This is a genomic window from Streptomyces sp. NPDC051211 (genome assembly GCF_040689505.1).
GTDB lineage: Bacteria > Actinomycetota > Actinomycetes > Streptomycetales > Streptomycetaceae > Streptomyces.
Genome location: NZ_JBFBAV010000040.1, coordinates 1 through 55,813 on the forward strand (window position 1 = coordinate 1; position 55,813 = coordinate 55,813).

Annotated in this window: 51 protein-coding genes (1 of these 51 cut by a window edge); 36 read left to right on the forward strand and 15 right to left on the reverse strand. The window is 73.2% G+C overall.

Annotated features, from left to right (window positions below; all coding sequences use genetic code 11):
- Positions 1 to 238: 238 nt before the first annotated feature.
- From AB0447_RS28920 to AB0447_RS28930, 3 genes are all read right to left on the reverse strand, one after another.
- Positions 239 to 940 carry a gamma-glutamyl-gamma-aminobutyrate hydrolase family protein gene (locus AB0447_RS28920; protein WP_366479769.1) on the reverse strand — a complete coding sequence of 234 codons (702 nt, stop codon included), beginning with the start codon at positions 938 to 940 and terminating at the stop codon, positions 239 to 241.
- 29 nt (positions 941 to 969) lie between these two features.
- Positions 970 to 2,481: an ethanolamine permease gene (eat, locus tag AB0447_RS28925; protein WP_366479770.1), complete on the reverse strand. Its 1,512-nt coding sequence runs from the start codon at positions 2,479 to 2,481 to the stop codon at positions 970 to 972.
- Positions 2,482 to 2,614: 133 nt separating this feature from the next.
- Positions 2,615 to 3,379 (reverse strand): FCD domain-containing protein, encoded by a 765-nt coding sequence (locus tag AB0447_RS28930; RefSeq protein ID WP_366479772.1) that lies wholly within the window; start codon positions 3,377 to 3,379, stop codon positions 2,615 to 2,617.
- Between the two features lie 113 nt (positions 3,380 to 3,492).
- On the opposite strand from AB0447_RS28930, the gene AB0447_RS28935 reads away from it, so the two are divergent.
- The 5 genes from AB0447_RS28935 (at position 3,493) to AB0447_RS28955 (ending at position 9,250) form a co-directional block, all read left to right on the forward strand.
- Positions 3,493 to 4,866, forward strand: a complete 1,374-nt coding sequence (locus tag AB0447_RS28935; protein ID WP_366479774.1) for a glutamine synthetase family protein — start codon at positions 3,493 to 3,495, stop codon at positions 4,864 to 4,866.
- Positions 4,867 to 4,874: 8 nt separating this feature from the next.
- Complete coding sequence (locus tag AB0447_RS28940; protein ID WP_366479775.1) at positions 4,875 to 6,332, forward strand: aldehyde dehydrogenase family protein; 1,458 nt, start codon at positions 4,875 to 4,877, stop codon at positions 6,330 to 6,332.
- 6 nt (positions 6,333 to 6,338) lie between these two features.
- A complete protein-coding gene (locus AB0447_RS28945) occupies positions 6,339 to 7,133 on the forward strand; it encodes a 3-oxoacyl-ACP reductase (protein WP_366479776.1) in 795 nt (264 codons plus the stop codon).
- A 144-nt stretch (positions 7,134 to 7,277) separates the two neighbouring features.
- A complete protein-coding gene (locus tag AB0447_RS28950; RefSeq protein ID WP_366479777.1) occupies positions 7,278 to 8,570 on the forward strand; it encodes an HAD family hydrolase in 1,293 nt (430 codons plus the stop codon).
- A gap of 251 nt (positions 8,571 to 8,821) precedes the next feature.
- Positions 8,822 to 9,250 (forward strand): VOC family protein, encoded by a 429-nt coding sequence (locus tag AB0447_RS28955; protein WP_366479778.1) that lies wholly within the window; start codon positions 8,822 to 8,824, stop codon positions 9,248 to 9,250.
- Positions 9,251 to 9,269: 19 nt separating this feature from the next.
- On the opposite strand, the gene AB0447_RS28960 is transcribed toward AB0447_RS28955, so the two are convergent.
- Complete coding sequence (locus AB0447_RS28960) at positions 9,270 to 10,472, reverse strand: amino acid deaminase/aldolase (protein ID WP_366479779.1); 1,203 nt, start codon at positions 10,470 to 10,472, stop codon at positions 9,270 to 9,272.
- 1,148 nt (positions 10,473 to 11,620) lie between these two features.
- Between AB0447_RS28960 and AB0447_RS28965 the strand changes: the two genes are divergently transcribed.
- The 3 genes from AB0447_RS28965 to AB0447_RS28975 all read left to right on the forward strand — a co-directional run bounded on the left by AB0447_RS28965 (position 11,621) and on the right by AB0447_RS28975 (position 14,709).
- Positions 11,621 to 12,421, forward strand: a complete 801-nt coding sequence (locus AB0447_RS28965; protein ID WP_366479780.1) for a hypothetical protein — start codon at positions 11,621 to 11,623, stop codon at positions 12,419 to 12,421.
- 380 nt (positions 12,422 to 12,801) lie between these two features.
- Complete coding sequence (mycP, locus tag AB0447_RS28970) at positions 12,802 to 13,956, forward strand: type VII secretion-associated serine protease mycosin (protein ID WP_366479781.1); 1,155 nt, start codon at positions 12,802 to 12,804, stop codon at positions 13,954 to 13,956.
- 12 nt (positions 13,957 to 13,968) lie between these two features.
- Entirely contained in the window at positions 13,969 to 14,709 is a 741-nt protein-coding gene (locus tag AB0447_RS28975) for an SseB family protein (protein WP_366479782.1), read from the forward strand.
- A gap of 171 nt (positions 14,710 to 14,880) precedes the next feature.
- On the opposite strand, the gene AB0447_RS28980 is transcribed toward AB0447_RS28975, so the two are convergent.
- Complete coding sequence (locus AB0447_RS28980) at positions 14,881 to 15,270, reverse strand: DUF1844 domain-containing protein (protein ID WP_366479783.1); 390 nt, start codon at positions 15,268 to 15,270, stop codon at positions 14,881 to 14,883.
- Positions 15,271 to 15,606: 336 nt separating this feature from the next.
- Here AB0447_RS28980 and infC point away from each other — a divergent pair, with 336 nt between their 5' ends.
- The 10 genes from infC (at position 15,607) to AB0447_RS29030 (ending at position 26,905) form a co-directional block, all read left to right on the forward strand.
- A complete protein-coding gene (gene infC, locus AB0447_RS28985; RefSeq protein WP_366479784.1) occupies positions 15,607 to 16,281 on the forward strand; it encodes a translation initiation factor IF-3 in 675 nt (224 codons plus the stop codon).
- Positions 16,282 to 16,385: 104 nt separating this feature from the next.
- Positions 16,386 to 16,580 (forward strand): 50S ribosomal protein L35, encoded by a 195-nt coding sequence (rpmI, locus tag AB0447_RS28990; RefSeq protein WP_003959822.1) that lies wholly within the window; start codon positions 16,386 to 16,388, stop codon positions 16,578 to 16,580.
- A 103-nt stretch (positions 16,581 to 16,683) separates the two neighbouring features.
- Positions 16,684 to 17,070, forward strand: coding sequence for a 50S ribosomal protein L20 (gene rplT, locus AB0447_RS28995; RefSeq protein WP_007263143.1), 387 nt, complete (start codon positions 16,684 to 16,686; stop codon positions 17,068 to 17,070).
- 137 nt (positions 17,071 to 17,207) lie between these two features.
- On the forward strand, positions 17,208 to 18,065 hold the full coding sequence (locus AB0447_RS29000) for an RNA methyltransferase (protein WP_366479785.1): 858 nt from the start codon (positions 17,208 to 17,210) through the stop codon (positions 18,063 to 18,065).
- Positions 18,066 to 18,120: 55 nt separating this feature from the next.
- Complete coding sequence (locus AB0447_RS29005; protein WP_366479786.1) at positions 18,121 to 19,383, forward strand: ATP-binding protein; 1,263 nt, start codon at positions 18,121 to 18,123, stop codon at positions 19,381 to 19,383.
- A 145-nt stretch (positions 19,384 to 19,528) separates the two neighbouring features.
- Entirely contained in the window at positions 19,529 to 20,656 is a 1,128-nt protein-coding gene (pheS, locus tag AB0447_RS29010) for a phenylalanine--tRNA ligase subunit alpha (protein ID WP_366479787.1), read from the forward strand.
- Positions 20,656 to 23,184 (forward strand): phenylalanine--tRNA ligase subunit beta, encoded by a 2,529-nt coding sequence (pheT, locus tag AB0447_RS29015; protein WP_366479788.1) that lies wholly within the window; start codon positions 20,656 to 20,658, stop codon positions 23,182 to 23,184. Before pheS ends, pheT begins: the two co-directional genes overlap by 1 nt.
- A 161-nt stretch (positions 23,185 to 23,345) precedes the next feature.
- Entirely contained in the window at positions 23,346 to 24,578 is a 1,233-nt protein-coding gene (locus AB0447_RS29020) for a PP2C family protein-serine/threonine phosphatase (protein WP_366479826.1), read from the forward strand.
- A gap of 390 nt (positions 24,579 to 24,968) precedes the next feature.
- Positions 24,969 to 26,309: a transcriptional regulator gene (locus AB0447_RS29025; protein ID WP_366479789.1), complete on the forward strand. Its 1,341-nt coding sequence runs from the start codon at positions 24,969 to 24,971 to the stop codon at positions 26,307 to 26,309.
- A 65-nt stretch (positions 26,310 to 26,374) separates the two neighbouring features.
- Positions 26,375 to 26,905 carry an NUDIX hydrolase gene (locus AB0447_RS29030; RefSeq protein WP_366479790.1) on the forward strand — a complete coding sequence of 177 codons (531 nt, stop codon included), beginning with the start codon at positions 26,375 to 26,377 and terminating at the stop codon, positions 26,903 to 26,905.
- A 24-nt stretch (positions 26,906 to 26,929) separates the two neighbouring features.
- Here the strand turns inward: AB0447_RS29030 and AB0447_RS29035 are convergent, their stop codons facing one another.
- A complete protein-coding gene (locus AB0447_RS29035; protein WP_366479791.1) occupies positions 26,930 to 27,583 on the reverse strand; it encodes a hypothetical protein in 654 nt (217 codons plus the stop codon).
- 208 nt (positions 27,584 to 27,791) lie between these two features.
- Complete coding sequence (locus AB0447_RS29040; protein ID WP_366479792.1) at positions 27,792 to 28,685, reverse strand: 3-hydroxybutyryl-CoA dehydrogenase; 894 nt, start codon at positions 28,683 to 28,685, stop codon at positions 27,792 to 27,794.
- A gap of 139 nt (positions 28,686 to 28,824) precedes the next feature.
- Between AB0447_RS29040 and AB0447_RS29045 the strand changes: the two genes are divergently transcribed.
- The gene (locus AB0447_RS29045; RefSeq protein WP_366479793.1) at positions 28,825 to 30,054 is read left to right on the forward strand and encodes a family 10 glycosylhydrolase; all 1,230 of its coding nucleotides are present in this window, start codon (positions 28,825 to 28,827) and stop codon (positions 30,052 to 30,054) included.
- A gap of 43 nt (positions 30,055 to 30,097) precedes the next feature.
- Here AB0447_RS29045 and AB0447_RS29050 read toward each other — a convergent pair whose 3' ends face one another.
- Together AB0447_RS29050 and AB0447_RS29055 are read right to left on the reverse strand one after the other, a co-directional pair.
- A complete protein-coding gene (locus AB0447_RS29050) occupies positions 30,098 to 30,301 on the reverse strand; it encodes a DUF1918 domain-containing protein (RefSeq protein WP_366479794.1) in 204 nt (67 codons plus the stop codon).
- A 62-nt stretch (positions 30,302 to 30,363) separates the two neighbouring features.
- Positions 30,364 to 31,359: a DMT family transporter gene (locus tag AB0447_RS29055; protein ID WP_366479795.1), complete on the reverse strand. Its 996-nt coding sequence runs from the start codon at positions 31,357 to 31,359 to the stop codon at positions 30,364 to 30,366.
- On the opposite strand from AB0447_RS29055, the gene AB0447_RS29060 reads away from it, so the two are divergent.
- From AB0447_RS29060 to AB0447_RS29100, 9 genes are all read left to right on the forward strand, one after another.
- The gene (locus AB0447_RS29060) at positions 31,358 to 32,815 is read left to right on the forward strand and encodes a PLP-dependent aminotransferase family protein (protein ID WP_366479796.1); all 1,458 of its coding nucleotides are present in this window, start codon (positions 31,358 to 31,360) and stop codon (positions 32,813 to 32,815) included. The genes AB0447_RS29055 and AB0447_RS29060 overlap by 2 nt on opposite strands.
- Positions 32,816 to 32,846: 31 nt before the next feature.
- Complete coding sequence (locus AB0447_RS29065) at positions 32,847 to 33,428, forward strand: histidine phosphatase family protein (RefSeq protein ID WP_366479797.1); 582 nt, start codon at positions 32,847 to 32,849, stop codon at positions 33,426 to 33,428.
- A gap of 15 nt (positions 33,429 to 33,443) precedes the next feature.
- Positions 33,444 to 34,190, forward strand: coding sequence for an N-acetyltransferase (locus tag AB0447_RS29070; protein ID WP_366479798.1), 747 nt, complete (start codon positions 33,444 to 33,446; stop codon positions 34,188 to 34,190).
- Between the two features lie 321 nt (positions 34,191 to 34,511).
- Entirely contained in the window at positions 34,512 to 35,540 is a 1,029-nt protein-coding gene (argC, locus tag AB0447_RS29075) for an N-acetyl-gamma-glutamyl-phosphate reductase (RefSeq protein WP_366479799.1), read from the forward strand.
- Positions 35,537 to 36,706 (forward strand): bifunctional glutamate N-acetyltransferase/amino-acid acetyltransferase ArgJ, encoded by a 1,170-nt coding sequence (gene argJ, locus AB0447_RS29080; RefSeq protein WP_366479800.1) that lies wholly within the window; start codon positions 35,537 to 35,539, stop codon positions 36,704 to 36,706. Before argC ends, argJ begins: the two co-directional genes overlap by 4 nt.
- Positions 36,703 to 37,617 carry an acetylglutamate kinase gene (gene argB / locus AB0447_RS29085; RefSeq protein ID WP_366479801.1) on the forward strand — a complete coding sequence of 305 codons (915 nt, stop codon included), beginning with the start codon at positions 36,703 to 36,705 and terminating at the stop codon, positions 37,615 to 37,617. Before argJ ends, argB begins: the two co-directional genes overlap by 4 nt.
- Entirely contained in the window at positions 37,614 to 38,891 is a 1,278-nt protein-coding gene (locus AB0447_RS29090) for an acetylornithine transaminase (RefSeq protein ID WP_366479802.1), read from the forward strand. The genes argB and AB0447_RS29090 overlap by 4 nt, the downstream gene beginning before the upstream one ends.
- Positions 38,892 to 38,898: 7 nt before the next feature.
- A complete protein-coding gene (locus AB0447_RS29095) occupies positions 38,899 to 39,435 on the forward strand; it encodes an arginine repressor (protein ID WP_366479803.1) in 537 nt (178 codons plus the stop codon).
- An 81-nt stretch (positions 39,436 to 39,516) separates the two neighbouring features.
- Positions 39,517 to 40,200 (forward strand): hypothetical protein, encoded by a 684-nt coding sequence (locus AB0447_RS29100; protein WP_366479804.1) that lies wholly within the window; start codon positions 39,517 to 39,519, stop codon positions 40,198 to 40,200.
- On the opposite strand, the gene AB0447_RS29105 is transcribed toward AB0447_RS29100, so the two are convergent.
- The 4 genes from AB0447_RS29105 to AB0447_RS29120 all read right to left on the reverse strand — a co-directional run bounded on the left by AB0447_RS29105 (position 40,197) and on the right by AB0447_RS29120 (position 45,346).
- Positions 40,197 to 40,874: a L,D-transpeptidase family protein gene (locus tag AB0447_RS29105; RefSeq protein ID WP_366479827.1), complete on the reverse strand. Its 678-nt coding sequence runs from the start codon at positions 40,872 to 40,874 to the stop codon at positions 40,197 to 40,199. The genes AB0447_RS29100 and AB0447_RS29105 overlap by 4 nt on opposite strands.
- A gap of 24 nt (positions 40,875 to 40,898) precedes the next feature.
- On the reverse strand, positions 40,899 to 41,480 hold the full coding sequence (locus tag AB0447_RS29110) for a pyridoxamine 5'-phosphate oxidase family protein (protein ID WP_366479805.1): 582 nt from the start codon (positions 41,478 to 41,480) through the stop codon (positions 40,899 to 40,901).
- Positions 41,481 to 41,492: 12 nt separating this feature from the next.
- On the reverse strand, positions 41,493 to 42,908 hold the full coding sequence (locus tag AB0447_RS29115; protein WP_366479806.1) for a hypothetical protein: 1,416 nt from the start codon (positions 42,906 to 42,908) through the stop codon (positions 41,493 to 41,495).
- Positions 42,909 to 43,090: 182 nt separating this feature from the next.
- Positions 43,091 to 45,346 (reverse strand): hypothetical protein, encoded by a 2,256-nt coding sequence (locus AB0447_RS29120; protein WP_366479807.1) that lies wholly within the window; start codon positions 45,344 to 45,346, stop codon positions 43,091 to 43,093.
- Between the two features lie 109 nt (positions 45,347 to 45,455).
- Here AB0447_RS29120 and AB0447_RS29125 point away from each other — a divergent pair, with 109 nt between their 5' ends.
- Both AB0447_RS29125 and argH read left to right on the forward strand, forming a co-directional pair.
- The gene (locus AB0447_RS29125; protein ID WP_366479808.1) at positions 45,456 to 46,658 is read left to right on the forward strand and encodes an argininosuccinate synthase; all 1,203 of its coding nucleotides are present in this window, start codon (positions 45,456 to 45,458) and stop codon (positions 46,656 to 46,658) included.
- Between the two features lie 155 nt (positions 46,659 to 46,813).
- The gene (gene argH, locus AB0447_RS29130) at positions 46,814 to 48,241 is read left to right on the forward strand and encodes an argininosuccinate lyase (protein ID WP_366479809.1); all 1,428 of its coding nucleotides are present in this window, start codon (positions 46,814 to 46,816) and stop codon (positions 48,239 to 48,241) included.
- An 81-nt stretch (positions 48,242 to 48,322) separates the two neighbouring features.
- Here argH and AB0447_RS29135 read toward each other — a convergent pair whose 3' ends face one another.
- Positions 48,323 to 48,853, reverse strand: coding sequence for an HAD domain-containing protein (locus AB0447_RS29135; protein ID WP_366479810.1), 531 nt, complete (start codon positions 48,851 to 48,853; stop codon positions 48,323 to 48,325).
- An 85-nt stretch (positions 48,854 to 48,938) separates the two neighbouring features.
- Between AB0447_RS29135 and AB0447_RS29140 the strand changes: the two genes are divergently transcribed.
- From AB0447_RS29140 to AB0447_RS29150, 3 genes are all read left to right on the forward strand, one after another.
- The gene (locus AB0447_RS29140; protein ID WP_366479811.1) at positions 48,939 to 49,490 is read left to right on the forward strand and encodes a helix-turn-helix domain-containing protein; all 552 of its coding nucleotides are present in this window, start codon (positions 48,939 to 48,941) and stop codon (positions 49,488 to 49,490) included.
- Complete coding sequence (locus AB0447_RS29145) at positions 49,487 to 51,031, forward strand: MFS transporter (protein WP_366479812.1); 1,545 nt, start codon at positions 49,487 to 49,489, stop codon at positions 51,029 to 51,031. The genes AB0447_RS29140 and AB0447_RS29145 overlap by 4 nt, the downstream gene beginning before the upstream one ends.
- Before the next feature lie 69 nt (positions 51,032 to 51,100).
- Positions 51,101 to 52,576, forward strand: a complete 1,476-nt coding sequence (locus AB0447_RS29150) for a membrane-associated oxidoreductase (protein WP_366479813.1) — start codon at positions 51,101 to 51,103, stop codon at positions 52,574 to 52,576.
- 6 nt (positions 52,577 to 52,582) lie between these two features.
- On the opposite strand, the gene AB0447_RS29155 is transcribed toward AB0447_RS29150, so the two are convergent.
- Entirely contained in the window at positions 52,583 to 53,212 is a 630-nt protein-coding gene (locus AB0447_RS29155) for a lysophospholipid acyltransferase family protein (RefSeq protein WP_366479814.1), read from the reverse strand.
- A gap of 321 nt (positions 53,213 to 53,533) precedes the next feature.
- On the opposite strand from AB0447_RS29155, the gene AB0447_RS29160 reads away from it, so the two are divergent.
- From AB0447_RS29160 to AB0447_RS29170, 3 genes are all read left to right on the forward strand, one after another.
- A complete protein-coding gene (locus AB0447_RS29160) occupies positions 53,534 to 54,724 on the forward strand; it encodes a glycerophosphodiester phosphodiesterase (RefSeq protein ID WP_366479815.1) in 1,191 nt (396 codons plus the stop codon).
- A 73-nt stretch (positions 54,725 to 54,797) separates the two neighbouring features.
- A complete protein-coding gene (locus tag AB0447_RS29165; protein ID WP_366479816.1) occupies positions 54,798 to 55,316 on the forward strand; it encodes a sigma-70 family RNA polymerase sigma factor in 519 nt (172 codons plus the stop codon).
- Between the two features lie 37 nt (positions 55,317 to 55,353).
- Positions 55,354 to 55,813, forward strand: the 5' portion of a protein-coding gene (locus AB0447_RS29170; protein WP_366479817.1) for a GNAT family N-acetyltransferase. 47 nt of this gene lie beyond the right edge of the window; the window shows 460 of its 507 coding nt (coding positions 1–460); its start codon is at positions 55,354 to 55,356; its stop codon lies beyond the right edge, outside the window.

The following is a 55,813-nucleotide window of genomic DNA, read 5'->3' on the forward strand; positions in this document are numbered from 1 at the left end:
CCTCAAACGCCGGCGGGGCTGGAGTTGCCTGCGGCAACCCAGCCCGCACAGGCATCTCCAGCCCTCGCCGGCGTTTGAGGCGCGGGGTCTGGGGCGGAGCCCCAGTTCGGGAAGGGGCGGGTAGGGGAAAGGCCCCGCGCAGCGGCTCCCCGCCCGCACCGCACCACCGACGCGGCAGCGGGCGGGGCCCAAGCCTGGGGCGCAGCAGACGGGGCCGCGAAGGGCCACGCCGTGTGGGTCAGGGGACCGGGGTGGGGATGCGGGATGCGGCGGTGATCAGGCCCGACATGACGCGGGTGTCCGTGCCGCGTTCCGGGTGCCACTGGACGCCCAGGGCGAAGGTCTCGCCCGGGAGTTCGATCGCCTCCACCGTGCCGTCCACCGCATGCGCCGACACCACCAGGTCCCTCCCCAGCCGGTCCACCGCTTGGTGGTGGTACGTGGGGACGTCCGACTCCTCCGGGACCAGTTCCGCGTACCGGGTGCCCGGCACCGGGCGGACAGGGTGCCAGGTGACCACCCCGTTGCCCGCCGAGTGCCCGTCGATGTGCTGGACCAGCGTCCCGCCCAGGGCCACGTTCAGCGCCTGCATGCCCCGGCAGATGCCGAGCAGCGGGGTGCCGGTTCGTACCGCCGCCCGGATCAGGGCGAGTTCCCACTCGTCCCGCTCGGCCACGGTCGGGCCGGTGCGCGGGTCGCGCTGGGCTCCGTACCGGGACGGGTCCACGTCGTTGCCGCCGGCGATGACCAGGCCGTCCACCCGGCTCAGCACCTCCGCCGCCGACTCCGTCGCGTCCGGCGGCAGCAGCACCGCCGCGCCGCCCGCCGCCTGGACCAGCCGGTGGTAGCCGGTCGGGGTGAGGACCGTGGGGACGTCCCACACGCCGTAGCGGGTGGACGACTCCACGTAGGTGGTGATGCCGATGAGCGGCCTGAGCACGGTGGTTACCTCCGGAAGGGGTGGGATTCTCAGTCGCGGGTGAGTTCCGCCTCGGCCGCCGCCAGAGCCGCGAACTCCTCCTCCGGAGCCGAGGCCACCAGGTGGTGCCGACTGTAGATCGCGAAGTAGGCGAGAGCGACGGCGTACACGGCCAGTGCGATGAATGCGGCGTCCTTGTCCACCAGGAAGGTGGCGACCAGGGCCGACAGGGCGAGGACGAAGGCCGCCGATGAGGTGACCACCCCGCCCGGGGTGCGGTACGGCCGTGCCAGCCCGGGCTCGCGGCGCCGCAGCACGATGTGGGACAGGGCCATCAGGGCGTACGAGATGGTGGCGCCGAAGACGGCGATGTTCAGCATCCGCGCGCCGTCCCCGGTGGCCGTGGCCAGGGCGAAGCCCAGTGCGCCGGGGATGACCAGGCCCAGCCAGGGGGCTTTCCGACGGGAGGTCAGGGACAGGGCGCGGGGCAGGTAGCCGGCCCGGGAGAGGGCGAACAGCTGCCGGGAGCCGGCGTAGATGAGGGAGAAGAAGGAGGCCACCAGCCCGGCCAGGCCCGCGTAGTTGACGAACCGGCTGAGCGCGGTGGGCCCGCCGTCCCCTTCCAGGGCGACCACCAGGGGGTTGCCGGCGGCCTTGACGGCGTCGGCGCCCTGCGCGCCGGTCGCGGCGAAGAAGGTGACCAGGGCGAGCAGCGCCAGGATGCCCATGGAGAGGGTGAGTGCCTTCGGCATCGAGCGGACCGGGTCCTTGGCCTCCTCCGCGGCCAGCGGAACACCTTCGACGCCGAGGAAGAACCACATGGCGAAGGGGAAGGCCGCCCAGATGCCGAGGATGCCGAAGGGCAGCCAGGAGGAGGAGCCGGCCGCCGAGGCGTCGACCGCGATGTCGTTCAGCCCGCTCGCGTCGAACTCGGTGAAGGCGCCCACCGCGAAGATCAGCAGTGCGGCGACGGCTATCGCGGTGACCACCAGGGAGAAGCTCAGGGCCTCGCCGACGCCCCAGAGGTGCACCCCGATGAAGATCACGAAGCAGCCGAGGTAGACGGGCCAGCCGGAGGTGAGCCCGAACAGGCCGAGGGATTCGACGTAGTCGCCGATGAAGATGACGATGGCCGCCGGGGCGAGGATGTACTCGATGAGGATGGCGGTGCCGGTCAGGAAGCCGCCCCACGGGCCGAGGGCCCGCCGGGTGAAGCCGTAGCCGCCGCCCGCGGTGGGGAGGATCGCGGAGAGTTCGGCGAGCGAGAAGACCAGGCAGGCGTACATGGCGCCCATGAGCACGGTGGCGATGGCGAGCCCGCCGAAGCCGCCCTCGGCGAGTCCGATGTTCCAGCCGGAGAAGTCGCCGGAGACGACGTACGCGACGCCGAGGCCGGTCAGCAGGAGCCAGCCGGCACTGCCGCGCCGCAGGGTCCGGCGCTCCAGATAGGCGGATTCGGCGGATGCGGATGCGGACGCGGATACGGAGACGGATTCGGCTGCGGCGGATTCGGGGGAGGGGGCCGGGGGTACGGATGGGGCGGGTGCGGTGTCGTCGGCCATGTGCGCTCCTGCCTAGGGCAATGGTTGTGGAGCGTACCTTTGCGTCATGGGAGTGGAGCGCGCAAGACCCGTGCGTTAAACAGCGGTTACGAAAACCTCCCCGCGCCACTCTCCGCCCCGGTCCCGCCCCCGGTCAGGCGAGGAAGCCGCGCAGCAGGGCGGCCGTGCCGCAGCAGTGTTCCCGCATGACCTCGCGGGCCCCCTCCGCGTCGCGGTCCAGTACCGCCTCGACCAGGATGCTGTGCTGCTGCTGCGAGTGTTCGAGGTTGCGCACCAGCAGCGGGATGCAGTCCAGCAGGTCGTTGACGGTGGCCCGGACGGCCGCGTACTGGGCCGTCAGCGTGGCGGACCCGGCGAGCTCGCACAGGGTCAGGTGGAACAGGGTGTCCTGTCGCCGGTACTCGGAGAGCTGCGCGTCGTGCGTGGCGGCGAGGGCGCCCCGCAGCCGGGCGGTTTCCGCGGCGGTCAGGCCCTGGGTGGCGCACAGCCCGGCCGCGCCCACTTCCAGCACCTCACGGAAGCGCAGCACGTCCTCGATGTCCACCCCCGCGACCCGGCGGCGCAGTTCCTCCTCGGCGGCGCCGGCCGGGGTGTCGGGCCGGGCGAGCACAAACGTTCCGCCGTACCGGCCGCGCCGGGCCTCCACCAGCCCCTGGTCCTGGAGCACCTTCAGCACCTCCCGCAGGGTCACCCGGCTGATGCCCATCCTCTCGGCCAGCTCCCGTTCCGCCGGCAGCCGTTCGCCGGCCGGCACCAGGCCCAGCCGGACCACCTGGAGGATCTGCTCCAGGGCCTCCTCGAAGCCGTTGCCCGCCCGCACCTGGCGCAGGACCGGATTGAGCCGCTCGACCGTGCTTCCCCCGCCCGCGGTGCCCGCCGTGCCCGCCGTATCCGTCATGTGACCGCCTCCCCGATTTCCCCGGTGCTCGCCAAAGCTTCCCGAAACTCTTCCCAAGCAATGGTTCTGTTCAATACCTTAGGCGCTCTCGGCTCACCGAAGGAGAGAATCCCGTGGTAGACCGCAAGCCGCCGCTCGCGCCCGAGGAGCTCCGCGCCCTCGTCGCTGGCGGCGAGATCGACACAGTCGTCCTGGCCTTCCCCGACATGCAGGGGCGGCTCCAGGGCAAGCGGTTCGCCGCACAGTTCTTCCTCGACGAGGTCATGGGCCACGGCACCGAGGGCTGCAACTACCTCCTCGCCGTCGACACCGACATGAACACCGTCGACGGCTACGAGATGTCCTCCTGGGACCGCGGCTACGGCGACTTCGCCATGCACCCCGACCTCGCCACCCTGCGCCGGGTCCCCTGGAACGAGGGCACCGCCCTGGTCGTTGCCGACCTCGCCTGGAACGACGGCACCCCCGTCGTCGCCGCCCCACGGCAGATCCTGCGCCGCCAGCTGGACCGCCTCGCCGAACTCGGTTACACCGCCCAGGTCGGCACCGAGCTGGAGTTCATGGTCTTCCAGGACACCTACGAGCAGGCCTGGAACTCCGGCTACCGCGGCCTCACCCCGGCCAACCAGTACAACATCGACTACTCGGTCCTCGGCACCGGCCGCATCGAACCGCTGCTGCGCCGGATCCGCAACGAGATGCAGGCGGCCGGCCTGACCGTCGAGTCCGCCAAGGGCGAGTGCAACCTCGGCCAGCACGAGATCGTGTTCCGCTACGACGAGGCCCTGGTCACCTGCGACCAGCACGCCGTCTACAAGACCGGGGCCAAGGAGATCGCAGCCCAGGAGGGCGTCTCCCTCACCTTCATGGCCAAGTACGACGAGCGGGAGGGCAACTCCTGCCATATCCACCTCTCGCTCACCGATGCCGACGGACGCAATGTGATGGCGGACGAGGCGGCAGGCCGGGAGCACGGCATGTCCGAGGTCATGCGCCACTTCCTGGCCGGCCAGCTGGCCGCACTGCGGGACTTCTCCCTTCTCTACGCCCCGAACATCAATTCGTACAAGCGTTTCCGGCCGGGATCCTTCGCGCCGACCGCCGTCGCTTGGGGCGTGGACAACCGGACCTGCGCCCTCCGAGTGGTCGGCCACGGCCGCTCCCTGCGCTTCGAGAACCGCCTCCCCGGCGGCGACGTCAACCCCCACCTGGCCGTCGCCGGCCTCGTCGCGGCCGGCCTGTACGGCATCGAGAACCGCCTGGAACTCCCCGACCCCTGTGCGGGCAACGCGTACACGGCCGACTACGCGCACGTCCCCACCACCCTGCGCGAAGCCGCCGAACTCTGGGAGAACAGCGAGATCGCCAAGGCCGCCTTCGGCCCCGAAGTGGTCGCCCACTACCGGAACATGGCCCGCGTCGAACTCGACGCCTACGACTCCGCGGTGACCGACTGGGAACTGCGCCGCTCCTTCGAACGTCTGTGAGGCACCACGTGTCCGATGCGCCGGCCCCCCTCGATCCGGACGTGCTCAGTCTGGAAGTGCTCAATCCGGCCACCGAAGAACTCGTCGCCCTCGTCCCGGCCGCCACACGGGACGAGGTCGACGAGGCCGTCGTACGGGCCACCGCAGCCCAGCGCGGCTGGGCGGCCGCCGCGCCGGCCGACCGGGCCCGGCTGCTGCGCCGCTTCGCCTCCGTGGTCGACGACCACATCGAGGAACTCGCCCGGCTGGAGGTCCGGGAGGCGGGCCACACCATCGGCAACGCCCGCTGGGAAGCCGGCAACGTCCGCGACCTGCTCGAGTTCGCCGCCGGCGGCGTCGAGCGGCTCTCCGGCCGCCAGATCCCCGTCCCCGGCGGCCTGGACGTCACCTTCCTCGAACCCCTCGGCGTCATCGGCGTGATCGCCCCCTGGAACTTCCCCCTGCCGATCGCCGCCTGGGGCCTCGCCCCGGCACTCGCCGCCGGCAACGCGGTCATCCTCAAGCCCGCCGAGACCACCCCCCTCACCGCCCTGCGGCTCGCCGAACTCGCCCTCGAAGCCGGGATCCCCGAGCACCTCTTCCAGGTGCTCCCCGGCCGCGGCGCGGTCACCGGCGACGCCCTCGTCGAACACCCCGGCGTGGCCAAGATCGTCTTCACCGGCTCCACCCGGGTCGGCAAGCAGATCATGGCCAAGTGCGCCGACCGGGTGAAGCGCGTCACCCTCGAACTCGGCGGCAAGAGCCCCAACATCGTCTTCGCCGACGCGGACCTCGAAGCAGCGGCCGCGGCAGCTCCGATGTCCTTCCTCGACAACACCGGCCAGGACTGCTGCGCCCGCACCCGGATCCTCGTCCAGCGCTCCGTGTACGACCGCTTCCTGGACCTCCTCGCCCCGGGCATCGCATCCGTCCGGGTCGGCGACCCCGCCGACGAGAAGACCCAGATGGGCCCGCTGATCTCGCGGACCCAGCTGGACCGCGTACGGTCCTACGTCCCCGACGGGCGGGACGGGCTCGGCGGGCCGGACGGGCTCGGTGGGTTCGGCGGGCAGGCGGGGCTCGACGGGTTCGAGGTGATCCGCGGGACGGCCCCCGACGGCCCCGGCTTCTGGTACCCGCCGACCGTGATCACCGGCGTCGCCCCCACCGCGCCGGTCGCCGTCGAGGAGGTCTTCGGCCCGGTCGCCGTCGTCCTGCCCTTCGAGGACGAGGAGGAGGCGGTACGGCTGGCCAACGCCACCGAGTACGGCCTCTCCGGCTCCCTCTGGACCCGCGACGTCGGCCGCGCCATCCGCGTCTCCCGCGCGGTCGCCGCCGGCAACCTCTCCGTCAACTCCCACAGCAGCGTCCGCTACTGGACCCCCTTCGGGGGCTACAAGCAGTCGGGACTCGGCCGCGAACTCGGACCCGACGCACTCACCGCTTTCACCGAGACCAAGAACGTCTTCATCAGCACGGAGGCCTGAACCATCATGAGCACCGGATCCGCCGAAGAGATCGTCTGCCGCCGCCTGGTCGGCCGCACCGCCGTCATCACCGGGGCCGGCAGCGGCATCGGCCTCGCCGCCGCCCGCCGGCTGGCCTCCGAAGGCGCCAACGTGGTCTGCGGAGACATCGACGAGACGGCCGGCAAGGCCGCCGCCGAAGAGGTCGGCGGCACCTTCGCCAAGGTCGACGTCACCGACAAGGAGCAGGTCGACGCCCTCTTCAAGACGGCCTTCGACACCTACGGCAGCGTCGACGTCGCCTTCAACAACGCGGGCATCTCGCCGCCCGACGACGACTCCATCCTCACCACCGAACTCGACGCCTGGAAGCGCGTCCAGGACGTCAACCTCACCTCGGTCTACCTCTGCTGCAAGGCCGCCCTGCCCTACATGCGGCAGCAGGGCCGCGGCTCCATCATCAACACCGCCTCCTTCGTGGCCCGGATGGGCGCCGCCACCTCCCAGATCTCCTACACCGCCTCCAAGGGCGGCGTCCTCGCGATGTCCCGCGAACTCGGCGTCCAGTTCGCCCGCGAAGGCATCCGCGTCAACGCACTCTGCCCCGGCCCGGTCAACACCCCGCTGCTCCGGGAACTGTTCGCCAAGGACCCGGAGCGGGCCGCCCGCCGCCTGGTGCACATCCCGCTCGGCCGGTTCGCCGAGGCCGAGGAGATCGCCGCCGCCGTCGCCTTCCTCGCCAGCGACGACTCCTCCTTCATCAACGCCACCGACTTCCTCGTCGACGGCGGAATCTCCGGGGCGTACGTCACCCCGCTGTAAAGCACCCACCCAAACGGCACAGCCGGGCACCGCAAGGCGCCCGGCTGTGCCGTTCCCGGGGCGCCGGACCCCCGGACCCCCCGCCCCCCCCGGGATACCTGAACCACCGGAATAGCCGGAACACCGGAACAGGAGCACAGCACCATGCCCAGACACTGGCCGACCGCCCTCGCCCTCACCCTCAGCGCGGCCACCGGCGCCGGACTCCTCGCCGCACCCCCCGTCCAGGCCGCGCCCCACCCGTGCCCGCCGGTCACCGTCGGCGCCGGCTGGTACGGCGACAACCAGGCGCGCCTCCAGCAGCTCATCGACCGCTACGGCCGCTGCAGCCCGTACCGCCCGCACCACCGTCCGCACCGCGACAAGCCGGTCGCCGTCTTCGACTGGGACAACACCGTCGTCAAGAACGACGTCGGCGACGCCACCATGTTCTGGCTGCTGCGCAACGGCAGGATCCGCCAGCCCGCCCGCGGCGACTGGACCACCACCAGCCGCCACCTCACCCGGGCCGCCGCCGGGGCCCTGGCCGCCGCCTGCGGCCCACTCGCCCGGCCCGGCGCCCCGCTGCCCACCGGCACCCCGGCCGGCACCGTCTGCGCCGACGAGATCAACGCCGTCTACGGCACCGCCGCCACCCGCGCCGGTGCCGCCGCCTTCGCCGGCTGGAACCGCCGTACGACGGAACCCTCCTACGCCTGGCTGCCCCAGCTGATGCAGGGCTGGACCGCCCGCGAGATACGCGGCTTCGCCGCCGCCGCCCGCACCGAGAACCTCGCCGCCCCCATCGGTGCCAAGCAGCAGGTCGGCAGCGGACAGTCCACCGGCTGGGTCCGCTACTACGACCAGCAGAAGGACCTGATCGCCGCCCTCCACAAGGCCGGCTTCGACGTCTGGATCAGCTCCGCCTCCCCGCAGCCGGTCGTCGAAGTCTGGGCCGCAGGCGTCGGCATCGACGCGAAGCACGTCATCGGCATCCGCAACACCACCACGTACGGGGGGAGGTTCACCCCCCACATCCAGGGCTGCGGAACCGTCCGCGACGGAGCCGACACGATGATCACGTACATCGACGGCAAGCGCTGCTGGATCAACCGGGAGGTCTTCGGGGTGCGCGGCGCGGCCGCCGAACGGATCCAGCCGCCCGCCCGCCGACAGGTCTTCGCCGCCGGCGACTCCGACACCGACATCTCGTTCCTGCGCGACGCCACCGCCCTGCGGCTGGCCGTCAACCGCAACAAGAACGAGCTGATGTGTCGGGCCTACGACAACAGCGACGGCCGCTGGATCGTGAACCCCATGTTCATCGAGCCGAAGATGCAGAAGCCAGGCCCCTACCCGTGCGCCACCACCGGATACGTCCACCCCGACGGCACGGCCGGCCCTGTGCTGCGCGCCGACTCCAGCGTCATCCCGGACCAGCCGGACTCGGTCTTCTGACCCCTGAGAATCCGGACGGCACGTCGCACCGCGGCGCGAATTCACCCTTGTTCCGGCCCGGCGCGCGCCATAAGATCGACAGCGTGACTGCCGGGTCGGCCATGGGCCATGTACGAGTGAGGCGCCCGGCCTCGTCGTGAGGACGGGGCGGGCCAGAGCCCCGCCCACCCTCTCCGCGTCCTTCCTTCCGGCGCCCGTGCGCGGCACGCGCGCCCTCCCATGGAATCCACGACCGGAGAGCGACCCTTCACATGCCCGAAACCCACCACCGGAATTCCGACGCCCGACCGCCCGTCGACGCCGTCCAGTTGAACCACACCGTCGTCTACGCCAAGGACCGGCGGCTGTCGGCCGAGTTCCTCGCCGTGATCCTCGGCCTGAAGGTCGGCGCGCCCTTCGGGCCGTTCCTTCCCGTCGACCTCGGCAACGGCGTGACCCTCGACTACTACGAGCTGACCGAGGAGCCGATCCAGTCGCAGCACTACGCGTTCCTCGTGCCCGACGACCGGTTCGACGCCATGATCGACCGCCTGGAAGCGGTCGGGGTCACCTACTACGCGGACCCCCACCACACCGAACCCGGCCGGATCAACCGCCTCTTCGGCGGGCGCGGCGCGTACTTCGACGACCCGGACGGCCACAACATGGAGATCATGACCCGCCCCTACACCCGGCCCTAGCCCCCAACAGGCCGCGGAGTCAGAGGAAGGTGCGGCCCTCGCCCCGGTAGGTCGGCACGGTCGCCGTCACCCGGTCGCCCTCGACCAGGTGCAGCTCCGCGAACCGCTCGCACAGCTCACCCGCCTTCGCATGCCGGAACCAGACCCGGTCGCCGATCAGCAGATCATCGGCCGGGCTGCCCAGCAGCGGGGTCTGCACCTCCCCGGCGCCCTCCTGGGGGTCGTAGCGCAGCCCCTGCGGCAGGTACGGCACCGGCAGCCGGTCGGCCCCGGCAGCGCCGGAGGCGGGATAGCCGCCGCCGAGCACGGTGACCACACCCACCCCGGGCCTCCTGACCACCGGCTGTGCGAACAGTGCGGCGGGCCGGCCGCTGAACGAGGTGTAGTTGTCGAACAGCCGCGGCAGGTACAGGCCCGACCCGGCGGCGATCTCCGTCACCGCCTCCTCGGCGGCCGTCTGCTGCACGCTGCCGGTGCCGCCGCCGTTGACGAACTCCAGGTCCGGTACGACCGCCCGTACGGCCCGCACCACCTCGGCCCGGCGGGCCGCCAGCTCCTTGCGGGCCGCGCCCTGCATGAGCCGGATGGCCCGGGACCGCACCGGCCGCCCGGCCAGCGCGTCACCGACACCCGCCACATGCCCCTCGTACGCCATCAGCCCGACCACCCGGAAGCCGTCCCGGCGCTGCACCTGCCGCGCCAGCTCCGCCAGCCCGGCCGGATCCCGCAGCGGCGACCGCCGCGCCCCTACCCGCATCCGGCCGCCGAACAGGTGCAGCGCGGTGTCCAGCTCCAGGCAGACCCGGATCTCCTCCCGGCCGCCCTCCCGGGACCGGTCGATCAGCTCCAGCTGCGCCGGATCGTCGACCATCACCGTGACGGCGGCGGCCAGCTTGGCGTCGCCCGCCAGCTCGGCGAAACCGGCGCGGTCGGCGGAGGGGTAGGCGAGCAGCACGTCCTCGAACCCGGACCGGGCCAGCCAGACCGACTCGGCCAATGTGTACGACATCACTCCGGCGAACCCCGGCCGCGCCAGCACCCGCTCCAGCAGGGCCCGGCAGCGCACCGACTTGCTCGCCACCCGCACCGGCTTGCCGCCCGCGCGCCGCACCAGATCGTCCGCATTCGCGTCGAACGCGTCGAGATCCACGAGGGCCAGGGGGGCGTCGAGGTGGGCGGTGGCCCGGTCGTAGCGAGCCCGGTCCGCGGCGGGGGAAGTCATGGCCGCAGCTTGCCAGACGGCCCTACCGGTGGGTAGGGGGCTGAGGCGCCGGTTCCCACGGGCCGCGGGCGCCGTAGAGTACGGGCAGGCAGCCGCGGTACGGAACGGGGGGCGGAGCCGCCGCAATGACGACGACCGACCCACACTCGGCACCACCTGCGCCGAACCCACCGCCCCTGCCCGCACCCCACCTCGAGCCGACCCCGGCCGCTCCCGCGGATCCGAAGGCTGCCCCGGCGCCCCAGGCTGCCCCGGCCCCCATCGACCCGGCCCGGCCCGCTGGCGACCCGGCCCCGGCCGCCGCTGGGCCGGCCCCGGCCGTCAGCGCGGCCGAGCTGACTGGCGGGCCGGCTTCGGCCGTCACCATGCCGGTTCCTGCTGCTGCCCTGGCTACCAAGGCTGTCCCGGCCCCCCAGGCTGCCCCGGCCCCCGTCGACCCGGCCCAATCGGTCGCCCAGCCGGCCCGGCCCGCTGCCGTGCCGGCCCCTGCCGCGGATCCCGCGGCCGCCCTGGCGGCTGCCGTGTCGGCCCCGGCCCTGGATGCCGCTCTGACCCCGGACGCGACCGGCGTGGCTCAGCACACCGGTGGGCCGGCCTCGGCCGCCGCCGGGCTGGTTCCTGCCGCTGCCCCGGCTACCAAGGCTGCCCCGGCCGCCGCCGAGCCGGCCCCTGCCGCGGACCTCACGGCCGATTCGGCGGCTGGCGTGCCGGCCCAGGCCGCCGCCGAGCCGGCCCATGCCCCGGCGGCTGCCGCGCCAGCCGAGCCCGCTGCCGTGCTGGCTGTCGTGCCAGCCGAGCCCGCTGCCGTGCCGGCCCCGGCCGCGGATCCCGAGGCCGACCTGGCGGCAGGCGTGCCGGCCCCGGCCCTGGATGCCGAGCCGACTCCGGGCGCCGCCGGCGCGGCCCGGCGAACTGGTGGGCCGGCCCCGGCCGCCGCCGAGCCGATACCCGCCCAGCCTCTGGCCCCCGCTGACCCCGAGCACACGCCCGCGGGGGCTGTGGCCCCGGCTTCCGTCAGCCCGGGTTTGACCGGGCCCGGCTCGGAGCCGCGTCCCGCTCTCGCGCCTGCCGAGCCCGCGCCCCTCCCGCCGTACGCCGCGGTTTCCGCGGACGCGGTCGCGCCCGGGCCCGCCCCGGCTGCGGAGCCCGTGACGGTCTGGCCCGGGGCCCCGGCTGATGCCGAGCCCGCCCCCGTTGGCGGGTTCGCTCCGCCGGCGGGCGGCGGCCGCGTACGCCGGCGCATTCCGGGCGCCGCCGTGCTGTGCGGCGTGCTCGGTCTCGTACTGATCGGCGGGGGTGCCTGGACCGGCTGGCAGGAGTGGCGGGAAGCCGGTCGGCCGCCGTCGGCCGCCGAGCTGTACCACCGGGCCGGGTCCCTCTGGCACGAGGAGCCCGTCGACGCCCTCCTGCCGCCGCGCCTCGACGCACCCGGTGCCGGCCCTGGCGGAGCCGACCGGGCCTGGACCCGGGTCGCCGTCGCCCCCGACGCGGAATGCGCGGCCGCCCTGCCCGCGGACTGGCAGCAGGCCCTGTCCGCAACCGGCTGCACCCGGGTGCTGCGGGCCACCTACACCGACGCCACCCGCAGCTCCGTCGTCACGGTCGGCCTGGTGTTCACCCCGGCCGAGACCGAGGCCGATGCCGAGGCCTTGAAGGGGCTCCGCGAGCAGCTCCCGATGCCGACGGGGCTGGGCTTCGGCGCGGAGCAGCGGGCGGCCTGGACGGTGGCCGTGATGCCGGACGCGCCGGTGGTCGTGTACGCGGTGTCGGCGTTCGCCGACGGGCGGACCATCAAGCGGCCGTCGACGGCCGAGGAAGCGATGGCGCCGGGCGCGGACGGGGGAGTGGCGCAGGCCGGGCTGGGGCATGCGGTGCGGGGCGTGGCCGGGCGGGTGCAGGAATCCCTCGGTGCGCTTGCTGCGCCCCCGACCCCGGAGCCGAAACGATGATCCGCCGCGTCCGCGTCCGCGTCCGCGCCACCGCCGCTGCGCGGGGCCTTCCCCACCCCGCCCCTTCCCGTAACCGGGCTCTGCCCGGACCCGCGCCTCAAACGCCGGCGGGGCTGGATGGGCCGGGCTCGGCCTCGGACTCCGCGTCGGCGGGGCTGGGTGGGCTGGGCTCCGCGCCGGGCCGCGTGTCTCGGACGGTGGCTGGGCTGGGATGTGCTGCGCACGTCCAGCCCGCGCGGCGATTGGGCGTACCCGGCGAGCCGAAGCGGCGGACGGGGGCTGGAGCCTCGGCCCCCGTGCGGCGGAGCCGCATGTTCGGGGCAGTGGGAAGGGGCGGGATGGGGAACGAGTCCCGGGCAAGGGTGTGCCCGTGGCGGGGCGTGGCCGTTGTCGGGGTGCTGCTCGGGCTGGTACTCGGGGTCGCCGTGCCCCCCGCCTCCGCCGACGCCATCCGCGACCGCCAGTGGGGCCTCACCGCCCTCCGCGCCGAAGAGGCCTGGGGCACCACCCGCGGCGAGGGCATCACCGTCGCCGTCCTCGACACCGGTGTGGACTCCGCACACCCCGACCTCGCCGGCCAGGTCCTCGACGGCACCGACCTCGTCGGCATGGGCGCCTCCCGCGGCGACCGGACCTGGGCCCGCCACGGCACCGCCATGGCCGGGATCATCGCCGGGCACGGCCACGGCGCCGACCGCCGGGACGGCGTCCTCGGGATCGCCCCCGCGGCGAAGATCCTGCCGATCCGGGTGATCCTCGAGGAGGGCGACCCGGGCCGCGCCAAGGCCCGCTCCTCCAAGGGCGGCGCCCTCGCCCAAGGCATCAGGTGGGCCGCCGACCACGGCGCCGACGTGATCAACCTCTCGCTCGGCGACGACAGCGACTCCGCCCACCACGAGGCCGCCGAGGACGAAGCCGTCCAGTACGCCCTCGCCAAGGGCGTCGTCGTGGTCGCATCGGCCGGCAACAGCGGCAAGCGGGGCGACCCCGTCTCCTACCCGGCCGCCTACCCCGGCGTGATCGCCGTCACCGCCGTCGACCGCAAGGGCCGCAAGGCCGGCTTCTCCACCCGCAAGTGGTACGCCACCGTCAGCGCCCCCGGCGTCGGCGTCGTCATCCCCGACCCCGACCTCAAGTACTACGAAGGCTGGGGCACCAGCGCGGCCGCCGCCTTCGTGTCCGGCGCGGTCGCCCTGGTGCGCTCCGCGCACCCCGGCCTGTCCCCGGCACAGATCAAGCGGCTGCTGGAGGAGACCGCCTCGGACGCTCCGGGCGGCGGCCGGGACGACTCCCGCGGGCACGGCCTGGTGGACCCGGTCGCCGCGCTGCAGGCGGCCGAGCGGATCACCCCGGAAGCGGCGCTGCCCGTCCCGGCCGCCTACGGCAGCCGGTACTTCGGCCCGGGCCCGGCCCCGGCCCGGCCGTCCGAGAACCGGATCGGGCTGCTCGCGCCCGTCACCGCGGCCGCGGGGATCGGGCTGCTCGGGCTGGCCGTCGTACTGGCGCGGCGCAGGCAGCCCGCCCGTACCGGATAGGGTCGGGTAACTGTGGCGCAGAAGAACATTCCAGACCCCGGTTTCTCCGACGACGACGGCTCCGCCGATCCCCGGCTGAGCGCGGCCCTGGCCGCCTGGGCGGCGGACAGGTCCAGGGAACCGGAGGTGCTGGAGGCGCTGCGGGACGCCCGCCTGCTGGTGCCGGTGGTCGCCGTGCTCGGCGAGGTGGAGACCGACCCGGACACCGGCCTCAAGCGCGAGAAGACCAGCGACATGGCCGTGCCGACCCTCCAGGCGGGGAACCGGCGGGCACTGCCCGCCTTCACCTCGATCGCCTCGCTGGCCCGCTGGGACCCGGCGGCCCGCCCGGTGGCGGTCCCGCTGCACCAGGCGCTGAGCGCGGCCGCCCACGAGAAGGCGGACACGGTCGTCCTCGACCTGGCCGGCCCGGTGGCCTACCAGCTGACCGGCCCCGCACTACTGGCCCTCGCGGAGGGCCGTACGGACGCCGACCCGCTCGCCGACCCTGCCGTACGGGAGGCCGTACGGGCCGCGGTGGCGGCCGAGCCGTCGGTGCTCCGCGCCCATCTGCTGCCCGGCGGCGGCGCGGCCGACGGCATCCTCGCGGTGGTGCTCGCCGAGGGCGCCGACCCGGGGGCGGGCGCGGGGCGGATCGCCCGGGCGCTGGCCGCGGACGAGACCCTGCGGGCCCGGCTGGTCCGCGGGCTGGAGATGGCCCTGCTGCCGGCCGCGGCCCCGGCCCCGCCCGGCGACCCCCTCTTCGCCCGCTGATACGGCAGGGAAGCCGACAGCCCAAGAAGTCGACGGCCCGTCGCGGACGGCCTGAAGCCGACAGCCCGTAGTCGACAGTACGAAGCCGACAGAACGAAACCGACAGCACGAAGGGCGCCCCCTCCGAGGAACGGGGCGCCCTTCGTGGACGGGATACGGGACGGCCCGGGATCAGGCGTAGACCGGCCCGGTGAACTTCTCGCCCGGCCCCTGGCCCGGCTCGTCCGGAACGATGGAGGCCTCGCGGAACGCCAGCTGGAGCGACTTCAGGCCGTCACGCAGCGGAGCCGCGTGGAAGGAGCTGATCTCGGTCGCGCTCGCCGTGACCAGGCCGGCCAGCGCGGTGATCAGCTTGCGGGCCTCGTCGAGGTCCTTGTGCTCGGAGTCCGGCTTGTCCAGGCCCAGGTTGACCGCCGCGGCGCTCAGCAGGTGCACCGCCACCGTGGTGATCACCTCGACCGCGGGCACGTCCGCGATGTCGCGGGTCATGGCTTCATAGTCGGGGGAGCCGGGAGCCTCATCGGCCTCGGAGGTGGGGGTGGGGGGCGTCGCGTCAGTCATGTCCTCACCTTAAGCGGTGGCGCGGATTAGCCTCCCCGGGGCATGGGTGCTAACCTTGTGTGACGACCGGCCGGAGACGTATGTCCCCGGCCCACAAGTGGAGGCTCCGAACTCCCACCTGCACCGCCCTCCGGGGTGGCAGGTCATCCGGTCAGGTGGCATCCATCGTTCCGTACGGACGATGGAAAGCCGCCCGAGTCTGCGCCCCGCGGTCGACGCGGCGGTGCTCCGGTTGTGTTCTGGAGCTGCTGCCTGTGTCCCGTCCGGGGCGTTTTTGCGTTCCCGGATGCGGCCGGTCAGACGAACAGACGTCAAGCGGCTGCCTGCCAGGCAGTCGTGAGGTGCAACCGAGGAGGATCCATCAGCACCGAGCCCCGCATCAACGACCGGATTCGCGTTCCCGAGGTGCGACTTGTCGGTCCCAGCGGCGAGCAGGTCGGGATTGTTCCGCTTGCCAAGGCCCTGGAGCTCGCTCAGGAGTACGACCTCGACCTGGTCGAGGTTGCGGCGTCCGCGAGGCCGCCGGTCTGCAAGCTCATGGACTACGGCAAGTTCAAGTACGAGTCGGCCATGAAGGCCCGTGAGGCGCGCAAGAACCAGGCGCACACGGTCATCAAGGAAATGAAGCTCCGGCCGAAGATCGACCCGCACGACTATGACACCAAGAAGGGTCACGTCGTTCGGTTCCTCAAGCAGGGCGACAAGGTCAAGATCACGATCATGTTCCGTGGTCGCGAGCAGTCCCGGCCGGAGCTCGGCTACCGACTGCTGCAGCGTCTGGCGGAGGACGTCCAGGACCTCGGGTTCGTCGAGTCGAACCCGAAGCAGGACGGCCGCAACATGATCATGGTCCTCGGTCCGCACAAGAAGAAGACCGAGGCGATGGCCGAGGCCCGCGAGGCGCAGGCCGCCCGCAAGGCCGAGCGCCAGGGCCTGGCCGCCACGGACGAGGCCCCCGCGGAGGAGGCTCCCGTCGGGGAAGCCACCCCCGAGGAGAACGCCGAGGCCTGATACCGGGGCAGCCCGTCCCGGATCAACCGACACAACTGACGCTCCCGTGCGCCGGCCCGGAAACGGACCGGCGGGGGCGCCACCGACGAGGAGATAACGGCGCTATGCCGAAGAACAAGACCCACAGCGGTTCCAAGAAGCGCTTCAAGATCACCGGCTCCGGCAAGGTGCTCCGTGAGCGCGCCGGCAAGCGCCACCTGCTCGAGCACAAGCCGTCCACCCTGACGCGTCGCCTCACCGGCAACGCCGAGATGGCCCCGGGCGACGCCAAGAAGATCAAGAAGCTTCTCGGCAAGTGACGTCCTTCCGCTCCCCCTGCCGGGAGCGGGACGTCGAGACCGGGACCCAATCGATTTCGGGCCGTGTGAACACAACCACGGCCCCGCTACAAGGAGTTAACAAGTGGCACGCGTCAAGCGGGCAGTAAACGCCCACAAGAAGCGCCGGGCGATCCTCGAGGCGGCCTCCGGCTACCGCGGTCAGCGCTCGCGCCTGTACCGCAAGGCCAAGGAGCAGGTCACCCACTCGCTGGTCTACAACTTCAACGACCGCAAGAAGCGCAAGGGCGACTTCCGTCAGCTGTGGATCCAGCGCATCAACGCCGCTGCCCGCCAGAACGGCATGACGTACAACCGCCTCATCCAGGGTCTGAAGGCCGCCAACATCGAGGTGGACCGCAAGATCCTCGCGGAGCTGGCCGTCAACGACGCCAACGCGTTCGCCGCCCTCGTCGAGGTCGCGCAGAAGGCCCTCCCGGCCGACGTCAACGCCCCCAAGGCCGCCGCGTAAGGCTTTGCCGGCCCCCGCTGAGGGCCGGCCCCACGGACCCGCAGGCGTCACGCCTGCGGGTCCGTGTGCTTTGGCCCCGCTGCTTCCATCCCGCGCGGCCCGCCCGCTGTCGCACCCCGGACCCCGAGAAGGAACCCATGGGTACCCCCGTCGAGCTGATCTCCCCGCGATCCCCCCGGGTGGCCGCTGCCCGCCGCCTCGCGCGGCGCAACTTCCGCACCAAGGAGCGCCGGTTCATCGCCGAGGGCCCGCAGGCCGTCCGCGAGGCCGTGGAACACCGCGGCGAGCAGGGTGCGACCCTGATCGAGCTGTTCGCCACCGTCGAGGCCGCCGAGCGCTACGCCGGCATCGTCGACGCCGCCCGCGCAGCCGGCGCGCGCGTGCACTACGCCTCCGACGAGGTACTCGCCGAGGTCTCGCAGACCGTCACCCCGCAGGGGCTCGTCGGCGTCTGCCACTTCCTCGACTCGCCCTTCGAGGCCATCCTCAGGGCCGAACCCAAACTGGTCGCCGTCCTCGCCCACGTCCGCGACCCCGGGAACGCCGGCACCGTGCTGCGCTGCGCCGACGCCGCCGGCGCGGACGCGGTGGTCCTCACGGACGCCTCCGTCGACCTCTACAACCCCAAGTCGGTCCGCGCCTCCGTCGGCTCCCTCTTCCACCTCCCGGTCGCCGTCGGCGTGCCCGTCGAGCAGGCCGTCGAAGGCCTGCGCGCGGCGGGCGTACGCATCCTCGCCGCCGACGGGGCGGGCGAGGACGACCTCGACGCCGAGCTCGACGCGGGCACTATGGGCGGGCCCTCCGCCTGGGTCTTCGGCAACGAGGCCTGGGGCCTGCCCGAGGAGACCCGCGCCCTCGCGGACGCCGTGGTCCGCGTCCCGATCCACGGCAAGGCCGAGAGCCTCAACCTCGCCACCGCCGCCGCGGTGTGCCTCTACGCCTCCGCGCGAGCACAGCGGGCGCCCGGAGGGTGCCGCTCCGTGACCCCCAGCTAGTAATGTGGCGGCCCGGGGGCCCACTGCGCTCCTCGGAGATGTGGGGTACGGGGACATGACCGTCGGTACGAACAGCCCACGCGGGACCACAGGCGCCGCGGGGCCCGCCGCGGCGGCCGCAACCCCGGCCCGGCCCGGCCTCCCCGGCCGGCAACCCGGCCCGGGCCGTACCGGAGCCACGTACGCCACCGCGGACACGCCCGCGCCCGCCCGCCCGGCCACCAGCCCGACCGGAGCCCCGGCCGGTGGGGCCGCCGCGGAACCGGCGCCGTACGTCGGGCTCGGCATCGACCCCGACGATCTGCCCGACGGGCTCGTCGTCGCCGACCACACCGGGCAGGTCATCTGCTTCAACCGGGCCGCCGCCCGGATCACCGCCACCGCGCCGGCCGAGGCCCTCGGCGCCCGGATCGACAGCGCCCTGCCGCTGGAAGACCTCGACGGCCGCCGCTGGTGGGCCCTGACCGACCCCTACGGGGGGCTCGCCACCCGACGCAGGCAGCCCGAGCGGAACCTCCTCCTGCCCGGCGGGCGGGAGGTCCTGGTCTCCGCCGAGTACGTCCGTACGCACCCCACCGGGCCCCTGCGCCGGCTCGTGGTCACCCTGCGCGGCACCGAGGCCCGCCGACGCACCGAACGCAGCCACGCCGAACTGATCGCCACCGTCGCGCACGAACTGCGCTCCCCGCTCACCTCCGTCAAGGGCTTCACCGCCACCCTGCTCGCCAAATGGGAACGGTTCACCGACGACCAGAAGCGGCTCATGCTGGAGACCGTCGACGCCGATGCCAACCGCGTCACCCGGCTGATCGCCGAACTCCTCGACATCTCCCGCATCGACTCCGGCCGGCTGGAGGTGCGCCGCCAGCCCGTGGACATCGCCACCGCCGTCGGCCGGCACGTCCAGGCCCTCACCGCGAACGGCCAGGCCCCCGAGCGGTTCCTCGTCCGGGTCAGCCGCCCGCTGCCCGACCTGTGGGCCGACCCCGACAAGGTCGACCAGGTCCTGGGCAACCTGCTCGAAAATGCGGTGCGGCACGGCGAGGGAACGGTCACCATCGACGTGAGCCCGCACGAGAAGGGAACAGCCGTCACCGTGACCGATGAAGGCCCCGGCATCCCCGAGGAGTCGATGGGCCGCGTCTTCACCCGCTTCTGGCGGGGAAGCAAACGCGGCGGCACCGGGCTGGGCCTGTACATCGTCAAGGGCATCGTGGAGGCCCACGGCGGCACCATCACGGTCGGCCGCGGCCCCGGCGGCGGCGCCGAATTCCGATTTATCCTGCCCGTCGGCGCGCCCGCCTACCTCACGCAGTAGCAGCTGCGGAGCGTCTCGCCAGGCGGCCCACGGGCTCCTTCACCCCCAGCGGCCTTTAGACTCGACCTTTGGCACCTTTGTGTCCTTGTGTCGAGCCCCGGGTCGAGCACGGACCACCAGCCAGCCATCGGAAGTACGGGAAGAGATGTCGGCACCGAACAAGTCGTACGACCCTGTCGAGGTCGAGGCACTGAAACCGGAAGAGATCGAGCGCATGCGGGACGAGGCGCTCGCCGCCTTCGCGGCCGCCGGCGACCTCGACGCACTGGCGCACGCGAAGACCGCCCACGCCGGCGGCACCTCGCCCCTGGCGCTCGCCAACCGCGAGATCGGCGCCCTGCCGCCGCAGGCCAAGGCAGAGGCCGGCAAGCGCGTCGGCCAGGCCCGCGGCGCGGTGAACAAGGCCTACGCGGAACGCCTGGCACAGCTCGAGGCCGAGCGCGACGAGCGCGTGCTGGTCGAGGAGGCGGTGGACGTCACGCTGCCCTACGACCGCGTCCCGGCCGGCGCCCGCCACCCCCTGACCACGCTGATGGACCGCATCGCGGACATCTTCGTCGGCATGGGCTACGAGGTGGCCGAGGGCCCCGAGGTCGAGGCGGAGTGGTTCAACTTCGACGCGCTCAACTTCACGCCCGACCACCCGGCGCGCCAGATGCAGGACACCTTCTTCGTCCGGGGCCCCAAGGGGACGGAAGGCGACGAGTCCGGTGTCGTGCTGCGCACCCACACCTCCCCGGTGCAGGCCCGCTCGCTCCTCGACCGGGAGCCGCCCGTCTACATCGTGTGCCCGGGCCGGGTCTACCGGACCGACGAGCTCGACGCCACCCACACCCCCGTGTTCCACCAGGTCGAGCTGCTCGCCGTGGACAAGGGCCTGACCATGGCCGACCTCAAGGGCACCATGGACCACATGGTGGCCGAGCTGTTCGGCGAGGGCACCACCACCCGGCTGCGCCCCCACTTCTTCCCGTTCACCGAGCCGTCCGCCGAAATGGACATGCAGTGCTACGTGTGCCGCGGCGAGTCGGTGGGCAACCCCGACCGCCCCTGCCGCACCTGCTCCAGCGAGGGCTGGATCGAGCTCGGCGGCTGCGGCATGGTCAACCCCAAGGTGCTCATCGCCTGCGGCGTGGACCCCGAGGTATACAGCGGGTTCGCCTTCGGGTTCGGCATCGAGCGGATGCTGATGTTCCGCCACAACGTTGAAGACATGCGAGACATGGTCGAAGGTGACGTGCGCTTCACCCGGCCGTTCGGGATGGAGATCTGATGCGGGTCCCGCTTTCCTGGCTGCGGGAGTACGTCGACCTCCCCGCCGGCACCACCGGCCGCGACGTGGCCGCCAAGCTGATCGACGCCGGCCTCGAGGTCGAGACCGTCGAGCAGCTCGGCGCCGGGCTCAAGGGCCCCCTCGTCGTCGGCAAGGTGCTCACCATCGAAGAGCTGGAGGGCTTCAAGAAGCCGATCCGGTTCTGCACCGTCGACGTCGGCCGGGCCAACGGCACCGGTGAGCCCCAGGAGATCGTCTGCGGCGCCCGGAACTTCGCCGTCGGCGACAAGGTCGTCGTGGTCCTGCCCGGCGCCGTCCTGCCCGGAGACTTCGCGATCGCCTCGCGCAAGACCTACGGCAAGACCTCGCACGGCATGATCTGCTCCGGCGACGAGCTCGGCATGGGCGACGACGGCACGCACGGCATCATCGTGCTGCCGCCGGAGCACGAGGTCGGCACCGACGCGATCGAGCTGCTCCAGCTCGTCGACGAGGTCCTGCACATCGACGTCACCCCGGACCGCGGCTACTGCATGTCGATGCGCGGCATCGCCCGCGAGGCGGCCACCGCCTTCGGCCTGCCGCTGCGCGACCCCGCGCTGCTCGACGTACCGGCGCCCAACTCCTACGGCTACCTCGTCAAGGTCGACGACCCGGCCGGCTGCGACCGCTTCACCGCGCGCACCGTCACCGGCCTGGACCCCGAGGCCCGCTCCCCGATCTGGCTCAGCCGCCGCCTGCAGAAGGCCGGCATGCGCCCGATCTCGCTCGCCGTGGACATCACCAACTACGTGATGCTGGAGCTCGGCCAGCCGCTGCACGCCTACGACCGGTCGCGGCTGGACGGTCCCATCGGGGTCCGCCGGGCCGAGCAGGGCGAGAAGTTCACCACCCTCGACGGGGTCAAGCGCACCCTCGACGCCGAAGACCTGGTGATCACCGACAGCACCGGGCCGATCGGCCTCGCCGGAGTCATGGGCGGTGCCAACACCGAGATCGCCGACTCCGTCACCGACCCCGAAACCGGCGCCGTCACCGGCACCACCGACGTGGTCATCGAGGCCGCGCACTTCGACCCCGTGTCGATCTCGCGCACCGCCCGCCGGCTGAAGCTGTCCTCCGAGGCGTCCAAGCGCTTCGAGCGGGGCGTCGACCCGCAGGCCGCCGCCGCGGCCGCGCAGCGGACCGTCGACCTGCTGGTGCTGCTCGCGGGCGGCACCGCCGAGGCCGGCGTCACCGAGGAGGCCGCCCCGGTCGCCCCGCGCACCGTCGCGATGCGCGCGGACCACCCGGACCGGGTCGCGGGCATGGACTACGGCCGGGAGACCGTCGTCCGCCGCCTCCAGGAGATCGGCTGCGACGTCTACGGCCAGGACGAGCTCGTCGTCACCGTCCCCAGCTGGCGGCCCGACCTCGCCGAGCCCAACGACCTCGCCGAGGAGATCATCCGGCTGGAGGGCTACGGCAACCTGCCCTCCACCCTCCCGCAGGTGCCCTCCGGCCGCGGGCTGACCCCGCGCCAGGTGCTGCACCGCCGGGTCGGCCGCGCACTGGCCGGCGCCGGCTACGTCGAGGCGCTCAGCTACCCCTTCATCGGCGAGCAGGTCTTCGACCAGCTCCAGCTGCCCGCGCACGACGCCGCCCGCCAGGTCGTCAAGCTGGTCAACCCGCTCTCCGACGAGGAGCCGGCGCTGCGCACCACGCTGCTGCCGGGTCTGCTCGGCGCGCTGCGCCGCAACGACAGCCGGGGCAGCCACGACCTCGCACTCTTCGAGACCGGCTCGGTCTTCCGTGCGGGCCCGGAGGCGGGTGTCGCCGTGCGGCTGCCCGTCGACCGCCGCCCCACGGACGAGGAGATCGCCACCCTCGACGCCGCGCTGCCCGCGCAGCCGCGGTACGCCGCGGTCGTGCTCGCCGGAGCGCGCGAGCAGGCCGGCTGGTGGGGCAAGGGCCGCCCGGCCGACTGGGCCGACGCGATCCAGGCCGCCCGTTCGCTGGCCGTCGAGGCCGGCGCCGACCTGGTGGTCCGGCAGGGCCAGTACGGTCCCTGGCACCCCGGCCGCTGCGCCGAGCTGGTCGTCACCCTCGGCGGGGTGGAGACCGTCATCGGCCACGCCGGTGAGCTGCACCCGCGCGTGGTCAAGACGCTCGGCCTGCCGGCCCGTACCAGCGCCATGGAGCTCGACCTGGACCGCCTGCAGGCGGCCGGCGGCGAGGCCGTGACGGCCCCGCGGATCTCCGGCTTCCCGGTGGCCACCCAGGACGTCGCGCTGATCGTCGACGCGTCGGTCCCGGCCGCCGCGGTGGAGGCCGCGCTCCGCAAGGGCGCGGGTGAACTCCTCGAATCGCTGCGGCTGTTCGACGTGTTCACCGGTGAGCAGGTCGGCGAGGGCAAGAAGTCCCTGGCCTACGCGCTGCGCTTCCGCGCGGCCGACCGCACGCTGACCGCCGAGGAGTCCACGGCGGCCCGCGACGCGGCGGTGGCCCTGGCCGCCGAGCGCACGGGAGCGGTGCTGCGCGGCGCCTGACGGGCCGCCTGAATCCGCTGTTTTTCGCCTGGTGAGGGGCGCGTCCGGGACACCGGACGCGCCCCTCACTCATTCGGGTGAGAAGGCCGGTGACCCGTGTCCTCGGCACCGGGTGGTCGACACAATCGTTCCCGCCGAGGGGAGGCCGGAACGAGATGACGATGCGCGGGGAGATGCCCCGGGTGCGCCGGGTGTGCGTCCTTGCCTGGACGGGTGCCGCGGTGTCCTGGGAGCTGTCCTCCCCGGGGGCGCTGGGACCGAGCCTGGCCAGCTGCGCGGCCTTCCTGCTGCTGGCCACCGCCTGCGCTCTGCACGTCCGGCAGCGGCTGCTCGGCGAACTGCGCCGCACCCGGGAGATCGCGGGCGCGGCCCAGCGCGCACTGCTGCGGCCGCTCCCGCCACGGATCGAGGGCCTGGCGCTGGCGGCCGTACACGGGGCGTCGGTGGGCGGGGACCTGTACGACGCGCTGCCGACGCGGTACGGGGTGCGGGTGGTGATCGGAGACGTACGCGGCCACGGACTGCCCGCGCTGAGCGCGGCGGCGGCCGTGCTGGGGGCTTTCCGGGAGGCGGCGTACGACGAGCCCACGCTGGACGGGGTGCTGCGGCGGATGGAGCGGGCACTCCACCGGCACCTGCGGGACCGGGTGCGGTGGGAGCATCCGGCGGCGGGAGGGGGCGAGCCGGAGTCGCCGGTGGCGGAGGAGTTCGTGACCGTGCTGCTGCTGGAGATCGGGCGGGAGGGTGCGGTCCGCGCGCTGAACTGCGGCCACCCCTGGCCCTACCGCCTCCCGGCCCCGGCCGCCGGCGCGGCCGGGGGCCCGGGCGTCGCGGAGCTGGAGCCCTGCGGGGCTGTTCCCCTACCCGCCCCTTCCCGAAACCGGGGGCTGCGCCCCCAGCCCCCCGGGTCGGGCGCTTCGCGCCCGGTGCGCTCAAACGCCGCGCGGGCTGGATGTGCGGAGCACATCCCAGCCCTGCCGGCGTTTGAGGCGCGGGGTCCGGGGCGGAGCCCCGGTTACGGGAAGGGGCGGGGAGGGGAACAAGCCCCGCAGGGGGACCCGGCCGGGCCGGAGCTGCTCGCCGGGGGCGAGACCTTGCCCCCGCTCGGGGTGTGGCCGCTGCCCGCCGAGCTGGAGGCGCAGCACTGCGGGGAACTCCGCCCCGGGGAGGGCCTGTTCCTGCACACCGACGGTGCGGCCGAGGCAAGGGACCGGGACGGCCGGTACTTCCCGCTCGGCGGGGCCATCGAGGAGGAGGCTGCCGCAACCCCCGCCCGCCTCGTCGCCGGCGTCCACGCCGCCTTGCTGCGCCACACCAGCGGGCGGCTCGCCGATGACATCGCCCTGCTGGTGCTGCGCAACGACCGCCGCCGGCCCGCCGGGCACCGCCCCTGAAACGGTGGTCCGGCGTCCGCCGGCTCCGGCGGGGCCGAGGGAGGCCGTGCGGAGCCGGCGGAGCCGCTGCGAACCGGGCCCGGGTGGGTGGGGGCCGGCCCGCTCCGCCGGGACCGGCGACCAACCGGCCGCGGCGGAGCCAAGACGCGCCGCCCGCCTGCCATGGAGTGTCGGGCAGACAGCAGAACGGGCGGCGCTGGTACGGGCCGTCGCACTGTACGAGGGGGAGCCGACGGCCCGAGCTGCCTCTTGGCGAGGCGAGAGCTTCAGTCAACCGTCCCGCGGCACCCCGCGGCAGAGTGCGCGGCGCATTTATGCGCGCACTCGGTTCACACCCCGTGTGAATCCCGCACCCACTAGCCTGGGACCGACGAGCCCTTGGAGGGGCCCATGCAGTCCAATGCTCTGCTCGATGCCCTCCTCGCCGAGGCGGGCATGTCCCATGCCGGACTCGCCGCCCATGTCAACCAGGCCGGCCGCTCCCGCGGTCTCGCTCTCCGGTACGAACACACGGCCGTCGCACGTTGGTTGAAGGGCCAGCGGCCGCGCGGCCAGGTGCCCGATCTGATCTGCGAGGTGCTGGGGCAGCGGCTGCGCCGCCCGGTCGGCCTGGACGACATCGGGCTGGGCGTGCCGGGCCAGGCCGCCTCCCCGCACGGCTCCCCGCTGAGCGGGTTCGTGGACCGGGCGACCGCGCTCTGGCGGGCCGACGAGCAGGGCCGTCCCCAGCTGCTGAGCGCGGGCGCGGTGACCGGGACGCCCGCCGTGATCCCCGTATGGGAGTGGGAGAACCCGCCGGAGGACGCGGACGTGTCACGGGACGGGCCGCTGCGGATCGGGCCGGAGCACATCGAGATCCTGCGCGCCGCCCGCGACCACTACGAGCTGATGTACCGGCGGGCCGGCGGGATGGCCACCCGGTCCCGGATCGTCCGCTTCCTGGGCAGCGAGACCGCGCCCATGCTGCGCGGCAGTTACCCCGATGCGCTGGGCCGCAGGCTGTACCGGGCGTCCGGCTCCCTGGTGGCGGTGGCGGGCATCTGTGCGTACGACTCGGACGCCCACGGCCTGGCGCAGCGGTACTTCCACCAGGCGCTCCGGCTGGCGAAGGCCAGCGGGGACCGGGGGCTGGGCGCCTATGTGATCGCGCTGATCGTCAACCAGTCCCTGCATCTGCGGGAGTTCCGGCAGGGGGTGGCCTTCGCGGAGGCGGCGCTGCGGGCGGCCGGGCGGCACACCACTCCGGCGCTGGCCGCCGACCTGCACGCCATGCAGGCCAAGGCCTATGCGCAACTGGGCGATACGGCGGCCGCGTTGGCCTGCATCCGGCAGGCGGAGGCGGCGGCGGAGCGGATCCGGCGAGGGAGTGAACCGGACGAGACCGGGTACGTGCAGCCCGGTCTGGTCAATGTGCAGGTGGCCGAGGCCCTGCTCAGTCTGGGCGATCTGGACGCGGCGCACGAGCAGGCGGCGGCGGCCGTCGGGACCCCGGCGCACGACCGGGGGCGGGTACACCGGCTGGCCATGCTGTGCGAGATCCAGCTGCGGCAGGGGGAGGCCGACCGGGCCGTCGCGGCGGCGGCGGAGATGGCCGAGCGGGCCAAGGGGATGGAGTCGCTCCGGCTGCGGGACCGCTTGCGTGCGGTCCGGGAGCAGCTGCTGACCAGCGGTTGTTCCGGTGCGGAGGAGACCGCCCGGCTCATCGACGGGGCGCTGCGGGTTCCGCTCTGACGTTTCGCCAGGCTTGTGCACCTGCTGCCATGTTGCCACCTACTCGAACGGAAGGTGGCAAAACCGTGCAGTGGACGAACCTGAGTGAGCAGACCGTGTACAAGAACCGTTGGTTCGACGTGAATCTCGCCGATGTGGAACTCCCCGACGGCCGGCACCTGGACCACTTCGTCATCCGGCTCCGCCCGGTGGCCGTCGCCACGGCCGTCAACGAGGCCAACGAGGTGCTGCTGCTGTGGCGGCACCGGTTCATCACCGACAGCTGGGGCTGGGAACTGCCCGCCGGAGTGGTCGAGGACGGCGAGGACATCGCGCGCGCCGCCGCCCGCGAGATGGAGGAGGAGTCGGGCTGGCGGCCCGGCCCGCTCCACCACCTGATGACCGTCGAGCCGGCGAACGGGCTTACGGACGCCCGCCACCACCTCTACTGGGCGGACGGGGCGACGTACATAGGGCACCCGGAGGACGACTTCGAATCCTCACGCCGCGAGTGGGTGCCCCTCAAACTCGTGCCGGACATGATCGCCCGCGGGGAAATCCCGGCCGCCAACATGGCGGCCGGGCTCCTCCTGCTCCACCATCTCCGGCTGGGATGACGGGACGACCGCTGCCGCTGCCCCTCACTTGTTGATGCACTTCTGACCGAAGACCTCGTCGTAGGCGGTGTCGTAGCCGACGGCATAGGCGTTCTGATAGGCCTGGATCAGGACGTTGGGCGTGGCCGGAGGCTTCAGGCGCGCGTTCGGGCGGTTGAGATCGCACTTCTCGGCGTCCTCGCGGCCCAACGTCTCGCCCGCGGCCTTTCCTGCGGCGGCCATGGTCGCCGGCGTCTGCTGCTGGGCAGGGGGCGGTGGCGGGGGCGGTGGCGGTGGCGCCGGAGGCTTGGGCTGGTTGGCGCAGTGCTGTGGGTAGGCCTTGTCAAAGGCCTGGTCGTAGCCGTAGCGGTAGCCGGCGTACTTGCCGCGCTCGAAGGCGTTGGGGTTGGGGGGGAGCGGCGGCACAAGGGTCTTGTTGCAGATGGGCGGCCTGCCGTGGCGGCTGCCGGCGTCGGAGCCGTCGCGGTACCCCTGCCGGCAACCCTTGTGATAGTCGTCCTGCGGGGCTTTGCTCAGTCCGTGGCAGACGGTGGGGGCGGTCACGGACTCGGCGGTGGTGGACGGGGTCCGGGCGGATGCCCGGTCCGATGCGCCGGCGGGGGCGATCGCCAGGAGGGACAGAGCCAGCGCGGGTGTGGTCAGCACGGCGAAGGAGCGCCTACAGGCGTGGCGGGGCATGGTCATCCTTTTCGGGCCGATGGGCCCGGTCCGCAGCAACGCGGCGTGTCCCGTGATCCCGGGGGCCGCGCCGGGGTGGCCGGGACGGCAGGAAAACGCAGCGGACATCGCCATTCTATCGCCGGCCGCCCCCGTCAACCCGGTGGCGGCGATACGCACGACGCCCCTTTCCCCGGCCGGGGAAAGGGGCGTTCGAAGGACCGGCGGGTCAGCCGTACGGGTAGAAACCCGAGCCGGTCTTGCGGCCGAGGCGGCCCGCGTCGACCATCCGCTGAAGCAGCGGGGGAGCCGCGTACAGGGGCTCCTTGAACTCGGCGTACATCGAGTCGGCCACCGAGGCCACGGTGTCCAGGCCGATCAGGTCCGCCAGCTTCAGCGGGCCCATCGGGTGGGCGCAGCCCAGCTCCATGCCGTTGTCGATGTCCTCACGGCTCGCGATGCCGGACTCGAACATCCGGATCGCGGACAGCAGGTACGGGATGAGCAGGGCGTTGACCACGAAGCCGGAACGGTCCTGGGCGCGGATCGCGTGCTTGCCCAGCACGTCCCGCACCAGGGCCTCGGCCCGCTTGACGGTCTCGTCCCCGGTGGTCAGGGCCGGGATCAGCTCGACGAGCTTCTGCACCGGCGCCGGGTTGAAGAAGTGGATGCCGATGACCTGGTCCGGCCGCGAGGTCGCGACGGCCAGCTTCACCAGCGGGATGGAGGAGGTGTTGGACGCGAGGATCGCGTCCGGGCGGGTGACGACCTGGTCGAGGACCTGGAAGATCTCCGTCTTGACCTGCTCGTTCTCGACGACCGCCTCGATGACCAGGTCGCGGTCCGCGAACTCGCCGAGGTCGGTGGTGAAGCTGAGCCGGGCGACGGTGGCGTCCCGCTCCTCCTCCGTGATCTTGCCGCGTTCGGCGGCCTTGCTGAGGGAGTTGATCAGCCGGGTACGTCCGATCTCCAGGGCTTCGCCGGTGGTCTCGGCGACCTTGACCTCAAGGCCGCTGCGGGCGCACACCTCGGCGATGCCCGCGCCCATCTGGCCACAGCCCACTACGCCGACGCGTGTGATGTCGGAAGGGAGGTCAGTCACTTCGTGCCTTTCGCTGCTCATCCGTCGGCGGGTCCCCCGTACGATTCCGGCGCCCGCCACGCCCCCCGACGTTACTCCCGACCCTGCGTCCACCGGTGGGCCGGGGCGGGCATGCTGGGCGCACACACCGCAATGTCACCCAGCGCAAGGGAGCTGTCACATGGCGTACATCGGCCGTCGGAGTCTGCTGGCCACAGCGGCGGGGGTGCTCGCCGCCACTGCGGCCGGCGCGGCTCCCGGGCTGCCCCGGCGGGCCCCGCTGCCCGCCGAGTTCCGCGGGATGTGGATCGCCTCCGTGCACAATCTCGACTGGCCCTCCGCCACCGGTCTGAGCGCCGAGGAGCAGCGCTCCGAGCTGATCTCCCTGCTGGACACCGCGGTGCGGCGGCGGCTGAACGCGGTGGTCCTCCAGGTGCGCCCCACCGCCGACGCGATGTGGCCCTCCGCGCTGGAGCCCTGGTCGCAGTGGCTGACCGGGGTGCAGGGCCGCGATCCGGGCTGGGACCCGCTGGGCACGGCCGTGGCCGAGGCGCATGCCCGGGGGCTGGAGCTGCACGCCTGGTTCAACCCGTACCGGGTGGCGAACACCCACTCCGACCCGTCCCGGCTCGCCGCCGGCCATCCGGCCCGGACCAACCCGGACTGGACCGTGCCGTACGCCGGGAAGCTGTACTACAACCCGGGCATGCCGGAGGTCCGGGCCTTCGTGCAGGAGGCGATGCTCGACGCGGTGTCCCGCTACCCGCTGGACGCGGTGCACTGGGACGACTACTTCTACCCCTACCCCTCGGAGGGGCGGCACTTCGACGACGATGCGGCGTACGAGCGGTACGGGGCCGGGTTCGGCTCCCGCGCCCAATGGCGGCGGCACAACACGGACCTGCTGGTGAGCGAGATGTCCCAGCGGATCAAGGCGCTGCGGCCCGGGGTCCGGTTCGGCGTCAGCCCGTTCGCCGTGTGGCGCAACGGCGACCGGGACCCGCTGGGCTCACCGACCCGGGCGGGCATCGCGACGTACGACGACCTCTACGCGGACACCCGCAAGTGGGTCACCGAGCGCTGGCTCGACTACATCGCGCCGCAGTGCTACTGGCACATCGGGCACAGCACGGCCGACTACGCGGCGCTGGTGCCCTGGTGGGCCCGGACCGTGGCCGGCACCGGGGTGGACCTGTACATCGGGGAGGCGCTGTACCGGTGCGACCGGAACAGCGAGACCCGGGCCTGGCGGGACCCGGCGGAGCTCTCCCGGCACCTGACGCTGGCCGGTAAGCACGCCGGGGTCCGCGGCCACGTCCACTTCTCGGCGAAGCAGGTGGTCGCGGACCCCAACGGGGCCATGGCCAGGGTCGTCGCCGACCACTATCAGGCGGCGGTGCCGCCGCGCTGAGCTCTCATTCGGAGCTCTCGGTCCGAGTTCTCAGTCCGAGCCCTCAGTGGTCCTCTTCGGGCCGGCCGGGGTGGCGCACCACGCAGTCCGGGCCGGGAGACATGATGGCCTCGTGCCCGTCCGAGAAGCGGACCCGGTAGGGAGGGGTGCCGTTCTCGCCCAGGACCTGGGTGATCTCACCCAGCTTGTCGTGCTGGCCCACAACTCGGCCGTGCTGAACCAACTGGTCGCCCTCGGTCGCTCGCATGTGCTGACCTCCCTCGGAGCCGGGCTGATCCGGTGACGTCAGTTTACGGCGATTCGCCGGATTTAGTCCCGCTGGGTGAGGGCGATGCAGACCAGTACGGCGCAGGCGGCCAGCGGGGTGGCGGGGGACAGCTCCTCGCCCAGCAGGACGACCGCCCAGACCAGGGTGAGCAGCGGCTGGGCGAGCTGGAGCTGGCTGGCCCGGGTCGCGCCGATCCGGGCCATGCCGCGGTACCAGACGTACAGGCCGAGGAAGGTGGAACCGGCCGCCGCCCAGACCAGCCCGGCGATGCCGTGGCCGGTGAGGTGGACGGGCTCGTACGCCAGACCGGCCGCGGCGCCGGCCAGCGAGAGGGGCAGGCACAGCACCAGCGCCCATCCGATCACCTGCCAGCCCGGCATCGCCCGGGCCAGCCGGCCGCCCTCGGTGTAGCCGGCCGCGCAGGCCAGCAGGGCGGCGAAGAGGAACCCGTCGCCGGCCGAGACCGCTCCGCCGCTCTGGGCCAGCGTGAAGCCCAGGACGACCACGGCGCCGGTGACCGCGGCGGCCCAGAAGGTGCGGGACGGCCGGGCGCCGGTGCGCAGGGCGGCGAACACGGCGGTGGTGAGCGGCAGCAGGCCGACCACCACCGCGGCGTGCGAGGTGCTGGAGGTCTGCAGGGCGAGGGTGGTGAGCAGCGGGAAGCCGATCACCACGCCTCCGGCGACCACGGCCAGCCCGGCCCGGTGCTCGCGGGCGGGCAGCGGCACCCGCAGGGCGAGCAGGAACCCGCCCGCGATCAGCGCGGCCAGGGTGCTGCGCAGGGACACCAGGGACCAGGGGCCGAAGCTCTCCAGGCCCCAGACGGTGGAGGGGAAGGTCAGCGAGAAGGCGATGACGCCGAGCGCGGCCATGAGGATGCCGGTGCGGGCCGGGCCGGCCGTCGAACCGGTCGGCGTGGTGCCGGTGGCGGTGGCGGTGGCGGTGCCGGTGGCGGCGCCGGAGTGGCTGGCGGGGCGGGTGCCGGTGGGCGGAACCGCTATCCCCGTGGAGCTGGTAGCGCTATTCTGTGTCCTCATGAATGAGCGTAGCAGTGTGGCCGAGCTGGCGGAATCTCTGCGATCCGAGCTCAACCGCTACTCGATCGGTGGAAAGCTCCCGTCGAGCCGGGCTCTCGTCGAGCGCTACCGGGTCAGCCCCGTGACGGTCTCCCGGGCGCTGGCCCAGCTCGCGGCCGAAGGGCTGGTCGTCACCCGCCCCGGCGCCGGCGCCTTCCGGGCCCGACCGCGCAGCGCCCCGCAGCCCGCCGGGGACACCTCCTGGCAGGAACTCGCCCTCAGCGCCGAAGCCGCGGGCGAACTCGTGCCGCGCTCCGTCGACGCCTCCGGCGTCCTGGTCTCCCTCGCCCAGCCCCCAACGGGGGTGATCGAGCTCAACGGCGGCTACCTCCACCATTCCCTTCAGCCCGAGCGGGCCATGGCCGCCGCCCTCGCCCGGGCCGGCCGCCGTCCCGGAGCCTGGGGGCGGCCGCCGATGGAGGGGCTGCCCGAGCTGCGCGACTGGTTCGCCCGGCAGATCGGCGGCGCCGTCACCGCCGCCGACGTCCTGATCACGGCGGGCGGGCAGAGCGCCCTCACCACCGCCCTGCGGGCCCTCGCGCCGCCCGGCGCGCCCGTACTGGTGGAGTCCCCGACCTATCCCGGCCTGCTGGCCATCGCCCGTGCCTCCGGCTGCCGGCCGGTCCCGGTCCCCGGCGATGCCGACGGCGTCCGGCCGGAGCTGCTCGCCGCCGCCTTCGAAGCGACCGGCGCGCGGGTCTTCGTATGCCAGCCGCTGTTCCGGAACCCCACCGGGTCGGTGCTGTCCGCCGAGCGGCGGGCGGAGGTGCGGCGGATCGCCCGTGCGGCCGGGGCGTTCGTGGTCGAGGACGATTACGCCTGGGCGCTGGCCCACGAGGACGCCGGTCCGCTGCCCGCCACGCTCGCCGCCGACGACCCCGACGGGGTGGTGGTCCACGTCCGTTCGCTCACCAAGGCCACTTCGCCGAGCCTGCGGGTGGGCGCCCTCTCGGCCCGCGGGCCCGTGCTGGACCGGCTGCGGGCGATCCAGGTGGTGGACAGCTTCTTCGTGCCCCGCCCGCTCCAGGAGACCGCGCTGGAGCTGGTCGGCGCCCCCGCCTGGCCCCGCCACCTGCGGGCCGTCGCCGCCGAACTCCGGCACCGTCGCGAGGTGCTGGCCGGGGCGGTCCGTTCGGGGCTGCCCGCCCTGACGGTTCCCCACCTGCCCGCCGGCGGCTACCAGTTGTGGGCGCGGCTGCCCGAGGGGGCCGACGAGGCGGGCTTCGCCGCCGCCGCCCTGCGGGCCGGGGTGGCCGTCGCCCCCGGCCGGCCGTACTTCTGCGCCGAGCCGCCCGGCCCGTACGTCCGGCTGAGCTTCGCCGGAGTGGCCGGCCCGGCCGAGCTCACCGAGGCGGTACGCCGGCTGGCGGCCGCGGCGGCCGGCGCGGGGCTGCCGGAACCCGGCCGAAACGCTTGACCCGGAGGGGCCCGCGCCGCACCATCGCCGCATGCATGTTCGGGTCTCGCTCGTCGCCGCAGCCCGCAGCTCCGCACTGCTCGCCGAGCGCTTCGACGACGACCGGCCGCTGGACGGGGCCGGCTGGCGGGCGGTGGAGGCCGCCGCCCGCGAGCTGGTGCCGCTCGGGGGAGCCGACCTGCGCTACTGCTCGCCGACCCCGCGCAGCCGGGCCACCGGCCAGGCCCTCGGGTACGCCCCGCTCGCCCAGCCGGCGCTGCGCGAGTGCGACATGGGCCGCTGGCGGGGCCTGACCCTGGCCGAGGTCACGGCCCGCGAGCCCGGCGCGGTGGACCTCTGGCTCAGCGACCCGCACGCGGCCCCGCACGGCGGGGAATCCCTGCTCGCGTTCATCTCCCGGATCGGCGGCTGGCTGGACACCCGGCCGGCGGACGACGGCGGGGCGATCGTGGCGGTCGCGGAGCCCTCGGTGGTCCGGGCCGCCCTGGTGTACGCGCTGAAGGCACCCCCGCTGACCTACTGGCACGTGGACGTCCGCCCCCTGGCCACCCTCAACCTGACCGGCTGCTCCGGCCATTGGTCGCTTTCCTTGCGGGCTCCCGAAACGATCTAGACCTAGGGTGTCGGCATGACCGACATAGAGATCACCACGCTCGCGGAACGTCCCCATCTGGCCGGCCGGCTCTGGGAGATGGAGGACTCGTGGCCCGAGTTCGCCTGCAACGACCAGATCTCCTGGCTGCTCTATCCGCGCATGGTGGCCGAACTGCCGGACTACGTGCTGGTCGCCACGGACGGCGGCCGGGTGATCGCCCGCGGGTTCAGCGTGCCCTTCGCCCTGCACGCCCCCGACCGCGGCGAGCTGCCCGCCCGCGGCTGGGACCAGGTCCTCCTGTGGGCCTTCTCCGACCTGCGGCGCGGGCTCGCGCCGGACACCGTGAGCGCGATCGAGATCACCGTGGCCACCGGCCGGCAGGGCGAGGGGCTGTCCGGCCGGATGCTCGCCGCGATGCGCGAGAACGCCCGGTCGCGCGGCTTCGCCGAGGTGGTGGCGCCGGTCCGGCCCAGCGGGAAGCCCGCCGAGCCGGACACCCCGATCCACGAGTACGCGTACCGGACCCGCGAGGACGGCCTGCCGTACGACCCCTGGCTGCGCGTGCACGTCCGCGCGGGCGGGGTCATCGACTCGGTGGCACCGCTGTCCATGACGATCTCCGGCTCCCTGGCCGAGTGGCGGGCCTGGACCGGGCTGCCCTTCGACGCGGCCGGCCCGGTCCGGGTGCCCGGCGCCCTGGTCCCGGTCCAGTGCGCACCGGAGCACGGCCATGCGGTGTACGTGGAGCCCAACGTCTGGGTCCGGCACGCCCTGGGCTGAGCGCGCGCCGTGCCACCGCCGTGCCTCCGCCGTGCCGCCGCCCGGTCCACGGCCGCCGGACCGCCGGAATTGCATGCAGCGGCGAAGCCGGTGGTGTGTTTCCGGGCGGCGCCGGTCAGGGAGACTGAGGTGTCGTGATCGCTCGTGAGGGAGGTCGAACCGAGGGGAAACGGCCCGCCCCCGGGCAGCCCGCAGGGAAGCCCGCCCGATACCGGTCCCGGCGCACCGGGACGGCCCTCGGCACCTGACACATCAGCACTCCAATTCTTTGCATAAGCGTGCAGGACTACGTATAGTCATGCCATCAATGAGGAGGGTTCGATGGTGGTACGTGTAGCGGTGGCCGGAGCGAGCGGGTACGCGGGTGGCGAGGTCCTGCGCCTGCTGCTGTCCCACCCCGAGGTGGAGATCGGCGCCCTCACCGGCAACTCCAACGCCGGGCAGCTCTTCGGCGGCCTGCAGCCGCACCTGGTCCCGCTCGCCGGACGCACCCTGGAGCCCACCAACGCCGAGGTCCTCGCCGGACACGAGGTGGTCTTCCTGGCCCTGCCGCACGGCCAGTCCGCCGCCGTCGCCGCCCAGCTCGGCGAGGACGTCCTCGTCGTCGACATGGGCGCCGACCACCGGCTCGAGGATGCCGCCGACTGGGAGAAGTTCTACGGCTCCCCGCACGCCGGCACCTGGCCCTACGGCCTCCCCGAGCTGCCGGGCGCCCGCGCCGCGCTCGCGGGAGCCAAGCGCGTCGCCGTCCCCGGCTGCTACCCCACCGCCGTCTCGCTCGCCCTCTGGCCGGCCTACGCGGAGGGGCTCGCCGAGCCCGAGGCCGTGATCGTCGCCGCCACCGGCACCTCCGGCGCCGGCAAGGCCCTCAAGCCGCACCTGCTCGGCTCCGAGGTGATGGGCTCCATGAGCCCCTACGGCGTCGGCGGCGCCCACCGCCACACCCCCGAGATGGTGCAGAACCTGAGCGCCGCCGCCGGAACCAGGGTCGCGGTCTCCTTCACCCCCACCCTCGCCCCCATGGCCCGCGGCATCCTCGCGACCTGTAGCGCCAAGGCCTCCGCCGGCACCACCGCCGATGCGGTGCGCGCCGCGTACGAGAAGGCGTACGCCGACGAGCCGTTCGTCCACCTGCTGCCCGAGGGCCAGTGGCCGGCCACCGCGTCCGTCTACGGTTCCAACGCCGTCCAGCTCCAGGTCGCGTACGACGAGTCCGTGCAGCGGATCATCGTCGTCAGCGCGATCGACAACCTGACCAAGGGCACCGCCGGCGGCGCTGTCCAGAGCATGAACATCGCGCTCGGGCTTCCCGAGGGCCTCGGACTTTCCACGATCGGAGTCGCACCGTGACGGTCACGGCAGCACAGGGATTCACCGCCGCGGGCATCGCGGCCGGCATCAAGGCGAGCGGCAACCCGGACCTGGCCCTCGTGGTCAACCACGGTCCCCGGCTCGCGGCCGCGGGTGTCTTCACCTCCAACCGCGTCAAGGCCGCCCCGGTGCTGTGGTCCGAGCAGATCCTGCGCGGCGGCACGGTCAGCGCGGTGATCCTCAACTCCGGCGGCGCCAACGCCTGCACCGGCCCCCAGGGCTTCCAGGACACCCACGCCACCGCCGAGAAGGTCGCCGAGACCCTCAACAAGCAGGGCATCGGCGAGCACAACGCCGGCGAGATCGCGGTCGCCTCGACCGGCCTGATCGGCGTCCTGCTCCCCATGGACAAGCTGCTGCCCGGCGTCGAGACGGCCGTCGCCGCACTCTCCGCGGACGGCGGCGAGGAAGCCGCCGTCGCCATCAAGACCACCGACACCGTCCACAAGACCGCCGTGTTCACCGGCGACGGCTGGACCGTCGGCGGCATGGCCAAGGGCGCGGGCATGCTCGCCCCCGGCCTGGCCACCATGCTCGTCGTCCTCACCACCGACGCCGACCTGGACAGCGCCGCCCTCGACCGGGCGCTGCGGGCCGCGACCCGCACCACCTTCGACCGGGTCGACTCCGACGGCTGCATGTCCACCAACGACACCGTGCTGCTGCTCGCCTCCGGCGCCTCCGGCGTCACCCCCGCCCAGGAGGAGTTCGCCGAGGCCGTACGGACCGTCTGCGACGACCTCGCCCGCCAGCTGATCGGCGACGCCGAGGGCGCCAGCAAGGACATCCGCATCGAGGTCATCGGCGCCGCCACCGAGGACGAGGCCGTCGAGGTCGGCCGGACCATCGCCCGCAACAACCTGCTCAAGTGCGCCATCCACGGCGAGGACCCGAACTGGGGCCGGGTGCTCGCCGCCATCGGCACCACCCGGGCCGCCTTCGACCCGGACCGCCTCAACGTGGCCATCAACGGCGTCTGGGTCTGCAAGAACGGCTCCGTCGGCGAGGACCGCGACCTGGTCGACATGAAGGAGCGCGAGGTCAAGATCACCGCCGACCTGTCGGCCGGCTCCGAGAGCGCCGTCATCTGGGCCAACGACCTGACCGCCGAGTACGTCCACGAGAACAGCGCGTACTCCTCATGAGCGGCACACCGGCGCGGAAGCACACCGCCCTCCCCAAAGCGCAGACGCTGATCGAGGCGCTGCCGTGGCTCACCCGGCACCACGGCAAGACCGTCGTGATCAAGTTCGGCGGCAACGCCATGGTGAACGAGGAGCTGAAGGCCGCCTTCGCCCAGGACGTGGTGTTCCTGCGGCAGGCCGGCATCAAGCCCGTCGTGGTCCACGGCGGCGGCCCGCAGATCAACGCCCAGCTCGACAAGCAGGGCCTGGTCAGCGAGTTCAAGGCCGGCCTGCGGGTCACCACCCCGGAGGCCATGGACGTCGTACGGATGGTCCTGGCGGGCCAGGTCCAGCGGGAGCTGGTCGGGCTGCTCAACCAGCACGGGCCGCTCGCCGTCGGCATGACCGGCGAGGACGCCCACACCATCTCCGCCGTGCAGCACCGGCCGCAGATCGACGGCGAGCTCGTCGACATCGGCCGGGTCGGTGTGATCACCGCCATCGACACCGGGGCCATCGAGGCCCTGCTGGACGACGGCCGGATCCCCGTCATCTCCTCCATCGCGCGCAGCGCCGACGACGACCACGTCTACAACGTCAACGCCGACACCGCGGCGGCCGCGCTCGCCGCCGCGCTCGGCGCCGAGACCCTGATGGTCCTCACCGACGTCGAGGGCCTCTACGCGGACTGGCCCAACAGCGACGAGGTCATCAGCCAGCTCACCGCCAGCGAACTGGAGAAGCTGCTGCCCGAGCTCTCCAGCGGCATGGTTCCGAAGATGGAGGGCTGCCTGCACGCCGTACGCAACGGCGTCCGCACCGCCCGGGTCATCGACGGGCGGGTCCAGCACTCGATCCTGCTGGAGATCTTCACCGACGAGGGAATCGGCACGATGGTCGTGCCGGACGGGATCCAAGGGGGAGCCAAGTGACCGGCACCACCACCGGCGGCAACGCCGGCACCGGCAGCGAGGCCGGCACCGGCAGCGAGGCCGGCACCACCGGCAACGGCGGCAATCAGGGGTTCGGCGCGCGCTGGCAGGGCGCGCTGACCAACAACTACGGCACACCGGCGGTGGCCCTGGTCCGCGGCGAGGGCGCCCAGGTGTGGGACGCCGACGGCCGCCAGTACACCGACCTCGTCGGCGGGATCGCCGTCAACGCGCTCGGCCACGCCCACCCGGCCGTCGTGGAAGCCGTGTCCCGGCAGATCGCCACCCTCGGCCACGTCTCCAACCTCTTCGCCTCCGAGCCCGTCATCGCGCTCGGCGAGCGGCTGCTGCAGCTCTTCGGCCGCGAAGGCCGGGTTTTCTTCTGCAACTCCGGCGCCGAGGCCATCGAGGCCGCCTTCAAGATCGGCCGGCTGACCGGCCGGAGCCACATGGTGTCCACCGCCGGCGGCTTCCACGGCCGGACCATGGGCGCCCTCGCGCTCACCGGCCAGCCGTCGAAGCAGGGCCCCTTCCTGCCGCTGCCCGGCGACGTCACCCACGTCCCCTACGGCGATGTGGAAGCCCTGCGGGCCGCCGTCACCGAGGAGACCGCGTTCCTCGTCATCGAGCCCATCCAGGGCGAGAACGGTGTCGTGGTGCCGCCGGCCGGCTACCTGAAGGCCGCCCGCGAGATCACCCGCGCCACCGGCACCCTGCTCGTCCTCGACGAGGTGCAGACCGGCATCGGCCGCTGCGGCACCTGGTTCGAGTACCAGGCCCACGAGGGCGTCGAGCCCGACCTCGTCACGCTTGCGAAGGGTCTGGGCGGCGGCCTCCCGCTCGGCGCCGTCGCCGCCTTCGGGGACGCGGCCGCCCTGCTCCAGCCCGGCCAGCACGGCACCACCTTCGGTGGGAACCCGGTCGCCTGCGCCGCCGGACTCGCCGTCCTCGACACCATCGCCGCCGACGGACTCCTCCAGCAGGTCAAGGAGCGGGGCGAGCGGCTGCGCTCCGGAATCGAGGGCCTGGGCCATGAGCTGGTCTCCCACGTCCGCGGCTCCGGCCTGCTGCTGGGTATCGTGCTGACGGAGCCGCTCGCATCGAAGGTGCAGCAGGCGGCTCAGGAAGCCGGCTTCCTGGTCAACGCGCCCGCCCCCGACGTCGTACGGCTGATGCCTCCGTTCGTCCTCTCGGAGGCAGAGGTGGACGCGTTCGTCCGGGCCCTGCCCGGCATCCTCGACACGGCCCACGGGGACGGACGATCCGGAGAATGAGACGACGATGAGTCAGGCGCAGGACAACGAGCAGGGCGGGCCTTCCGTCCCGCAGACCCGTACCGCCCGCCACCGCCGGATCGTGGACATCCTCAACCGGCAGCCGGTCCGCTCCCAGAGCCAGCTGGCGAAGCTGCTCGCCGACGACGGGCTGAGCGTCACCCAGGCGACGCTCAGCCGGGACCTCGACGAGCTGGGCGCGGTGAAGATCCGCAACACGGGCGGCGAGCTGATCTACGCGGTCCCCAGCGAGGGCGGTTTCCGCACCCCGCAGGCCCCGCTCGGCGAGTCCGCCAAGGAGGAGCGCATGCGGCGCCTCTCCGGCGAGCTGCTGATCTCGGCGGAGGCCTCGGCCAACCTCGTGGTCCTGCGCACCCCGCCGGGCGCGGCCCAGTTCCTGGCCTCGGCCATCGACCAGGCCGAACTCCACGCCATCCTCGGCACCATCGCCGGCGACGACACCCTGATGCTGATCAGCCGCGACCCGGCAGGCGGCCAGGCGCTCGCCGACCACTTGCTGCGGCTGGCCCAGAAGGAGAGCTAGCCCGGAGGAGAGCCGGGGGAGTCCGGCCGAACCCTCCGCCGCTCCAAGGGCGTTGTCGGCGACCGCCCGTAGCCTTCGGGCATGGACCACGTCGCCCTCTTCCTCGCCGTGCTGCCGGTCACGGCGGCCGTGTACGGGACGCTCGGCGCCTTCCACCGGCGCCGGGTCACCGTGCCGCGCCGGATCGAGGCGCGGCTCGCCACCGAGGTCGACCCGTACTTCGCCGCGACCGAGCGGCACAAGGACGCGGAGGCGGCGGCGGCCGAGCTGCTGCTCGCCGGACTCATACGGATCGACGGCCACTGCGCGCTCCGGCTCGAGGAGGGCGACTGCGAGGGCGACGACGAGGGCGAGGGCGCGGGGGCCCGGGGCCGGACCCCCGCGCATCCCATACCCGCCGCCCTGACGGAGGCCGTGCGTCGACGGCATCCCAAGCCCGTGATGCTCGGCCGGATCGACCAGCGCGACAAGGAGTACGGAGAACGGCGCCGGGCAGTGGGCGGCCGGGGCGGGAACCGCCCTCGGGGTGTTCCTGATCTGCTACAGCCTGCCGCTCTGGGAGCGGCTGCCGCGCCCCGGCGACCCCGACCGGCTGCGCGTGTACTGCATGCGGCAGGAGCACCCGGCGCTCGCCGCCCTGGACGAGCGGACCCGCCGCCGGGTGGAACGCAGCCACCGGCTCGGACGGCGGACCCGGAAGCCCCGCCCGCCGCAGCCGCCGGCGCCAAGGCGCGGCCCGGGCCGTTTTTGGACGCGGCGCCCTAGGAACGGGTGATCGCCAGCGGCCCCGACTCCGTACCCACCGCGATGTGCGGGCGCCGCCGGGGGTCCGCCCAGCGCAGGATCCTCCGCATGGCCCGCTCCGGCACCGACACGCAACCGGCCGTCGGCCCCTCCCCGTTGACGTGCAGGAAGATCCCGGCTCCGCGCCCCCGGACCGGCCGCTCGTAGTTGAACCCGATGACCAGGGCGTGCGCGTACTGCTTCCCGTACGTCACCAGGTGCTCGGCCTCGCCGGGCGCGCAGTCCGCCGGCAGCGGTTCCACCCACCGGTTGTACGCGGTCGAGGCGTTGTCCTGGCACCACCAGGAGTCGGCCCGCACGGGCCGGTAGCGGTACGCCGTCCCGGCCGGGGCCCGCCGGATCCCGAAGGCGTACGGCAGCTCGTACAGGCCGGCCGGGGTGGTGTTGGTGCCCTGCCGGCGGGTGGTCCCCTCGGTCAGCCCCTTCGCGCCGAACCGGGCCTTGGTGCTGCCCGCCCTGATCCAGCGGCCGCCCCGCAGGTCCCACCAGGTCAGCCGCCCGGTGGTGGACCCGGCGGCGGGCGCGACCGCGGTGATCAGCTGGCTGCCGCCACCGGTGTGGGCCATCCGGGCGGGCAGCGGCGGAGCGGGCGCGGGAGCGGGCGGCAGGAGGGCGGTGACGAGGGCGAGGGCCAGAGCAGCAACCGATCTGATCACATGTCAGACGGTACGCGGTGGAAGGGGCAGTGGCAGTGCAGGCAGGCCGTCCAGGGACTGCGCCACATGGTCCTTCTTTTCGCAGTACGCCGCGAACTCCTCGTCCGTCTTGCGGCCGAAGTACTCGGCGTGCAGGGTGCGCTCGCTCTCGTACTCCATGAAGGGCACCGCGTACCCGCAGGTGTCCGAGATCCGGCGGGCGTGCACCAGGATGACGGCCCGGGCGGCCGGCCCGTCGGCCTCCCCGAACAGTCCGATCAGCTCCGGCCACCGGGGGTCGTCCCGGAACACGGCCTCGCCCTCGCCGTGCACCCGGACGATGTTCGGGGGCCCGGAGAACGCGCACCACATGAGTGTGATGCGGCCGTTCTCCCGTACGTGCGCGATGGTTTCGGCGCCGCTGCCGCCGAAGTCCAGGTAGGCGAGAGTCTTCTCGTCGATGACGACGAGGGTCCCGGCCCGGCCCTTGGGCGAGAGGTTCACGTGCCCGTCACCGGAGAGCGGGGCGGTCGCGGTGAAGAACACCGGCTGGGATTCGATGAACTCCCGCAGCCGGCCGTCTATCCGTTCGTGGATTTTTCCCATGAGCCGATTGTTTCACTCCCCGAGATCGCTCCCGAGTCCCATTCGGCTGCGGCGCAGTGCCAGTTCGTAGTCGTCGAAGGCCGGTGCGGACCGTTGCAGCAGCTCCGCCAGTTCACCGAGTCCGGCTCCCTCCACACGCAGGCTGTGCTGCCAGTCCCAGCCCCGTACGTCCGCCACGGCGAGCCCTCGCAGGCGCGGTTCCGGATCGGTGAGCAGCCCCACGGCGGCCCGCAGCCGGGGCATCCCGCCCTGTGCCCGGAGCAGCTTGAACGCGGCCCGCCGGGTGTGTGCGGGGCGGTCCGCGGCGAGGCGTTCGGCCAGCGCACCGGCGGCCAGCCGGTCCGCCCAGGGCCGCAGGGCCCGTACCGCCTCGCGGGCCACGGCCGGTGACGGATCGTCCAGCAGCGGCCGTACGTCGGCCACGCGCGCGGCATCGAGGGCGCGCAGCCCGGCGACGGCGGCCGCCCGCACCGCCCCCTCGTCGTGCGCGAGCAGCTCGCGCAGCACGTCCGCGTCCTGCCGCTCACCGCATTCGGCGAGCCCGGCCAGGATGCCCGGCCGCGGATGCCGGGCCAGCTCCACGAGGTAGTGGCCGCGCGGATCGCCGCCGTGCTGCCGCACCAGCCAGCGGGCGCAGGACCGTACCGCGGCCGACCGGTCGCCGAGGTGGGCGGCGCCCTCGGCGGCCCGGCCGGCCCGCCGCAGGGCGGTCACCCCGGCCGCCCGCACCCGTGCCGAACGGGCACCGAGCAGGGTGTCGACGACCCGGTCGTCCGGGCCGTCGGCGGCCAGGGCGGCGAGCGCCGCCTCCGTCCACAGCCGCTGGAGCGCGGGGTCGGTTTCGGCGGTGGCCTGCCGGGCCAGCTCCGCCGCGTCGAACAGTCCCCGGTCGAGGGTGATCCGGCCGGCCAGCCGCCGGGTCTGCGCGTCCGGTCCGCGACGGAGCTCGGCCAGCAGCCCGTCCGGGGCCGCAGCCAGGGACTCCTCGAAGAGGCTGCGTGCCCAGGAGCCGTGGTCGCGCCCGCCCAGGCGCAGCACGAGCGGGGTCAGCCGGCGCAGCGTGTCCGCGGGGTCCGCGGTGAGCGCGGCGCGCAAGATCCGGCGGGCCCGCACCCGGACCGGTTCCGCCCAGTCGGCGCACCGGATGACGGCCAGCGGCAGCAGCCGCCGGTCGGCCTGCGCCGCGGCGAGGGCCAGCTGCCGGACCCGGCCGTCGGCATGGCACAGCGCGGTCTCCGGCCGGGCGCGCAGCCGCGCGCCGAGGGAGCCGCCGTCCTCGTACTGCCACCACTGGAGGGCCCGCACCCCGGCATCGAGCGCCGTCCATGCGACCGGGTCCGCGGGATCGAGCACCTGCTCCAGCGCCTCCCCGGCCAGCAACCGCTCGACCCCCTCCCGCCCGGCCCGCAGCCTCTCGGTGTCGCCCATGAGTCCCTCCTCGCCTCTGACCTGCGGCAACGGTAAACCGGCGGCTCTGGCTGCGGCCGCCGATTTTCCCCGGCGGCCCGGGAACCCCGCCCGCCTCTCCGCACACCGGTCCGCCGACCCACCTCCGGCGCGGCGAGCCACGCGGCGCCGCCAACCTTGCGGGTACGTCGCAGGGCTACCCCCTAGCGGGTGGCGCCGCCCAGTGCGGCCAGGGTTTCCCGGGCCTGGGTGCGGAAGCGTTCGTCGGCCGGGATGAGCTGGTGTTCCAGTGCGGTGCGGGGTACCCGGCGGTCGCCGTCGGCCAGGGTCGACAGCCGGTCGAGGCGGGCCGGGGTGGCTGCGGACGGGCCGAGGGCGGTCAGGGCGGTCAGGGCCTCCGGGCCGGCTCCCCACTCGGCGGCCGCCAGGGCGGCTTCGGCCAGTGCGCCTCGGTCCGGACCGGCGGAGTCCGCTGCCAGCAGGGCCAGTACGGCGGCCGGCGCCTGTTCCGGGTGGTGCAGCATCGCTTCGAGCCGGGACCGCAGCGGCCGGGCGGCGGGCCCCAGCAGGGCGGCGGACCGGGCCGCACGGATGGCCGTCCAGCTGAACCAGGACTCGGCCTCGGAGGCCGCGAGCACCCGGTCCAGCACCGCCACCGCCTCGGCGGAGTCCCCGCCGATCTGCCACAGGGCGGTGGCCACCGCCACGTCCGCGTCCAGCTCGGGGGTGGTGCCGGCCGGGTCGGGGCGGCGGAGCCGGTCGCGCAGGGCGGGCACGAGTGGGGCCGCCGCCGGGCCGAGCTCACCGGCCACCACCGCGGCCGCACCCACCGCGTGGGCCCCGCCCGACAGCCGCTGCCCGAGCACCTCGAGCAGCGGACCCGTCTCGCCGGACAGGCCGTGCAGGGCCCGGGCGGCCGCCAGCCGGCCGTCGAGGTCACCGGCTGCGGCCGCCTCGCGCAGCCGGTCGGACGCCGCCCCGCGGTCCGCGTGCGTGTCCGGGCAGACGGCCGCGACCACCCCGGCGAGCACCCCCGGGAAGCGGGGCAGGGCCGCGTACAGCTCGGGCAGGGCGGCCGCTCCCCGGACACCCCAGCCGCGCAGCAGGTGGGCCAGCCGCCACGGCTCGTTCCCGGACAGGCCGGGGTCGGCCAGTCGCGCCCGGACCGCGTCCAGCAGCTCGGGCGGGCAGGGGAACGCCGCGTCCTCCGCCGCCTCCAGGCCGGCCGCCGCCTCCAACGCCCGGGGTGACCGCTCGAACCGGCGGGCGAGCAGCGGCGCCGCCCGCTCCGGGTCGAGGGTGACCAGGGCCGCCAGCATCCGGTCGACGAGATCGGCCGGCAGCGCGGGATCGGCGGCCGGCGCGGGATCGGCGGGCAGCGTGGGATCGGTGTGCTGGGTGGGATCGGTGTGCCGGGACTGATCGGTCTGCCGGGCCGGGCCGTCCGCGGCCGTGATGCGGGCAGCCAACAGCGGTGCCGCGGCCGCCGCCCACGGACCGAGCTTCCGCAGCAGTCCCAGCACCTCCTCCCCGGTGTCCGGGCGGCCCGCCAGTTCCACCACCACCGGCGCCAGCAGCGCGGGCGCACTGCGCGAGAGGTGGCAGGCGTGCTCGGCCGCCCACCGGCCCTCGGACCGCACCTCCGGCCGCGGATCGGCGAGCGCCGCGCAGATCAGGGACAGGGCGGCCTCCCGCTCCCCGGCCGTGCCCCGGTACAGCAGGGCCTCGGTGATGGCGTGCAGGGGCTCGCGCCGGTCCAGGTCGTACCGGTCGGCGACCCACGGGTCGGCGGGCAGCAGCGACAGAACGGTGTCGTGCAGGGCGGGACTCCAGGCCGCCCCGCCGTCCAGGAGGACGAACACGGCAGCCATCCGCAGCTCACCCGGCTGCTCCGCCCCGAGGACGGTCCCGGCCAGCGCCGTTGCGGCAGCCGGGGCCGACCGGGCCAGGGCGCCGAGCAGTTCGGCCCGTACGAGCGGCTCGGTCTCCCGCTCCCAGCGGCGCCGCAGCGCGGCCGGCGCCGCGCCCTCGGCCCGCGTCTGCCCGATCGCCCAGGCGGCGCTCCCCCGTACCCCGGCCTCCTCGGCGTCGAGGAGCGGCAGCAGCAGCGGCAGCTCGGCGGCGACGGCCGCCCGGACCGCCCCCGGCGCGACCCCGTGCTCGTCCTCGCTCTCCGCGAGGTCGCCCAGCAGTTGCACCAGATCGGCGGTCGCGTGACCGGCCGCGGCCAGCCGGGCCAGGAACGGGACTACCTCGACGCTCGCGGCGTAGACGGTGCCCTGGTGGATGACGTTCCCGTACAGCTCGGACACGGCCTTCCTGATCATGTCCGGGTCCTCGGAGGCGAGCGCGCGCAGCAGGTCCATCAGGTCATCGGCCGGTCCGTAGGCGTGCGAGGTGGCGTGCCAGGGGTGTTCGTCCACTCCCTGAAGCGGGTTTCCCGGGGTTCCGTGGTTCATGCGGCGATCTTGGCAGCCGGTACTGACACCTCGATCGGGGTCGATTGACGAAACATACGGAGGCATGCATAGTTATGCCTGTCAGTGATTGCACCGTAAGGAGACCTCCGTGGCCGAGCGCGTCGTACTCGCCTACTCAGGCGGCCTGGACACCTCAGTCGCCATCGGCTGGATCGCCGAGAAGACGGGCGCCGAGGTCATCGCCGTCGCGGTGGACGTCGGCCAGGGTGGCGAAGACCTGGACGTCATCCGCAAGCGCGCGCTCGCCTGCGGTGCGGTCGAGGCCGAGGTCGCCGACGCCAAGGACGAGTTCGCCGACGAGTACTGCCTCCCGGCGATCAAGGCAAACGCCCTCTACATGGACCGCTACCCGCTGGTCTCCGCCCTCTCCCGGCCGGCCATCGTCAAGCACCTGGTCGCCGCCGCGAAGAAGCACAACGCCGGCACCGTCGCGCACGGCTGCACCGGCAAGGGCAACGACCAGGTCCGCTTCGAGGCCGGCATCCAGGCCCTCGGCCCGGACCTCACGTGCATCGCCCCGGTCCGCGACTACGCGATGACCCGGGACAAGGCCATCGCCTTCTGCGAGGAGAAGCAGCTCCCGATCGCGACCACCAAGAAGTCCCCGTACTCCATCGACCAGAACGTCTTCGGCCGGGCCGTCGAGACGGGCTTCCTGGAGGACATCTGGAACGCGCCGATCGAGGACGTCTACGAGTACACCGCGAACCCCGCCACCCCGCGGGAGGCCGACGAGGTCGTCATCTCCTTCGAGGAGGGCGTCCCGGTCGCCATCGACGGCAGGCCCGTCACCGTCCTCCAGGCCATCCAGCAGCTCAACGAGCGGGCCGGCGCCCAGGGCATCGGCCGGATCGACATGGTCGAGGACCGGCTCGTCGGCATCAAATCCCGTGAGGTGTACGAGGCCCCGGGCGCGATCGCGCTGATCGCCGCCCACCAGGAGCTGGAGAACGTCACCGTCGAGCGCGAGCTGGCCCGCTACAAGCGGCAGGTCGAGCAGCGCTGGGGCGAGCTCGTCTACGACGGCCTGTGGTTCTCCCCGCTCAAGCGGGCCCTGGACGGCTTCATCAACGAGGCCAACCAGCACGTCACCGGCGACATCCGGATGACCCTGCACGGCGGCCGCGCCGTCGTCACCGGCCGGAAGTCCGACTCGTCGCTCTACGACTTCAACCTCGCCACCTACGACACCGGCGACACCTTCGACCAGTCGAAGGCGCAGGGCTTCATCGACATCTTCGCCCTCTCGTCGAAGATCGCCGCACGGCGTGACCTGGCAGGCGGAGCCTGACGCGGACCGCGGACCGCGGACCGCGCAACGCCCGTACGGCCCCCCGTACGACCTCGCGTAACCCCTGAACGTTGAACCCATCGCCTCCCCGTTGTGCAATGGCGGGGAGGCCATGGCATCCAAGGCACAGCAGCACCCTCCTGAGGAGCACAGCAGTGAGCAGCAACAACGGTGACGTCCGGCTCTGGGGCGGTCGGTTCGCCGACGGTCCCGCCGAGGCCCTCGCGAAGCTGTCCGCGTCGGTCCACTTCGACTGGCGGCTGGCGCCGTACGACATCGCCGGCTCCCGCGCCCATGCGCGCGTGCTCCACAAGGCGGGCCTGCTGACGGCCGACGAGCTCGACCGCATGATCGCCGGCCTGGACCGGCTGGAGGCCGACGTGGCCGACGGCTCCTTCACCGGCACCATCGCCGACGAGGACGTGCACACCGCGCTGGAGCGCGGCCTGCTGGAGCGGCTCGGCCCCGACCTCGGCGGCAAGCTGCGGGCCGGCCGGTCCCGCAACGACCAGGTGGCCACCCTCTTCCGGATGTACCTGCGCGACCACGCCCGGATCGTCGGCGGCCTGATCGCCGACCTCCAGGATGCGCTGGTGGGCCTGGCCGAGGCGCATTCGGACGTGGCGATGCCCGGCCGGACCCACCTCCAGCACGCCCAGCCCGTGCTCTTCGCCCACCACGTGCTGGCGCACGTCCAGTCGCTGTCCCGGGACGCGGAGCGGCTGCGGCAGTGGGACACCCGGACCGCCGTCTCCCCGTACGGCTCGGGCGCCCTGGCCGGCTCCTCGCTGGGTCTGGACCCGGAGGCGGTCGCCGCGGACCTGGGCTTCGAGCGGGGCTCGGTGGGCAACTCCATCGACGGCACGGCCTCCCGCGACTTCGTCGCCGAGTTCGCCTTCATCACCGCGATGATCGGGATCAACCTGTCCCGGATCGCCGAGGAGATCATCATCTGGAACACGAAGGAGTTCTCCTTCGTGACCCTGCACGACGCGTTCTCCACGGGCTCCTCGATCATGCCGCAGAAGAAGAACCCGGACATCGCGGAGCTGGCCCGGGGCAAGTCCGGCCGCCTGATCGGCAACCTCACCGGCCTGCTCGCGACGCTGAAGGCGCTCCCGCTCGCCTACAACCGGGACCTCCAGGAGGACAAGGAGCCGGTCTTCGACTCCTGCGACACCCTCGAGGTCCTGCTGCCGGCCTTCACCGGCATGATGGCGACCCTCACGGTCAACCGCGAGCGGATGGAGGAGCTCGCCCCGGCCGGCTTCTCGCTCGCCACCGACATCGCCGAATGGCTGGTCAAGCAGGGCGTGCCGTTCCGGGTGGCGCACGAGGTCGCGGGCGAGTGCGTGAAGGTCTGCGAGGCCGAGGGCATCGAACTCGACCAGCTCACGGACGACCAGTTCGCGAAGATCTCCGAGCACCTGACGCCCGAGGTGCGTACGGTCCTCAACGTCCCGGGCGCCCTCGCGTCCCGCAACGGCCGGGGCGGCACGGCCCCGTCCGCGGTGGCGGTCCAGCTCACCGAGCTGAAGGCGGACCTGGTCATCCAGCACGCCTGGGCCGCGCACAAGCAGTAACCGGACGTCCGCAGGGGCGGCAGGGGCGGACGGGCCCCAGCCGCCCCTGCGGCATTCTCCCGACCCTCACCCCGACACCCCTCACCCGCTCACCCGCTCACCCGCCCCGCACTGGGCCGCCCAGTCCCCGAGCGCGTCGAAGTCCGCCCGGGTCAGCCCGATCCGCTCGTCCACGCAGCGCAGCAGCGCCCGGGCGGGATGGTGCCGGTCCACGTACTCGTGGTCCATGGCCGTGATGTCGTCGTCGATCCACGCGAACGGGCGGTGGCCGGCGTACTCGAGGATGTACCGGGTCTTCCAGAAGGTCCCGGCAGGCGCCCGGCCGTGCATCTGCGGCCAGTCGATGAACGGCAGCCGCGGCAGCCCCAGCTGCGGGCCGATCCAGTCGTTGGCCTCGTCCTTCCAGGTGGTGGCCCACACCAGCTCGTACGCATCCGCCAGCGCGAGCAGCTCCGGGCCGTGGCCGGGATGGAGCCAGACGCGCAGGGGCTTGCCGTCCGTCCAGCCGGTCGGGCGCATCCGGTGGGTGGTGTAACCCTCCGGGCGGCGCTGGGCCTTGGCGGCGTACGGGTTCAGCGGCCCGTCGACGTCGATCAGCAGCAGTGGCTTCATCGGATCATGCTTCCTTTCCGGCCGCCCGGGGGCATCCGAATTTATAAATGAGACAATGGTGTCTCATTTGGGGTATGGTTGTCTCATGGCCATGGATCGTGACCAGGTGCTCCGCGCTGCCGCCGCCCTGCTCTCCCGCAAATCGACCGCCACCATGGACGAGGTCGCCAAAGCCGCCGGAATCGGCCGGGCGACCCTCCACCGGCACTTCGCCGGGCGCGACGCACTCGTACGCGCCCTCGAAGACTTCGGTATCCGGAAGTTCGAGGGCGCCTTCGACCGGGCGCGGCTGGGGGACGGCTCCGCCGTCGACGCGCTCAAGCGGCTCGTCGCCGAGGCCGAGCCCGACGCCCAGCTGCTCGCCTTCCTCGTCACCGAGAACCAGCTCTTCGAGGGCGACCAGGTCAACGAGGGCTGGGCCCGGCTCGATGCCCGGGTTTCGGCCCTGTTCAAACGCGGCCAAGAGGAGGGCGACATCCGGATCGACCTCAGCCCCGCCTGGCTCACCGAGGCCCTCTACGGCCTCATCGGCACCTGCGCCTGGGCCGTCATGGACGGCCGGGTCGCGGCCAAGGACTTCCAATACATGATCATCGAGCTGCTGCTCGGTGGCGCAAGACGGAGTGTGGAGAAATGACCGGAACCGAGCAGTTGAGCCTCACGAAGGGAACGGAGGTCAAGAGCCCCGGGCGCTGGCTCGCGCTCTCCGTGCTCGTCCTGGCCGTGCTGCTGGTCGCGGTGGACGCCACCGTGCTCGGTCTCGCCACCCCGTCCCTCTCCGAGGACCTCAAGCCGTCCGGCACCCAGCTGCTGTGGATCGGCGACATCTACTCCTTCGTCATCGCCGGCCTGCTCGTCTCCATGGGCTCGCTCGGTGACCGGATCGGCCGCAAGAAGCTCCTGCTGGTCGGTGCGACCGCCTTCGGTGCCGTCTCCGTCCTCAACGCCTACGCGACCAGCCCCGAGATGATGATCGTGGCCCGGGCGCTGCTCGGTGTGGCCGGCGCGACCCTGATGCCGTCCACCCTCGCGCTGATCCGAAACATCTTCCACGACCCCAAGGAGCGCAGCCTCGCCATCGGCATCTGGGGCGCCACCGCCTCGGCCGGCGCCGCCATCGGCCCGGTCGTCGGCGGAGCCCTGCTCCAGCACTTCTACTGGGGTTCGGTCTTCCTCATCAACCTCCCCGTGATGCTGGTCCTGGTGCTCGTCGGCATCAAGCTGCTGCCCGAGTCGAAGAACCCGGTCAGCGGCCCCTGGGACCTGCTCAGCGTCGGCCTCTCGCTCGTCGGCATCATCGGCATCGTCTACGCCGTCAAGGAAGTCGCCACCCACGGCCCGTCCTGGGAGGTGTGGGCCGCCGCCGTGATCGGCGCCGCCACCCTCTACGCCTTCATCCGCCGCCAGTTCACCCTGACCGCGCCGCTCCTCGACATGCGGCTCTTCCGGCACCGCGGGTTCTCCGGCGCCGTCCTCGCCGACCTGCTCACCGTGTTCGGCCTGTCCGGGCTCGTCTTCTTCCTCTCCCAGTTCCTGCAGCTGGTCCAGGGGCGGGAACCGCTGGAGGCCGGCCTGGCCGAACTGCCCGCCGCCATCGGCGCCGTGGCCACCGGCCTGGTCGCGGGCACGTACGCCCGCAAGTACTCGGTACGGGCCGTCGTCTCCGGCGGTCTGGCGGCCATCGGCCTCGCGCTGGGCGTGATCACCCTGGTCCACCAGGACACCGGCTACCCGCTGCTGGGTGCCGCCCTGCTGTTCGTCGGCCTCGGTGCCGGCTTCTCCTTCACCGTGACCGCGGACGTGATCCTCTCCAGCGTGCCCAAGGAGCAGGCCGGTTCGGCATCGGCCGTCTCCGAGACGGCGTACGAGCTGGGCGCCGCCCTCGGCATCGCCCTGCTCGGCTCCATCGTCACCGGCGTCTACCAGGGCTTCACCGCCCCGGCGCAGGTGCCGGCCGACGTCGCCGCCGCGGCCCACGAATCCCTCGGCGGGGCCGTCGAGGCGGCCCGGGCGGTGGATCCGCAGACGGCCCACACCATGGTCGCAGCGGCCCAGGAGGCGTTCGTGGACGGACTCCGGCTGGCCTCCGGCGTCGGCGCGGCGGTCCTGCTCGCCACGGCCGTGGCCGCCTGGTTCCTGCTGCGCGGGCAGAAGCTCCAGGACGGCATCGAGCACTGACGCACCGCCAGGGGATGGTGTCGCGACCCGAGTTGACAGCATGATCACGGGCGCGACACCATCCCGGCGATGGAGATCACCGACCTGACCCCGGCGGAGCGCCGCGTGTGGGAAGCCTTCCCGCGCGGCGAGGGCGTCGACTTCCGGCAGAGCCCCGACGAGGATTCCGAGGACGGAGCCGCCTGGGGACCCGACCGCACCGTACGCGCCGAGGTGCTGCGCACCCTGCTGGTCAGCGGGCCCGCCGAAGACGGGCAGGTCCCCGGCCTCAAGCTGTACGGGGCGAGGATCAGCGGCAAGCTCGACCTCAAGTACGCCGTGGTCGACCACCCCATCCGGCTGCGCGGCTGCTGGTTCGAGCGCAAGCCCATGATGTACGGAGCCCAGCTGCGCGCCGTCGTCCTCGGCGACTCCACCCTGCCCGGCCTCACCGCCGCCACCGTCCGGGTGGAGGTGGTGCTGCGGCTCTCCTGCTGCCGGATCAACGGCCCCGTCCGGCTGGCCGGCGCCAAGATCGCCGGCGGCCTCTTCCTCCAAGGCGCGGTGATCCGGCCCGGCAGCCTCCCGGACGAGGCCGACGAGCCCCCGCTCCAGCTCAACCACGCCGACATAGGCACCGACATCATCGCCCACGGGCTCACCGTGCACGGCCAGCTCCGCATCAACGGCGCCACCGTGGCCGGCCAGATCAACCTGGACCGGGCCCGGCTGATCAACCCCGGTGACGTCGCCCTGCACGCCGAGACCCTCTCGGTCGGCACCGACCTGCGCGGCAGCCGCCTGGAGGCCGAGGGCATGATCAACCTCACCGGAGCCCGCATCCCCGGCCAGCTCGTTCTCAGCCGGGCCCGCCTGGCCAATCCCGGCAACGTGGCGCTGCGCGCCAGCAGCGCCACCATCGGCGAGTTCTGGCTCCGCAAGTGCGCCACCATCGACGGAATCGTCAACCTGCGCCGCAGCCAGCTGGACATGCTCTACGCCGAGCCCGACGTCTGGCCTCCGGTGGTCCGCATGGACGGGCTCACCTACCGGGTGCTGCACCCCACCCTGCCGGCGGAGGAACGGCTGCCACTGCTGGAGCGGGAGGAGGACGGCTATCTCCCGTACGCCTACGAACAGCTCGCGGCCGCCTACCGCACGGTGGGCGACGAGGCCGCCGCCCGCACCGTCCAGTTCGCCAAACTTCGCCGGCACCGGCACACCCTGCCCCGGCACACCCGCTCCTGGGGCCTGCTCCAGGACGCCACCGTCGGCTACGGCTTCCGCCCGATGCGGGCCGCGGGCTGGCTGGTGGCCCTGCTGCTCGTCGGCTCGGTCGCGTACGCGCTGAAGCACCCGCGCCCGCTGAAGGCCGGCGAGGCCCCCGACTTCAACCCGGTCTTCTACACCCTGGACCTGATGCTGCCGATCATCGGCTTCGGGCAGGAACAGGCCTTCGCACCGGCCGGCTGGCAGCAGTGGCTCTCGTACCTGCTGATCGTCACCGGCTGGATCCTGGCCACCACGACGGCGGCGGGCGTCAGCCGGTCACTCAGGCGCCAGTGACCCGGCTCAGGCCGCCTTCGCCTTGGTCGCGTACATGTCGACGTACTCCTGGCCGGACAGCCGCATGACCTCCGCCATCACCGAGTCGGTGACCGCCCGCAGCACATAGCGGTCGCGGTCCATGCCCTCGTAGCGGGAGAACTCCATCGCCTCGCCGAAGCGGACGGTGACCCGGCCCGGCCGGGGCATGCCCTTGCCGCCCGGCTGGAGCTTGTCGGTGCCGATCATGGCGAACGGGACCACCGGCGCGCCGGTCATCAGCGTGAGGCGGGCGATGCCGGTGCGGCCGCGGTAGAGGCGGCCGTCGGGGGAGCGGGTGCCCTCCGGGTAGATGCCGAAGATCTTGCCCTCTTCCAGCACCCGGCGGCCCGTCATCAGCGCCGCGACACCGCCGTTCGCGCCGTCCCGGTCGACCGGGATCATGCCGGCGCCGGTGAAGAACCAGGCCATCAGCCGGCCCTTGAGGCCCTTGCCCGTCACGTACTCGTCCTTGCCGATGAAGTGGACCGTGCGGTCGCACACCAGCGGGAGGATCATGGAGTCGATGAACGTGAGGTGGTTGCCCGCGAGGATCACCGGACCGCTGCCGGGAATGTTCTCCACACCCTCCACCCGGGTGCGGAACAACATGCGCATGACGGGTCCGACAGTGGCTTTGATGAGCGCGGTACGGAACAACGTGAGCCCTCCGGCGTCGACAAGCGGGTGCGCACCGCGGCGCGGCGGTGCGCCCCGAGTGCAGGTGTGGACGATACTCGCGGGTCACGGCGGAGCGCACATCGGGTTCACGAGATGGATACGTCGTGTTGACGCACGTTTCCGCCATGTTCCTTCCATCATCGCCCACCGGACACCCCACGGTGCCTACCATCGCCGGGCCGATTCGGGCCATTGGCCCCGATGGCCCCTTCAGACCCCGGGGCCTCGGTGCCTACTGACGATGGGGAGACGTATCTCATGACACAGGGCGGGGCAGCACGGCGCACGGTACTGGGGGCGGCCGTGCTCGCGGCGGGCGGCAGCGCGCTGGGGCTGGGCGCGACTCCCGCGGCCGCCGCCGGCGGCAGCGGCGAGCAGGAGAACCAGGGCGGGCGCGGTGACCGCGGCGGCTACCGGGACCTGCCGTACCCCACCGTCATCGGGCACCGCGGAGCCAGCGGCTACCGCCCCGAGCACACCCTCGGCTCCTACCAGCTGGCCCTCGACCTCGGCGCCGACGTGGTCGAGCAGGACCTGGTGCCCACCCGGGACGGCCACCTGGTGTGCCGCCACGAGAACGAGATCGGCGGCACCACCGATGTCGCCGACCACCCCGAGTTCGCTTCCCGCCGCACCACCAAGTCGGTGGACGGGGTGCCGGTGACCGGCTGGTTCACCGAGGACTTCACCCTGGCCGAGCTCAAGACCCTGCGCGCGAAGGAACGCATCCCCGCCCTGCGGCAGCGCAACACCCTCTACGACGGCCGCTGGGAGGTGCCCACCTTCGAGGAGGTGCTGCGCTGGGCCGACCGCGAGGGCCGCCGCCGCGGCAAGCGGGTCTGGCTGCACGTGGAGACCAAGCACCCGAGTTACTTCCGGGCCCTCGGCCTCGGCCTGGAGGAGCCCCTCGCCAAGCTGCTGCGCCGCTACGGACGCGACCGCCGCGACTCGGCGGTTTTCCTCCAGTCCTTCGAGCCCTCCAGCATGCAGCGGCTCGCCCGGCTGGTCTCCTCGCCCCGCGTGGTCCTGCTGGCCGCCGCCACCACCCGCCCCTGGGACTTCGAGCAGGCCGGGGACCCGCGCACGGTGGCCGACTTGGTCACCCCCGAGGGCCTGAAGTGGATCTCCGGCTTCGCCCAGGGCCTCGGCCCCACCCTCGACCTGATCATCCCCAGGGACTCCGGCGGCAAGCTCGGCACGCCGACCACCCTGGTGAGGGACGCCCACGCCTGCGGCCTGGTCCTGCACCCCTGGACCGCACGCAACGAGAACAACTTCCTGCCCGCGGACTTCCGCAAGGGCACCGATCCGGCCGCCTACGGGGACGTCTTCGGCGCCTACCGCCGCTACTTCGAACAGGGCATCGACGGGATCTTCACCGACAACCCGGACACCGGGCTGCTCGCCGCCGAGGCCTTCCGCCCGGGCCGCCGCCCCGTCAACCACTGACCGGAACCCCTCCTTCGGGTGGGCCGCGGCCGGACGGGAAACCGCCGGCCGCGGCCGCCGCGTCCCGCCCGGCATGGACCTGGTGAAGGAACTCGGGCCGCTGCTCTCGGCGGAGGCGGCCGCAGAGGCCCCGGCCGCCGGAGTGGAGCCGGCCGACCTCGAACAAGCCGTCTGGGTACGCCTGTTGGAATCAGGCCCGGCCCGACCGGTGGAACCCGCCCGCTGGCTGCGCCGCGCCGTCCGGGCCGAGGCCCGCCGCGCCCGGCGCCGCACCCGCCGCGAGGTCCCGTACGGGCACCGGCCCGACCTGGTCGGCGGCGCACAGCCCGAAGGACCGGGCTTCGAACAGCGCCTGCTCGACCGGGAGCAGCACCGGGCCCTCCGATCGGCGGTAGCCCGATTGCCCGGACGCTGCCCGGAGCTCCTCCGGGCACTTCTTTCGCCAAGAGACCTCACCTACCGTGAAATCGCAGGAGAGTTGGGTATCTCACAAGGAAGTTTAGGGCCCGTACGTTCCCGTTGCCTGGGATGTCTGCGCAGAATGCTGGCTGCAGAGGTTGCGGCTCCCGGCCCGCGGGGAAGGGAGCGGTAGACCACAGGGCTACCGGGTGAGCAGGAGGCGTGCGCACATGGGCATGAGCGTGACCATTTCGGCGGCGGCCGGCGAGGACGCGGAGCAGATCTTCAAGCTCCAGTACCTGGCCTTCCAGAGCGAGGCCGAGCTCTACGGCAACTACCGCATCCAGCCCCTCACCCAGTCCCTCGACTCCCTCAAGGCGGAGCTCGAGTCGGACACGGTGCTGGTGGCCCGGCTCGGCGACGAGGTGGTCGGGACGGTCCGCGGCTCCACCGACGAGGACGGCACCGGCAAGATCGCCAAGCTCTGCGTCCACCCGCGGCTCCAGGGCCACGGCCTGGGAGCCCGGCTGCTGCGCGCCGTGGAACAGGAGCTGGCCGGCCGCGCCGAGACCACCCGCTACCGCCTGCACACCGGCCGCAAGAGCGAGTCCAACCTGCGGCTGTACCGCAAGGCCGGCTACGTCGCCGTCGGCGGCCGCACCGCCTCGGACGGCGTGGAACTGGTGATCC

What these genes read in the sequence shown, in the direction of transcription:
- eat (WP_366479770.1), bottom strand. Translation starts at nt 2,481, where the DNA reads ATGGCCGACGACACCGCACCCGCCCCATCCGTACCCCCGGCCCCCTCC.
- AB0447_RS28930 (WP_366479772.1), bottom strand. Translation starts at nt 3,379, where the DNA reads ATGACGGATACGGCGGGCACGGCGGGCACCGCGGGCGGGGGAAGCACG.
- AB0447_RS28945 (WP_366479776.1), top strand. Translation starts at nt 6,339, where the DNA reads ATGAGCACCGGATCCGCCGAAGAGATCGTCTGCCGCCGCCTGGTCGGC.
- AB0447_RS28950 (WP_366479777.1), top strand. Translation starts at nt 7,278, where the DNA reads ATGCCCAGACACTGGCCGACCGCCCTCGCCCTCACCCTCAGCGCGGCC.
- AB0447_RS28955 (WP_366479778.1), top strand. Translation starts at nt 8,822, where the DNA reads ATGCCCGAAACCCACCACCGGAATTCCGACGCCCGACCGCCCGTCGAC.
- AB0447_RS28960 (WP_366479779.1), bottom strand. Translation starts at nt 10,472, where the DNA reads ATGACTTCCCCCGCCGCGGACCGGGCTCGCTACGACCGGGCCACCGCC.
- AB0447_RS28980 (WP_366479783.1), bottom strand. Translation starts at nt 15,270, where the DNA reads ATGACTGACGCGACGCCCCCCACCCCCACCTCCGAGGCCGATGAGGCT.
- rpmI (WP_003959822.1), top strand. Translation starts at nt 16,386, where the DNA reads ATGCCGAAGAACAAGACCCACAGCGGTTCCAAGAAGCGCTTCAAGATC.
- AB0447_RS29000 (WP_366479785.1), top strand. Translation starts at nt 17,208, where the DNA reads ATGGGTACCCCCGTCGAGCTGATCTCCCCGCGATCCCCCCGGGTGGCC.
- AB0447_RS29005 (WP_366479786.1), top strand. Translation starts at nt 18,121, where the DNA reads ATGACCGTCGGTACGAACAGCCCACGCGGGACCACAGGCGCCGCGGGG.
- pheS (WP_366479787.1), top strand. Translation starts at nt 19,529, where the DNA reads ATGTCGGCACCGAACAAGTCGTACGACCCTGTCGAGGTCGAGGCACTG.
- pheT (WP_366479788.1), top strand. Translation starts at nt 20,656, where the DNA reads ATGCGGGTCCCGCTTTCCTGGCTGCGGGAGTACGTCGACCTCCCCGCC.
- AB0447_RS29020 (WP_366479826.1), top strand. Translation starts at nt 23,346, where the DNA reads ATGCGCGGGGAGATGCCCCGGGTGCGCCGGGTGTGCGTCCTTGCCTGG.
- AB0447_RS29025 (WP_366479789.1), top strand. Translation starts at nt 24,969, where the DNA reads ATGCAGTCCAATGCTCTGCTCGATGCCCTCCTCGCCGAGGCGGGCATG.
- AB0447_RS29035 (WP_366479791.1), bottom strand. Translation starts at nt 27,583, where the DNA reads ATGCCCCGCCACGCCTGTAGGCGCTCCTTCGCCGTGCTGACCACACCC.
- AB0447_RS29040 (WP_366479792.1), bottom strand. Translation starts at nt 28,685, where the DNA reads ATGAGCAGCGAAAGGCACGAAGTGACTGACCTCCCTTCCGACATCACA.
- AB0447_RS29045 (WP_366479793.1), top strand. Translation starts at nt 28,825, where the DNA reads ATGGCGTACATCGGCCGTCGGAGTCTGCTGGCCACAGCGGCGGGGGTG.
- AB0447_RS29050 (WP_366479794.1), bottom strand. Translation starts at nt 30,301, where the DNA reads ATGCGAGCGACCGAGGGCGACCAGTTGGTTCAGCACGGCCGAGTTGTG.
- AB0447_RS29060 (WP_366479796.1), top strand. Translation starts at nt 31,358, where the DNA reads ATGAATGAGCGTAGCAGTGTGGCCGAGCTGGCGGAATCTCTGCGATCC.
- AB0447_RS29055 (WP_366479795.1), bottom strand. Translation starts at nt 31,359, where the DNA reads ATGAGGACACAGAATAGCGCTACCAGCTCCACGGGGATAGCGGTTCCG.
- AB0447_RS29065 (WP_366479797.1), top strand. Translation starts at nt 32,847, where the DNA reads ATGCATGTTCGGGTCTCGCTCGTCGCCGCAGCCCGCAGCTCCGCACTG.
- AB0447_RS29070 (WP_366479798.1), top strand. Translation starts at nt 33,444, where the DNA reads ATGACCGACATAGAGATCACCACGCTCGCGGAACGTCCCCATCTGGCC.
- argC (WP_366479799.1), top strand. Translation starts at nt 34,512, where the DNA reads ATGGTGGTACGTGTAGCGGTGGCCGGAGCGAGCGGGTACGCGGGTGGC.
- argB (WP_366479801.1), top strand. Translation starts at nt 36,703, where the DNA reads ATGAGCGGCACACCGGCGCGGAAGCACACCGCCCTCCCCAAAGCGCAG.
- AB0447_RS29095 (WP_366479803.1), top strand. Translation starts at nt 38,899, where the DNA reads ATGAGTCAGGCGCAGGACAACGAGCAGGGCGGGCCTTCCGTCCCGCAG.
- AB0447_RS29100 (WP_366479804.1), top strand. Translation starts at nt 39,517, where the DNA reads ATGGACCACGTCGCCCTCTTCCTCGCCGTGCTGCCGGTCACGGCGGCC.
- AB0447_RS29110 (WP_366479805.1), bottom strand. Translation starts at nt 41,480, where the DNA reads ATGGGAAAAATCCACGAACGGATAGACGGCCGGCTGCGGGAGTTCATC.
- AB0447_RS29115 (WP_366479806.1), bottom strand. Translation starts at nt 42,908, where the DNA reads ATGGGCGACACCGAGAGGCTGCGGGCCGGGCGGGAGGGGGTCGAGCGG.
- AB0447_RS29120 (WP_366479807.1), bottom strand. Translation starts at nt 45,346, where the DNA reads ATGAACCACGGAACCCCGGGAAACCCGCTTCAGGGAGTGGACGAACAC.
- AB0447_RS29135 (WP_366479810.1), bottom strand. Translation starts at nt 48,853, where the DNA reads ATGAAGCCACTGCTGCTGATCGACGTCGACGGGCCGCTGAACCCGTAC.
- AB0447_RS29140 (WP_366479811.1), top strand. Translation starts at nt 48,939, where the DNA reads ATGGCCATGGATCGTGACCAGGTGCTCCGCGCTGCCGCCGCCCTGCTC.
- AB0447_RS29145 (WP_366479812.1), top strand. Translation starts at nt 49,487, where the DNA reads ATGACCGGAACCGAGCAGTTGAGCCTCACGAAGGGAACGGAGGTCAAG.
- AB0447_RS29150 (WP_366479813.1), top strand. Translation starts at nt 51,101, where the DNA reads ATGGAGATCACCGACCTGACCCCGGCGGAGCGCCGCGTGTGGGAAGCC.
- AB0447_RS29155 (WP_366479814.1), bottom strand. Translation starts at nt 53,212, where the DNA reads ATGCGCATGTTGTTCCGCACCCGGGTGGAGGGTGTGGAGAACATTCCC.
- AB0447_RS29160 (WP_366479815.1), top strand. Translation starts at nt 53,534, where the DNA reads ATGACACAGGGCGGGGCAGCACGGCGCACGGTACTGGGGGCGGCCGTG.
- AB0447_RS29165 (WP_366479816.1), top strand. Translation starts at nt 54,798, where the DNA reads ATGGACCTGGTGAAGGAACTCGGGCCGCTGCTCTCGGCGGAGGCGGCC.